Raw genomic sequence first — 44021 nt, 5'->3', positions numbered from 1 at the left:
GAAAACGGCGACCTGGCCAACTGGATGATCCCCGGCAAGCTGATCAAGGGCATGGGCGGCGCGATGGACCTGGTCGCGGGCGTGGGCCGGGTGATCGTGGTGATGGACCACCAGAACAAGGCCGGCGACAGCAAGATCCTGCGCGAATGCACGCTGCCGCTGACCGGCAAGGGCGTGGTCGACCGCATCATCACCAACCTGGGCGTCCTTGACGTCGTCCCCGGCGGCCTGAAGATCGTCGAACTGGCCGACGGCGTCACCCAAGACCAGCTGCGCGCCGCAACCGACGCAAACATCGTCGAATGACGGGACCGGCCGACAACCCGCTTTATGCCGACCTGTTCGGGGATGCCGCCACCGCCGGGGCCTTTACCGCCCAAGCCGAACTGGCGGCGATGATCCGGACCGAGGCCGCGCTGGCCGATGTGCAGGGCCGGGTGGGGATGATCCCCTCTGCCTCGGGCGATGCGATTGCGGCGGCCTGCGCGGACATGCGGATCGATCCGGCGACGCTGGCCGCCGCCACGGCGCGGAACGGCGTGCCGGTTCCGGCGCTGGTGCAGGCGATGCGCGACCGCATCCCCGCGCCCCATGCGCAATACCTGCATTGGGGCGCGACCAGCCAGGACATCATGGACACGGGGCTGGCCCTGCGGCTGCGCCCCGTGCTGGATCTGTGGCAGGGGCGGCTTGACGACCTGCTGACCGGGCTTGGGCGGATGGCGGACGATCATGCCGATCTGCCGATGGGGGCGCGGACCTATGGCCAGCTGGCCACACCCACGAGTTTCGGCGCAGTCGTCGCGGGATGGGGCTGGCCGCTGATCGAGGCGCGCCGGGACATGGACCGCCTGCGCGCCGCCGTGCTGCGCCTGTCGCTGGCGGGGGCCGCGGGCACCCTTTCGGCCATGGGCGATCAGGGCGCGCAGGTCCGCGCCGATCTGGCCAGGGCGCTGGACCTGCACGATCCGGGCCATGCCTGGCACAGCGACCGCAGCGGCATGGCGACGCTTGCCGGCTGGATCGCTTCGCTTGCCGCCAGCCTCGGCAAGATGGCCGAGGATCTGCTGCTGATGACCCAATCGGGTCTGGGGCTGGTGACGATCAGCGGGGGCGGCGGGTCCTCGACCATGCCGCAGAAACAGAACCCGGTGGCGGCTGCGGCACTGGCGGCGCTGGCGCGTCAGGTGCTGGGCCTGGCGGCGGTGATGACCGGCGCGGGCCTGCACCGCCAGCAGCGCGACGGGGCGGCGTGGTTCACCGAATGGCTGACCCTGCCGCAACTGTGCGTCAGCGCGGGGCGCATGCTGTCGCTGGCCGGTGACCTGCTGTCGCGTCTGCATCCCGATGCCAGCGCCATGCAGGCCGATTTGCAGACCGGAAACGGCGTCATCCATGCCGAAGCGCTCAGCTTTGCGCTGGTCCAGGTGATCGGGCTGGACCGTGTCGATGCGGCAGCCAGGGTCAAGGACCTGTGCGGGCAGGCCGCGCGCGACGACATCCAGCTGACCGCCCTGGCATCGGCCGAATGGCCGGGCCATGATTGGCCCCACCTGCTGGCCGCGCGGGGGCTGGGTCTGGCCCCGTCCGAGGCCCGCGATTTCGCGCGGACCGTCCTAGCGCTCTAGCTGCTGGCGATAGGCGCCGGGCGACAGGCCCATCACCTTGCGGAAGCGGCGGTTGAAATAGCTGGGGTCCTGGTATCCCAGCTGATAGGCGATCGCCTGCGCCGTCATCCGCGTATAGGCCAGCAGACGCGTCGCCTCGCGCATCAGGTGGCTTTCGATCAGCGCATGGGCCGACATGCCCGTCTGCGCGCGGCACAGCCGCCCCAGGTTGCGCGACGACATCCCCATCTGCGCGGCATATCGGTCCAGCGTCCAATGCCGCGTGTGGTTCAGGGCGATCAAGTCGACAAAGCGCAAAAGGCGGGTCTCTGCCGGGGGCAGGACCGTGTTCTTCGACACATGATCCTGCACCACGTCGCAGATCAGCTGCGCCAGCATCGCCCGCAGCCGGGTGTGGCGCAGAGGGGCCTGCCCCAGCCAGACATCATGCAGCGCCGTCACCTGGTCCGGCATGTCGGGGGCGGGCGTGGCCAAAACGGGCGCCGCGATCATCGGCCCGATTTCGGCATCGGCGGACAGGATCAGCGGGTGGCTTTCGACGGGCAGGGTCAGGACCCAGCCCTCGGTCCCGGCGGCGAAGGTGAAGCCGTGGACCAGGTTCGGCGGGACGAAGAGCGTCAGCGGCAGGGCGGGCTGGCTGATCTCTCCGTCCAGGTCGATCGTCGCGTGACCACCGACCAGCAGAAAGATCTGCGCCAGATGTGCGTGGCGATGCGGGCTGATGCGCCAGTCCAGCCCCGCCGCCCGGTCGCGGATGCGTTCCATGTGCAGGATGTCGGGAAAAGGCGAGTGTTCGCCGTAAAGCTGCCAAGCGGGAATGGAGCGCGTCTGCATGTCCGGATTGTGCCATGATTTGCCCGCATCGTCCATTCAGTCCCGCTGGTCCCCGTCGCAATCTGGGCGTCGCAGGAAGCGGTGCCATGGGGGGAATATGCGCACACAGGTGGCCATCATCGGCGGGGGACCTTCGGGCCTGTTGCTGTCGCAATTGCTGAACCGGGCCGGGATCGGGACGGTTGTGCTGGAGCGTCGAAGCCGCGAATATGTTCTGGGGCGCGTGCGGGCGGGCATCCTTGAGGCGGGGACCGTCGATCTGCTGGAACAGGCGGACGTGGGCGCGCGCATGCATGCCGAGGGGCACCCCCATCGCGGCTGTTATCTGACCGATGATCAGCAGATGATCCATGTGGATTTCACCGAAAGCTGCGGCGAGGGCGTGATGGTCTATGGCCAGACCGAGGTGACGCGCGATCTTTATGACGCGCAGGACAGGATCGGCGCCACTCATCTGCATCAGGTGGACAATGTCGCGCTGCATGACCTGACGGGGGATGCACCCCATGTCACCTTCGATCAGGGCGGCAAGGGCCACAGGCTGGATTGCGACATGATCGTGGGCTGTGACGGTTTCCACGGCGTCAGCCGACTTGCGATCCCCGAAGACGTGCGCCGTGATTATGAGCGCGTCTATCCCTTCGGCTGGCTGGGCATCCTGTCCGAAACGCCTCCGCTGCGCGACGAGCTGATCTATGCCAACCATCCGCGCGGCTTTGCGCTGGCCTCGATGCGCAACCCGATGTTGTCGCGATATTACATCCAGGTCCCGCTGACCGACCGGATCGAGGATTGGTCCGACGACGCCTTCTGGGACGAATTCCGCCGTCGCATGCCCGATGACGTGGCCGCCGATCTGGTCACCGGTCCCAGCATCGAGAAATCCATCGCCCCGCTGCGCAGCTTTGTCAGCGAACCGATGCGGTGGGGCCATCTGTTCCTCTGCGGCGACGCGGCCCATATCGTGCCGCCGACAGGGGCCAAGGGTCTGAACCTGGCGCTGGCGGATGTGCGGCTGCTGTCGGCGGCGCTGATCGCGCATTACCGCGACGGTGACGACAGCGGGCTGGATGAATATTCGGCGCAGGCGCTGGAGCGTGTCTGGCGGGCCGTGCGCTTTTCCTGGTCGGTGACGACGATGATACACCGCTTTCCCGACCATGACGCCTTTGATCGCCGCATGCAGCAGGTGGAATTGCAGGCGCTGGCCACATCCGACACCGCGCGGCGGCTGTTTGCGGAATGCTATACCGGGGTCGGGCTTTAGGCCGGGGACGACAGGACGACGACCGGACCGGCGGCGGCATCGGCATCCTGCGGGTCGTGCGTGACCAGCAGGGCCGGGATGCCCGCCTGCGCGATATGGGACAGGGTAAAGTCGCGGATCTCGGATCGCAGGGCGGTGTCCAGCTTGGCGAAGGGTTCGTCCAGCAGCAGGGCTCGGGGTTCCGCCAGCAGGCCGCGCATCAGCGCGACGCGCGCCATCTGCCCGCCAGACAGCGTGGCCGGGTCGCGGTCCGCCATGCCCGCCATGCCTGCGTCGCGCAAAGCGCCCTCGACCAGGGCGCGGCGATTGCGGGTGCTGCGCGGGATGCCGAAGGAGAGGTTCTGCCCGACGTTCAGATGCGGGAACAGAACCGGGTCCTGAAAGATCACGCCGACGCGGCGGACCTGCGGGGCCTGTCCGGCCAGATCCACCCCCGCCAGGACGATATCGCCGCTGATGGTGAAACCGCGCGCCAGATGCCCCCCGATCGCGTCCAGCAGCGTCGATTTCCCGACGCCTGACGGCCCCATCACCACCGCCACCTGTCCCGCCGGAACCTGCATGTCCAGGGGCGCGAACAGGGGGATGTCGTTGCGCTGGATCTGAAGGCGGCGCAGTTCAAGCATGGGTCACCCCTTTGCGCCCATGGCGCGGCGGTTGCGATAGGCGATGGCGGGAATGGCGAAGGCCAGCCCATAGGTCAGGATCGGCAGCAGCGCCTGAAGGCTGGCCACCACCCCCGTCACCCTGCGGTCGGACCCCGATGCCAGCGTCACGGCCTCGGTCGTCAGGGTCGTGACGCGGCCCGCCCCCAGAAACAGCGTCGGCAGGTATTGCGCGACCGATACGGCGATGCCGATGGCGAAGGCCGTCAGCACCGGCACCAGCAGCACCGGCAGCTTGACCCGCCACAGGATGCGCCACGGTCCCACCCCAAGGGCGGCGGCCGCGCGGGGCAGGCGCGGGTCCAAGGCGCGCCACGGGTCCGACAGCGCGATCATCACATAGGGAAAGACGAAGATGGCATGCCCCCAGATCACCAGCGCCACACCCTGCGGCAGTCCCGCCCCAAGGGCCGCGATGTTCAAGCCGTAAAGAAACGCGATCTGCGGCAGCAGCAGGGGCAGATAGATCAGCGCCTCGGCCCAGGGGGCACGGGGGGCGGCGCGGCGATCCTCGGCCTCCAGCCAGGCGATGGCGGCGGTCAGCGCCGCGGCGGTGCTGGCCAGCGCCACGACCAGCGTGGTCGCCAGCGGGCCCGCCGCGATCTGGCCCGCCCGCCCCCAGAACCGCCATGACAGCGTGGCGGGCAGGATGTCGGGAAAGGACCAGCGCCACGTCACCGACCACACCGCCAGCATCGCCAGCGAGGCCATGGTCAGCACCAGCATGACCGCGCCGCAGAAAACCGCGACCCGCGTGATGGCCGCCAGCCCCGGCACGCGGTGTCCCCGCGCCACCCAATCTGGTCCCCACGTTCGCACCGCCCGCTGCAGGGCCGCGACGCCCAGGCCCGCCACCACCACAAGCACCAGCTGCAGGACGCTGCCCGCCGCCGCCGGCAGCAGGCGCGTCAGGTCGGGATCGCCGTAAAGCCGCGTCAGCATCACCGCCAGCGTCGGCGGATTGGCAGGCCCCAGGATCATCGCGACATCCACGACCGACAGCGAATAGGCCAGCACCACCAGCACCGGCAACCGGATCAGCGGCCACAGCTGCGGCGCGATCAGGGTCAGCCAGATATGAGCCTCGGGCAGGCCCAGGGCGCGGGCGCTGCGCAGGTGGCGCGACAGGGGGATCTGCCGCAGTCCCGCCAGCATCATCAGCAGCAGGAAGGGGAATTCCTTGGCCGTCAGACCCAGGATCAGCGCCAGCCCCCAGGGGTCGTTGACGCTGGCGATGTCGGGGGGCAGGTACCACCCGGCCAGCGGCGCCGCGATCCGGGCCAGCCAACCCGACGGCGCGATCAGGAACCCCAACCCGATGGCCAGCGCCGCATGGGGCGCGGCCAGCACCGGCGCCAGCAGGCGCTGCATCCAGCGGCTGTCATGCCAGCTGATGCAGCATCCCGCCGCCAGAACCAGCGACAGCGCCGTCGTCGCCACCCCCGTCCACAGGCTGATCAGCACGGCACGCGGCAGGCCCGGGATGGCCATCAGGTCGCGAAAGGCGTCCAGCCCCGCCTGCGTGGTCCCCAATGCGGGCATCAGGCCCATGGCCGCGCGCAGGGTCTGCCAGACCCCGGCCAGGATCGGCAGCACGATCAGCATCAGGACCGCCCCCAGCACGATCCGTGCCAGCAAGCGGTCAGGCCGCGATGGTCCTATCTGGTGTATCGCGCGGCCCATTCCTGGGTCAGCCGGGTCATCCAGCTGGCATGGGGTTCGGGCAGGGTCGGACCCAGATCCTGCAGCGTGGGCAGCGCCGGGGCGGTGGGCAGGTCGGCAAAGACGTCCTGGTCCAGCCTGTCCGGATCAAGGACCGAAAACGACCCCAGCACGGTGATATCCTGCATATGGGCCTGGGTCTGCGGGTCCAGAAGGAAATTCGCCACCACCTTGGCGCCTTCGGGATGGGCGGCGTTGAAGGGGATGGCCACGAAGCTGACATTGCCGATTGATCCGGCGTCGGGAACGAAGACCCGCGCCGTCTCGGGCAGCAACCCCTGTTCGATGGCCGCCGCCGCCGATGCGGGATCGAAGGACATCGCGATGTCCAGCTGTCCGTCGTTCAGCAATTGCTGCTGGATGGATTCGTTTTCGGGAAAGGCCTGCCCCTGACGCCACAGATTGGGTCGCAAGGCGTCGTACCAGTCCCACAGGGGGGCGGTCTGTCGGGCAAAGGCCTGATCGGTCACGGGTTGCATCAGGGCCTGGGGGTCGGGGGCCATCTCGACCAGGGCCTGTTTCAGGAAGGTCGCGCCCATGAAGTTCGACGGATCGGGATGGGTCATCCGCCCCGGATGCGCCGCTGCCCATGCGACGAAACCGGCCATGTCGCGGGGCGGGGTCGGTGCGCGCTCGCTGTCGTGAATGAAGACAAAACGGGCCAGCCGCCACGGGCTTTCGCGGCCTTCGGTCGGGATGGTGAAATCGACCATGGCGGGGGCGTCGGGCGACAGGTCCAGGTATTGTGCATTCGGCAGGTCGGACAGGAAGGGGTCGGCCAGAAGGTCCTGGTCCTTCATCGCCAGGAAATTCGGCCCGTTGATCCAGATCAGATCGACCGATCCTTCGGTGTTCCGCCCCGCCGCCTTTTCCGACAGGATGCGGGTGACGGCCTCGGCGGTGTCGGCCAGCTTGACCTGCTGGACGCTGACGCCAAAGCGGTCCTGCGTCTGCGCGCCCACCCATGCGATGAAATCGTTGGTGCGCTGATCCCCGCCCCAGGCGTTCCAATAGACGGTCTGGCCGCGCGCATCGGCCAGGGTCTGGTCCCAATCCGCAAGGGCAGGGGTGGCCAGGGCCAGCAGGGCGCCGGCGGCAAGCATCATGGCGGTCTTCGATCGTCGCATCAGCGTCTTTCCGTGTCGTTGGGTGCAAAGGCCCGCCAGCCCATGTGCCACCGCAACAGGGTGGTGATCGCGCAGGCGGCGGCAAAGACATAGGCCAGGGGCGCAAAGGCCGTGGGCCAGAGGCAGATGACGACGAAAAGGGCGATGGTCTCGAACCCCTCGGTCAGGCCTCCCAGATAATAGATGCCCTTGGCGGGAAAGGCGGCGGCGCTGTCGCCGCGCTTTGCAGCGATGGCGGCAAAGGCCAGAAAGGACGATCCGGTGCCCACGAAGGCCGCGATCAGCACGGCGGCGGGCAGGGCATTGACCGGATCGTTCAGCGCAAAGCCAAGCGGGATCAGCGCATAGAACATGAAATCCAGCGCGATATCCAGAAACGCCCCGCGATCGGTCGGCCCCTGCAGCCGCGCGACGGCCCCGTCCAAGCCGTCCATCAACCGGTTCATCCCGATCATCGCCAAGGCAGGCAGCCACCAGCCCATGATCACCGCCGCAAAACCCGCCAGTCCAAAGCCGAAACCCACAAGTGTCAGATGATCGGCGCGAATGTCGCGGCCATCCAGCCAGGCGGCCACCGGGGCCAGGGCGCGGCGTTGGGTGGGCAGGATCAGGGCGTCGATCATCCGCGTCTCCAATCGTGAAAGCGGCGGGCCAAGGCGGTCAGGCGGGGGTTCACATGGGCGCGCCGCCATGCGCCGGCGACAGATTTGTTGGCCTCGGCCAGGGTGGGATAGATGTGGATGGTGCCAAGGATCTTGGACAGGCCCAGCCCGTGCTTCATCGCCAGCACGAATTCGGCCATCAGATCGCCCGCATGCGCCCCCACGATGGTCGCCCCCAGGATGCGGTCCTTGCCCTTGGGGGTCAACACCTTGACGAACCCCCGTGTCGTGCCGTCGGCAATGGCGCGGTCCGATCCGTCCAGCTCAAAGCGGGTGACCGTGACCTTGATGCCCTGCGCCTGCGCCTCGGATTCCGAGAGGCCGACGCGGGCGACCTCGGGCGTGGTGAAGGTCGCCCAGGGGATGACGCGGGCATCGACCTTGCTGGCCCGGATGTCACCAAAGAGCGCGTTCACCGCGGCATAATAGGCTTGGTGGCTGGCGGTATGGGTGAACTGCCAAGGGCCCGCCACGTCGCCCGCGGCCAGGATGTTGGGAAAGACCGTCTGAAGGTAGTCGTTCGTCTGCACCGTCCGGTCGGTCGGGATGCCCAACTCCTCCAACCCCAGCCCCGACAGGTTCGGGGTGCGGCCGACGGCAACAATGATGTCGTCCACCGTGATGCGGCGCATCTGACCGTCATGGTCCAGCTGCAGCCAGCGCCCGGTGTCGTCCCGGCCTGCGTGGATCGCCTTGTGGCCGGTCAGGATCTGGACGCCCTCCTCCCGCAGGGTCTCCGCGATCAGGTCGGATACCTCGGGGTCCTCGCGAGGCAGGATGCGGGGGCCGGCCTCGATCTGGGTGACGTCGGCACCAAGCCGGGCGAAGGCCTGGGCCAGCTCGGTCCCGATTGGTCCGCCGCCCAGGATGGCGATGCGGGCGGGAACCTGATCGCGATCCGACAGGGCGTTCCACATCGTTTCGGATGTCAGCGCGCCACAATCGGCCAGCCCCGGAATGGGCGGCATGGTCGGATGCGCGCCGGTGGCGATGACGATGGCGCGGCTGGTCAGCTGGCGCGTGCCGCCCGCGTTCAGGTCGATCTGGACGGTGAAGGGGTCGACAAGGCGGGCACGGCCCTGAAGGACCTCGACCCCCAGGCTCTCATAGCGTTCGACGCTGTCATGGGGGGCGATCCTGGCGATGGCCGCATGAATGCGGGCCATGACGGCGCGGAAATCGACCTGCGGGGCGACGGGTTCGATGCCGTAGCGGTCGGCATCGCGCATGGCCTTGGCGACATGGGCGCTGGCGATCAGCGTTTTCGACGGCACGCAGCCGGTGTTCAGGCAATCGCCGCCCATCGGGCCTGCCTCGACCAGGGTGACGCGGGCCTTGGTGGCGGCGGCGATATAGGCGGTGACCAGCCCCGCCGATCCGGCCCCGATGACGACCAGGTTCCGGTCGAATGTCGCGGGCCGCCTCCAGCCGGCATAGACGCGCCTGCGTCGGATGATGCCCATGACCGCGCGTGCGATCCAGGGAAAGGCCGCCAGCACCGCAAAGGACGCGATGACGGCGGGCGACAGGATGCCCGAAATGCTGTCCAGCTGTGCCAGCTGCGTGCCCGCGTTCACGAAGACCGCCGTCCCGGCCAGCATGCCGACTTGGCTGACCCAGGCAAAGCGCAGCAGCGGCATGGGCGTCAGGCCCATCAGCAGGTTGACGGCAAAGAAGGGCAAGACCGGGATCAGCCGCAGCGAAAACAGGTAGAAGGCGCCGTCGCGTTCGATCCCGGCCTCGATCCGGTCCAGCCTTTCGCGGAACCGTGCGCGCACCCAGTCCCGCAACAAGTAACGCGCAGCCAGAAAGGCCAGCGATGCGCCGATGGTTGAGGCAAACGAAACGATGACCAGACCCTGCCAGAACCCGAACAGCGCCCCCGCCCCAAGCGTCAGCCAGACCGCCAGCGGCAGCGACAAGGCCGCCACCGCCACATAAAGCGCGAAGAAGACCCCCGCCACCAAGGCCGGATTGTCCCTGCGGAACCCTTCGATGCGGGCCAGTTGGTCGCGAATTCCCTCCAGCGTGGTCAGATGGTCTGGGATGGCCAGGAAGCCCGCCACGGCAACCAGCACCAGCAGGGCAAAGATCAGGGGGCGGGTCATGGGTCTGCCTTGCTGTTTTCGGTGTCTTTGGTTGCGTTACGTCCGGCGCCCTTTCGTTGTTACAGGTCTTGTGGCGGAAAACGAACAGCCGCCGTCATGCCCAGGTCGCCATGATGTCGCGGGACAGCTGCGTCAGGGTGGGGGCCACCAGATCCGGGACCGGCACACCCGTCACATGCAAGGGTGCGTTCACCCCATGCGTGACCAGCGCGCCCTTGCCGCCCATCGCCTGCAGGCCGATCGTGTCCCAGACATGGCATGCCACAAGGCAGAGGTCACGCGGTTCGACCCCCAAACCATCGCAGACCAGCCGATAGGTTTGCGGCGCAGGCTTGAAGCACCCGCTGGGCTGGACGCTGAACGACGCTTCGAAGAACGGTGCCAGGCCAGATCGGTCGAGCGCGGTGGGACCGCTGCCCTTGGGCGAATTCGTCAGGGTGACCATGCGAAAGCCCGCGTCACGCAGCTGTTGCAGCGCGGACGCCGCATCGGCATGGGCGGGCATGCTGGCAATGGCCGCCGCCAGATCGGAAACCTGGGCCTGGCTGACCGGTGTATTCCGGATCTGACCCAGCATGCGCAGCGTGCCTGCCGCCAGGCTGGGAAAGTCGCTTTCCATGCCGCTGATCGTCAGGGTCTGCGAATAGAGGATCAGTTGGGCGAACCAGTCGCGCAGCATGGCAGGGTCGCCGAAGACGTCTTCAAAGACGGGCGCCAGGCTGTCCAGGTCCAGCAGCGTTTCGTTCACGTCGAAGACAAGGATCGGTCTGTCGGGCATCGTCGGGCCTTTCCGGTGGCGGTGCAGGAAGGCAACGGCGCTGGCCCGTCAGGGGTTTCCCCGCGTGCCCTCTTAACCCGCCATTTACCCTTGTGACCTAGTCTGAGTGGCGACGGCTATCAGACATTGGACGGGACCCGCCATGAAACATGCGTATCAGGCCGCTATTCTGTTGATGCTGGGAACAGGTCCCGCAGCCGCGCAGGAGGATTGGACGGGTTATCACGTCGGCGGCGCATTGGTCGCCAGCAGGGCCGAGATGACGGCGGATGGCAATCTGCGCGATCTGCTGGACAGCCAAGGCATCGATGACCGGTTGTTCGCGCCTTCCGGATCTGCGCTGGGCCTGCGGGTCGGGCGCGACTGGCAGCACGGCAACCTGGTCCTGGGACTGGTGGCCGAATACCAGGCGGGCCGTGCCAGCGCGGGTGCCGATGATGCGCGGATCGGCCAGATCCTGCAGAACCCCGATGTCAGCCTGTCGCGCAACAGGCGTGTCGTAGGCCGGATCGGCTATGTGGCGGGGGACTGGTTGTCCTATGCGCTGGCCGGGCAGGACGTGGCACGGTTCCGCATGACAGGCACGGCTGAGGCAGAGGGCGACATCGAGGGCAACAGCCTGGGCTTGGGGGTCGAACATCGCGTGACCCCGCATTTGTCGACATTCGCGGAATATTCGCAGACCGATTTCGACCCGATCCCTGGCTCGGGCGGGCAGCTGGACCTGTCCCGCAAGGACCTGCGCCTGGGGGCCAGTTTTCGGTTCTGACGGGGGCCGGAACCCAATTTGGGCAGCCGTTTTTCAGGGACAATCGCCCGGGTCATGATCATCGGTGGACCATTGGCCTGATGCGACTGTGCCGACGCCGTTCGATCCGTGGAGGCAAAGTTATGCACCAGCCTCCGTGGCGGATCGGGGCGACAGAACGCGTCCTAGTCCGTCGCGCCGATCACGATCTTCCCGTCATGGATCTGCAGGGGCACGGGTGACAGCCGGCACCCGATGCCTTCGCCCATCACGCCCTCTCCGGTTTCGGCGTCGAACATCGCGCCATGGGCGCTGCACATCAGCCTTGTGCCGTCCTGGGACAGCAGGCGGGGACTGCGGTAATCCAAGGGCAGGAACTGATGCGGGCAGGCGTTCACATAGCCACGGATGCCCGCATCCGTCACGACCAGCAGCAAGGGGAAGTCCCCCGCAGCCGTCGTGATCGTCACCGCCTGTGCGCCCGACAAGCTGGACACCCCCGCCACCGGCGTGCCGGGGGTGGGGGCCGAGGACAGGTCGGTCCAGTTCATTCGGCGGGTTCGGCCTTCAGGACGCCGCGCCGCACCTGATCTTCCTCGATGGATTCGAACAGGGCGCGGAAATTGCCCTCGCCAAAGCCGTCATCGCCCTTGCGCTGGATGAATTCGAAGAAGATCGGCCCGATCACCGTCTTGGAGAATATCTGCAGCAGGATGCGGGTCTGACCGCCCCCCACCACGCCTTCGCCATCGATCAGGATGCCGCGGTTCTGCATGCGGTCCAGCGGCTCTTCGTGGCCCTTCACGCGGGCGCGGCTCATCTCGTAATAGGTGGCGGGTGGGCCGGGCATGAAGTCCATCCCGGCATCGGCGATTTTGTCGGTGCCGCCATAGATGTCGTCGCTGGCGATGGCGATATGCTGGATGCCTTCGCCCTTGTATTCGCGCAGGTATTCTTCGATCTGGCTGTTGTCGTCGGCGCTTTCGTTGATCGGGATGCGGATCTTGCCATCGGGCGATGTCAGCGCACGGCTGGTCAGCCCCGTCTGCTTGCCCTTGATGTCGAAGAAGCGGATCTCCTTGAAATTGAACGTCTTGGCGTAAAAACTGTACCAAGTGTCCATGTTGCCGCGGATCACGTTATGGGTCAGGTGATCCAGGTAATAGAATCCAAACCCCTCGGGGCGGGGATCGACGGCATCGATCCAGTCGTAATCCGCCTCATAGGCGCTGCCCCGGTCGGCATAGGTGTCGATGAAGTACAGCAGCGACCCCCCGATGCCATAGACCGCCGGCGCGTCGATGGATTTGCCGTCGCCGGTATATTCGGTGGCGCCCAGATCGACCGCGCGCTTCAGCGCATGCTGGGCATCGACGACGCGCCAGGCCATGGCGGGGGCGCAGGGGCCGTGCTCCTCGACGAATTGCGCCGCATGCCCGGTCTTGTCGCCGTTCAGCAGATAGTTGATGTCGCCCTGACGATAGAGCGTGATGTCGCGCGTCTTGTGTTTCGCGACCGGGACGAAGCCCATCTGACGGAACAGCGTGTCCAGCACGGCGGGGTCGCGATGGGCGAACTCGACGAATTCGAAACCGTCGGTGCCTGCGGGGTTGGCCTCGGAAATGGTGGCCTTGGGGGCGTCATGCGGGAAAGGGCCCATCGAAATATCCTCCGGTTATCTGAACTTGGCACCATCATGCGCCCGATGGGCTGCATGTTGTTTGCGTATTCGGGGTCGCGCCGGTGCCGTCCTGCATGTATCGTGCATGAATGATGCAATTTGCAGGCTTTCTGCGCGTGAAAATCTTCTGGGGCGCATGGCAAGGCCGGAAACCGGAGGTCCGATGACGCTGGATGAATTCGACATCGCGATCCTGCGGGCCTTGCAGAAGGACGGGGCGCTGACCAATGCGGCGCTGTCCGGGCTGGTGCATCTGTCACCTTCCCAATGTTCGCGCCGGCGCGCCGCGCTGGAGGAATCGGGGTTGATCCAGGGCTATGGCGCGCGGCTGGATGGTGAAAAGCTGGGCTTTGGGCTGCGGGCCATCGTGCGGGTGAACCTGCGGCGCCATGGCGGCGACAGCGAACGCAGCTTTGCCCGGTTCCTGTCGCTGCACACCGAGGTCCGGTCGGCCTTTTCGGTGTCAGGGGATGCCGATTACGTGCTGGACCTGCGGACCTTGGATCTGGAACGCTTTGCACGGTTCATCCACGAACATCTGCTGCCGCATGAACATGTGGCCCAGGTCCGGTCCGAGATCGTCCTGCGCACGGTCAAGGACGATCCCGGTTTCGATCTGAACCACCTCTAGCTCAGGGGAAGGCGGGGGCGGGCAGGATGCGCCCGGTGCAGGTCCCGAACCCCACGCGATACCCGTCGCCCTGGGCGTGACCGGCCAGCGTGACGGTGTCATGGTCCTGCAGAAAGCGGCGCGTCTGCCCATCGGCCAGCGCCAACGGCCGTTCGCCCCCCCAGGTCAGTTCCAGAAGCGAGCCGAGGCTGTCCGGATCATCCCCCGATATCGTGCCCGTCCCCAGCAGATCCCCGGTTCGCATGGCACAGCCCGACGATGCGTGATGCGCCAGCTGTTGGGCGGGGGAATAGTAAAGGTGGCGCATGTTGGTGCGGCTGATCATCTGCGGATCGCCGCCCGTGGACAGGGCCACCGACAGGGTGATGTCGAAAAGCCCGGGGGTGGCTTCGGACAGATAGGGCAGCAGGTCGTGATCGCGGGGCGGGGTCGGAACGGCAAAGGGCTCCAGCGCCGCCGTCGTCACGATCCACGGGCTGATCGATGTCGCGAACGCCTTGGCCTGGAACGGCCCGAGCGGCTGGTATTCCCAGGCCTGGATGTCGCGCGCCGACCAGTCGTTCAGCAGCACATGCCCAAAGATCATCTGCCGCGCCTGATCGGTCGTCACCGGCTGTCCCATGCGGGACGGGGTGCCGATGATGGTCCCGATCTCCAGTTCGATATCCAGGCGGCTGCTGGGGCCGAAGACGGGCCGGGGCGCATCCTGGGGGCGGGTCTGGCCATTGGGCCGATGGATGGGTGTCCCCGACACCACCACCGTCGAGGCGCGCCCGTTATAGCCGATGGGAATGTCCAGCCAGTTGGGCGGCAGGGCATTTTCCGCGCCCCGGAACATGGTCCCGACATTGGTCGCATGCTGGCGGCTGGCATAGAAATCCGTGAATTCGGCCACCTGCAGCGGCAGGTGCAGCTGGGCATCGGCGGCCCGGTGCAGCATGGGGCGCAGCGCATCGGCATGGGGCGAACCTCGGGCCAGCAGGTCGGTCACGGATTGCCGAAAGCGCGCCCAGACCGTCGACCCCGCCGCCATCAGCGGGTTCCAGACGCCGTCCTGGCACAGCCCTTGCGTGCCCGTCAGCCCGGCGGCTTCGGCGGCCTTGGCGTCCAAAATCATGTCGCCGATGGCGACCCCGCAGCGGGGTTCGCCACCATTGGTCGAAAACACCCCATAGGGCAGGTTGTTCAACGGAAAATCGGTCTGCGGATCATTGGCGCCGGCCACCCAGCTTGGCAGCAGCGCCATCACTTGACCCCCGGCGTGCCGTCGAACTTTTTGTCCAGCCCGTCCCAGCAGTCGACATAATCATCCTGCAGGGGCGCCACGCGGGCGGCGAATTCGGTCAGATGCTGGGGAAACCGGGTCTCGAACATGAAGGACATGGTGTTTTCCAGCTTCTGCGGGGCCAGATCGGCATTCGAGGCGGCCTCGAACGCGGCGCGGTCGGGGCCGTGGGGCAACATGCAGTTGTGCAGGCTGATCCCGCCGGGGACAAAGCCCTTGGGCTTGGCGTCATACTGACCGTGGATGTTGCCCATCAGTTCGGACATGACGTTCTTGTGGTACCAGGGCGGGCGGAAGGTGTTTTCGGCCACGTTCCAGCGGTCGCGGAACAGGACGAAATCGATATTCGCGGTGCCCTCGATCCCGCTTGGGGCGGTCAGGACGGTATAGATCGAAGGGTCGGGGTGGTCGAACAGGATCGACCCCACCGGGCAATAGGCCCGCAGGTCATACTTCACGGGCGCATAGTTCCCGTGCCACGCCACCACGTCCAGCGGGCTTTGGGCGATGTCGCATTGGTGGAACTGGCCGCACCACTTGACGGTCAGGGTTGAGGGCACCTCGCGGTCCTCGAAGGCCGCGATGGGGGTCTTGAAGTCGCGCCGGTTGGCCATGCAATTGGCGCCGATGGGACCGCGTCCGGGCAGGGTGAATTTCTGGCCGTAATTCTCGCAGACAAAGCCGCGGGCCGGACCTTCCAGCAGCTCGACCCGATAGACCAGGCCGCGCGGGATGATGGCGATTTCCTGCGGGCCGATATCCAGCACGCCCAGTTCGGTGGCGAAACGCAACCGGCCTTCCTGGGGCACGACCAGCAATTCGCCATCGGCGGAATAGAAATAGGCGTCCTGCATCGATTGCGTGACCAGAAAGACATGGGCCGCCATGCCGGTCTGCGTGTTCACATCGCCCGCCGTGGTCATGGTCCGCATGCCGGTCAGCCAGGTCAGCGCCTCATCGGAATGGGGCACGGGGTCCCATCGGTACTGGCCCAGGCTGGTCACATCGTCGATGACGTTCGGCGCGGATTTCCACAAGGGCATCGCGATCCGTGAAAACCGCCCCTGATGCCGGACCGAGGGCCGGATGCGATAGCACCAGGTCCGTTCGTTCTGATGCCCCGGCGCCGTGAAGGCCGTGCCGGACAGCTGTTCGCCGTAAAGGCCGTAATTGACCTTTTGCGGGCTGTTCATGCCTTGGGGCAGGGCGCCCGGCAGCGCCTCGGTTTCGAAATCATTGCCGAAACCCGGCATGTAGGCAGGGTCAGATCCGGCCAGCGCGTTGGGGATGGTGTCCTGGGGTGCCATGACGTTCCTCTGTTCTGGGGTCCTTTTCTGGGTAATGGTTGTATTTGTAACCAACAACGGTCTTGCGACAGGTTTTCCGATGTCCGACGACGATCCCTTCCGGCTGCAGGATTTCCTGCCCTATCTGCTGAATCACACCGCCGAGGATGTGGGGCAGGGCTTTGCCCGCATCTACAAGGACCGCTATGGGATGCTGCGCACCGAATGGCGCGTCCTGGCGCATCTGGGCCAGTTCGGGCCGATGGATGCCACCCGGATCGGCAGCATGGCGCGGGTCCACAAGACCAAGATCAGCCGCGCGGTGGCCGCCCTGACGGCCAAGCGCTTCGTCACGCGCGACACGGACCAGGGCGACCGACGCCGCGCGGTCCTGTGCCTGACGCGGGCGGGGCAGGCGGCCTATGCCGATCTGGCGGCGATCGCGCGCGACCATGACCGGGCGCTGGCGGCGCGCCTGACGCCCCAGGAACATGCGACGCTGCTGCGCTGCCTGAAAAAGCTGGGGCAGGATCTGCCGCAGGGCTGATATGAAAAGCACAGGCAGGGGTTGAAAAGTACAGGTCATCCCCGGCTGAAACAGGCTTTTAAGCCCGATTTTCACGCTGCAATGCAGCAATGATAGCCCGTTCCATTCCCGGCGCGCTTGGCCAGCCGCAAAAAAGTATCGGAAAAAAACCGGCCTGCTCGTGGATGCGACCGGGGCTGCGTGTTACCAAACGACCAAGGCGTCACGGAGGAGACGGCACCGCGGTTGCGGGCCGGGCTGGCGCGGAAGGGAGGGGAGAATGCAGCCTGATCTGGAGCTTGTGCATATCCGCAAGGGTGAATCCTTTGCCGCGTGGAAGCATGGCTATCCGTTCCGCACGGTGCGCTGGCATTATCACCCCGAATACGAGATCCATCTGGTCGTCGCCACGCATGGCAAATTCTATATCGGCGATCATTTCGGCAATTTCGGCCCCGGCCAGCTGATCATGACCGGACCGAACCTGCCGCAGAACTGGATCAGCGACATCACCCCCGGCGACATCATCCCCTGCCGCACCGCCGTCATCCAGTTTCCCGAAAGCCTGGTCGACAACGCCCGCGCCGCCTTTCCGGAAATGGAGACGCTGCGCCATCTGCTGGACCGCAGCCGCCGGGGCATCCTGTTCTGCGACCAGACCAGCCGCGCGGTCGGGCCGCTGATGCATGACCTGATCAAGGCGCGGGGCGTACGCCGTTTGGGGCTGTTCTTCCAGATCCTGGACATCCTGGCCCATGCCCAGGGGTCGCAGACGCTGGCCAGCCTCAGCTTCGTGCTGGATGCGGAACGGGCCGAGGATTCCGACATGAACCGCGCCCTTGCCCATCTGCGCGAAAACCTGCTGGACCAGATCAGCGAAACGACGCTGGCGGATCTGACCGGTCAGACGCTCAGCGGGTTCTCAAGGTCGTTCAAGGCGCATACGGGCACGACGCTGGTCCGCTATCGCAACCAGATGCGGATCGATCTGGCCTGCCACATGCTGCTGTCGGACCCGCAGGCCCGCATCGCCGATATCTGCTATGAGGTCGGGTTTTCGAACCTGTCCAATTTCAACCGCCATTTCCTGAAGCTGAAGAAGATGTCGCCCTCGGAGTTCCGGGCAACCTTTGCGGCCAACCAGACGGTCCGCATGGCCGGCTGACAGGAAACCTGCCCCATTCCCTTCGACCGTGGCCGGCCCTTGCGCCTGCCGCGACCGGAGGAGGATTGACCACAGAAAACCAACGGGAGGAATGACATGAAACAGTTTCTGAAGACCGCCTCGATCGCGGCATTGACCATCGCGGGCGCCCACGCCGCCACGGCGCAGGATGCGGCGCCGAAGGACGGTCCCCTGAAGATCGGGATGACCTTCCAGGAGATGAATAACCCCTATTTCGTTTCCATGCAGGAGGCGCTGAACGAGGCCGCCGCCCAGCTGGGCGCCGAGGTTGTCGTCACCGATGCGGGCCATGACGTCGCCAAGCAGATCGCCGATGTCGAGGACATGCTGCAGCAGGATATCGACATCCTGCTGTTGAACCCGACCGACAGCGCGGGCGTGGAATCGGCCGTGCGCATGGCCAAGGATCGCGGCGTGATCGTCGTCGCCGTCGATGCCAACGCGAACGGCCCGGTTGACAGCTTCGTGGGCTCCAAGAACCGCGATGCGGGTTATCAGTCCTGCAGCTATCTGGCCGAGACTCTGGGTGGGCAGGGCGAGGTCGCCATCCTGGACGGCATCCCGGTCGTTCCGATCCTGGAACGGGTCGAAGGCTGCAAGGCCGCGCTGGACGAACATGAGGGCATCACCCTGGTCGACACCCAGAACGGCCGTCAGGACCGGTCTGTCGCCCTGGGGGTCGTCGAAAACATGATCCAGTCGCATCCCGACCTGGCCGGCATCTTTTCGGTCAATGACGGGGGCGCGATGGGTGCGCTGGCCGCGATCCAGGGGTCGGGGCGCGACATCAAGCTGACCTCGGTCGACGGCGCCCCCGAGGCCGTCAAGGCCATCGCCGACGGCACGGCCTTCATCCAGACCACCGCGCAATTCCCGCGCGACCAGGTCCGCGTGGGCCTGGGCATGGCGCTGGCGCAATATTGGGGCGCCCGCGTGGTCCCGACCGAGGTGCCGATCGACGTGCGCACGGTCGATGCCGAAAACGCCGCCGATTTCAGCTGGTAAGCCAAAACCCGCATCCGGCCGCGCCCCGTCACGGGGTGCGGCCACCCCATGACCGGAGGCGCTATGCTTGAACTGAGGGGAATACGCAAAAGCTTTGGCCGGATCGAGGTCCTGCACGGCGTCGACCTGCATGTCCGCGCAGGCGAGGTGCATGCCCTGCTGGGCGAGAACGGCGCCGGGAAATCGACGCTGATGAAGATCGTCAGCGGCATCATCCAGCCCAGCAGCGGCACGATCCTGGTCGATGGGCAGGAACGCAGCTTTCCCACCTATGACGACGCCATCCGGGCGGGCATCGGCATCGTCTTTCAGGAATTCAGCCTGATCCCCTATCTGACCGCGGTCGAGAACATGTTCCTGGCGCGCGAAATCCGCAACGGCCTGGGCCTTCTGGACCGCCGCGCCATGCGCGAACGCGCCCGCCAGATCCTGAAGCGGCTGGAGGTCGACATCCCCCTGGACATTCCCATCGCGCGGCTGTCGGTGGCCGAACAGCAATTCGTGGAAATCGCCAAGGCGCTGTCGCTGAACGCGCGCATCCTGGTCCTGGACGAACCCACCGCCACGCTGACCCCCACCGAAACCGCGCATCTGTTCAAGGTGATGCGCGAATTGCGCGCGGCGGGGGTGGCGATCGTCTTCATCTCGCATCACCTGGACGAGATATTTGAGATCTGCGACCGCATCACCGTCCTGCGCGACGGCGAATATGTGGGCGACCGCGACGTGGGCCAGGTCGATACCGACGGCCTGGTCGAGATGATGGTCGGGCGCCGCATCGAAAACAGTTTTCCCCCCAAACCCGCCCCCGACCCGCAGGCCCCCATGGTGCTGGAGGTGACGGAACTGCAATTGCGCCGCGGCGGGCCCGTCAGCGCCTTTCACCTGCGCGCGGGCGAGATCTTGGGCTTTGCGGGCCTTGTCGGGTCGGGCCGGACGGAAACGGTGCTGTCGATGTTGGGCGAACATGGCGCCGCGCGGTGCCGCCTGCGCATCGACGGGGTCGAAACGCGGCTGCGCGACGCGGCCGACGGGTTGGTGCGTGGCATCGGCCTGCTGCCCGAAAGCCGCAAGGAACAGGGGCTGATCACGCCCTTTTCGATCCTGCAGAACGTGTCGCTGAACAATTATCGCAAATACGCGCAGGCGCATTGGTTCATCGATTTCCGCAAGGAACGCGACTGCACGCGGACCGCGATGCAGCAGGTCCGGGTCAAGGCGCCGGGGCCGCATGCGCGCGTCGACACCCTGTCGGGCGGCAACCAGCAGAAGGTGGTGATCGCCCGCTGGCTGAACCACGACATGCGCGTGCTGATCTTTGACGAACCCACCCGCGGCATCGATGTCGGTGCCAAGGCCGAAATCTATCAATTGATGCGCGATTTCACCGCGCAGGGCTATGCCATCATCATGATCTCGTCCGAACTGCCCGAGGTGATCGGGATGTCCGACCGCGTCTGCGTCTTCCGTCAGGGGGGCATCGTCGCGACGGTCGAAGGGGGTGCCATCACCTCGGAACGGATCATGACCGAGGCCACAACCGGAAAGGTCGACCATGTCGCATGACGCCGATATCGCCACGTCACGCAGGGGCAGGGCCCTTGAATGGCTGCTGCATTCCCCGCTGGCCCTGCCGCTGGTCGGGCTGGTCGTTGTCTGCGTGCTGATGGGCTTTGCCAGCGACAACTTCTTCACGCTGGCCAACATCCTGAACGTGCTGCGGCAGGTATCTGTCGTGGGCATCCTGGCGGTGGGCATGACCTTCGTCATCCTGACCGGGGGGATCGACCTGTCGGTGGGGGCCGTGATGGCGCTGGCCGGAACGGTCGCTGCCGGGCTGATGGTCAACATGGGCCTGCCCGCCGGACTGTCGCTGGCCGCGGCGCTGATGGTCGGGCTGGGCCTGGGCTTGGTGAACGGGGCGCTGGTCGCCTGGGGGCGCATGCCCGCCATCATCGTGACGCTGGCGATGATGGGCATCGCGCGCGGGCTGGGGCTGATCTATTCGGGCGGCTATCCGATCAGCGGCTTGCCGTCCTGGGTGGCGTGGTTCGGCATCGGGCGCATCGGCGTCGTGCCGGTGCCCGTCATCATCATGCTGGTCGTCTATGCGCTGGCCTGGGTGCTGCTGCAGCGCACGCCGTTCGGTCGCCACGTCTATGCCATCGGCGGCAATGAAATTGCCGCGCGGCTGTCGGGCGTGCGGACGGGGCGGGTCAAGCTGGCGGTCTTTGCCATTTCCGGCCTGACGGCATCGCTGGCGGCCATCGTGCTGACCGGCCGGTTGATGAGCGGCCAGCCCAATGCCGGCGTCGGGTTCGAGCTGGACGCCATCGCCGCCGTCGTGCTGGGCGGCACCGCCATCGCCGGCGGGCGCGGCCTGATCCTGGGGACGCTGATCGGGGCCGTGCTGCTGGGCGTGCTGAACAACGGGCTGAACCTGATGGGCATCAACCCCTACATGCAGGACGTGATCAAGGGTCTGATCATCCTGTTGGCCATCTATATCGGGCGGGAGTGGCGCTGACATGACCAGACATCTGATCGGCATCGACGTGGGCACCGGTTCCGCCAGGGCGGGGGTCTTTGATACGGACGGCCAGCTGCTGGCCCATGCCAGCCGTCCCGTCCAGATGCACCGCCCCACGGGCGACATCGCCGAACAATCCAGCGCGCAGGTCTGGGACGCGGTCTGCCTGGCCGTCAGGCAGGCGGTCGGGCAGGCGGGGATCGATCCGGCCAGCGTGGCGGGGATCGGCGTCGACGCGACCTGTTCGCTGGTCGTCTGCGGCGATGGCCCCCTTGGCGTCGGCGATCCGGCCCAGCCCGACCGCGACATCATCGTCTGGATGGATCACCGCGCCGTCGAACAGGCCGCGCGCATCAATGCCGGCGATCATGAGGTGCTGAACTATGTCGGCGGGCGCATTTCCCCCGAAATGGAGACGCCGAAGCTGTTGTGGCTGAAGGAAAACCGCCCCCAGGTCTTTGACGCGGCGCGGGATTTCTTCGACCTGACGGATTTCCTGACCTGGAAGGCCACGGGCAGCAAGGCGCGGTCAATCTGCACGGTGACCTGCAAATGGACCTATCTGGCGCATGAAGGCCGGTGGGACGCCGATTACTTCCACGCCATCGGCCTGGGCGTCCTGGCGGATGAAGGGTTTACGCGCATCGGCACCCAGGTCGTGGAACCCGGCACCGCGCTTGGGGCCGGGCTGACGCCTGACGCCGCGCATGCCATGGGGCTGCCCGCCGGGATCGCGGTCGCGGCGGGGCTGATCGATGCCCATGCGGGCGGGATCGGCACCGTCGGGGCGGGCGATCCCTTCGCCTCGCTCGGCTATGTCTTCGGGACGTCGTCCTGCACGATGACGACGACGCGCGAACCGGCCTTCGTGCCGGGGGTCTGGGGCCCGTATTTCTCGGCCATGGTGCCCGGCGCCTGGCTGAACGAGGGCGGGCAATCCGTCGCGGGTGCGGCCATCGATCACCTTGTGGCGATGCATCCGGCCCATGCCCGGGCATCGGCCGCGGCGGCGGATGCGGGGCAGTCGCTGCCCGAATGGCTGGCCGATCAGGCGGGCAGGGCGGGTGATGCGGTGACGCGGGCGCGCCATTTGCATGTCGTGCCGGAATTCCTGGGCAACCGCGCGCCCTTTGCCGACCCGCAGGCCCGCGCCGTCGTCATGGGGCAGGGGATGGAGGTCGACATGGCCTCGCTGGTGTCGCTCTATGTCGCGGGGATCTGCGGGCTGGGCTATGGCCTGCGCCAGATCATCCAGACCCAAGCCGATCACGGCGCGGGCGTGTCGCGCATCGCCATCAGCGGCGGGGCGGGGCGCCATCCGCTGATCCGTCAGCTGCTGGCCGATGCCACGGGGCTGCCCGTCGATGTGACCTCCTGTCCCGAACCCGTGCTGCTGGGTTCGGCCATTCTGGGCGGCGTGGCGGGCGGGGTTCATCGGGACATCCACGCCGCCATGTCGGCCATGACCCGCGTGCAGGGCACCTGTCAGCCCGCAGGGGGTGATTTGCGCCGCCTGCATGACAGCCGCCATCGCGCCTTCCTGCAGCTGCAATCCATGGCGCGTCAGATCCGCGCCGACACGCCCCCCAGCCCATGAGGTCCCCCATGCAATTCGACGGCAGATCCGTCATCATCACCGGCGCCGGCAAGGGCATCGGTCGCGCCACCGCCCTGACCATGGCCGAACGCGGCGCCCATGTCGTGGCCATCAGCCGGACGCAATCCGATCTGGACAGCCTCTGCGCCGAAACGGGCGGGCGGGGCATCGCGGCCGACCTGTCTGACCCCGCGGCCGCGCGCGATGCGATGGCAGAGGCGGGGTCCTGCGATTTCCTGGTCAATTGTGCGGGCACCAATGTGCTGGAAAGCCTGTTGCAGATGACCGACGCGGGCTATGGCACGGTCATGGACATCAACCTGCGCAGCGCGTTGATCTGCGCACAGGAATTCGCCCGCCGCCGCATCGCGGACGGTCTGGGCGGGGCCATCGTCAACGTCACCAGCATCGCGGGCCATCGCGGTTTCGCCGATCACCTGTGCTATGCCGCCTCGAAGGCGGGGCTGGAGGGGGCGACCCGCGTCATGGCGCGCGAACTGGGCCCCCACGGCATCCGGGTCGCCGCCATCGCACCCACCGTCACCATGACCGAACTGGCCGCCGCCGCCTGGAGCGATCCTGCCAAAAGCGGCCCCATGCTGGATCGCCACCCCGCCGGACGTTTCGCGCAGGCCGATGATGTCGCCCGCGCCATCGCCCTGCTGCTGTCGGACGATGCCGCGATGATCACCGGCGCGGTGCTGCCGCTGGATGGCGGCTTTCTGGCCGTTTGAAACCCCTGTGACCCAAGACCTGCGGCACCTGATCCGCAAAAAGAAGGAGACTGACATGTCCGAAACACTGAACGGCAAGATCGCGGCGATCACGGGCGCGGCCTCGGGGATCGGCCTTGCGACGACCCGCGCGCTGCTGAACGAAGGGGCCAGCGTCGTGATGGTGGACCGGAACGAACAGGCGCTGAACGACCTGGTGGCCGAACTGGGGCTCAAGGCCATTCCCCAGGTGACCGACCTGCTGGATGCAGACAGCTGCAACGCCATGGTGCCGCAGATCCTAGACAAGGTCGGGCATCTGGACATCCTGTTTTGCAACGCCGGCACCTATATCGGCGGCGATCTGGGCGCGACCACCCCCGAGGCCATCGACCGGATGATGACGCTGAACGTCAACGCGGTGATGAAGAACGTGCAGGCCGTGGCCCCGCACATGATCAAGCGCGGCACGGGCGACATCTTCGTCACCTGTTCGGTCGCGGGTCACACGGCGGTCGAGGTCGAGCCGGTCTATGCGGCGTCTAAATGGGCGATCACCTGCTTCGTCCAGACGATGCGCCGCCAGCTGTTGCCGCATGGGATCCGCGTGGGGCAGGTCTCTCCGGGGCCGGTGATCTCGGCGCTGCTGTCGGATTGGGAACCTGATCGCCTGCAGCGTGCCAAGGATGCGGGCGGGCTGATCGAACCCGCCGAGGTGGCCGATGCGCTGATCTTCATGATGTCGCGGCCCCGCAACGTGACCATCCGCGACATCATCATCCTGCCAAGCGCGTTCGACATCTGATCGCACAAGGGCCGTCGCCTCAGTGTTCCAGGCGACGGCCCAGCCAGCGCGCAAGGCGACCCAGTGTCAGCCCCTCCACCAGGATCGAGAAGACCACCACCGCATAGGTCGCCGCCAGGATCGGCGCCTTCCAGTCGCTGTCGGGCAGCGACAGCGCCAGCGCCACCGAAATGCCGCCCTTCAGCCCGCCCCAGGTCATCAGCGGGATGACGTCGCGGGCCTCGTGGCGGATGGGACGCAGGATCAGGATCGGCAGGGCGACCGACATCAGCCGCGCCACCAGCGCCAGCGCAATGGCGGCGGGCAGGGTGACGGCCATGTCGCGGGTGATGGTCAGCTGGAAGATCTCCATCCCGATCATCAGGAACAGGGCGGCGTTCAGGATTTCATCGATCAGGCGCCAGAAGCCGTCGACATAGGTGCGCGTTTCCTCGGACATGGCATCGCGGCGACCGGCATTGCCGATCATCAGCCCTGCGATGACCGCCATGATCGGCGCCGAGACATGCAGCCCAAGCGCCAGTTCATACCCGCCAAGGGCCAGGGCCAGGGTCAGCATCACCTCCAGCGGGTAATCGTCGATGCGGCGCATCAGCTGGAAGACCGACCAGCCCAGCACGGCCCCCAGAACCGCGCCGCCCACGGCCTCTTGCAGGAACAGCGCGACGGCGCTGCCAAGGTCGAAACCCGCGGGTCCGTGGCTGTCGCCCGATGGAAAGGCCAGCCCGACCAGCAGCAGGAAGACGACATAGCCGACGCCGTCATTGAACAGCGATTCCCCCGCGATCTTGGTTTCCAGGCTTTTGCGGATCTTGGCGTCCTGCAGGATGCCCAGCACCGCCACCGGATCGGTGGGGGAAATCAGCGCGCCGAAGACCAGCGCGATCAGGATCGGCATGCCCGTGATCCAGGAAAAGCCGAAGCCCACGATGGCGGTGGAAATGGCGATGCCCAATGTGGCCATCAACAGGACGGGCAGGGCCTCTTTGCGCAGATCGGCGATGGACACGTGCAGCGCCCCGGCGAACAGCAAGAGCCCCAGCATCCCGTCCAGCAGCGACCCCGAGAATTGCATCGACGCGACCAGATCGCGCATCTGCCCCACCAGCTGCAGGTCGGGCAGGTAAAGATCGACCCCCAGGATCGCGATGGACCCCAGCAGCGCCGTGACCAGGATCCCGATCGAGGGCGGCAGCCGGAAGAAGAAATAGTTGAAGCTGCCAGAGGCGGCCGCAAGCGCCAGGATGACCGCAGCGATCTGAAGTGGGCTCATGGGCTGGTCCTTTTGCAATGGCGGACAGGGGCATCGTCCCGGTGTCGGGAACGGTCCAAGGATAAGCCGACCGGGACAGCAAGGGTTCAGTCGCGGGGCGGATATTCATCCATTCGGGACGGTGCGGGGTCCGGTCCCGCCGCGTAAATGCCGCTGCCTGTCCATTGGGCAGCGCGGTTTCGGCGCGATCCGCCAGCAGGGGCTGGACCTTGGCGCATCATAGACCCCGTCTATATTGATCATTCAGATTCATGATGCCGTCGATGGGGCTGGTCTTGCTAGGGTCGCTTCAGTCAACAGCCGGGTCGGGCGGGCCGCCAAGGTCGCGGGCATTGGACCTACCGGCATAAAAATGACAGGGAATGACATGATGACATCGCTCAGGACGCTGGCGCTTGCCGCAGGCGTATCCGCAATCGCATGTGCCGCCGCCGCCCAGGACGCCAAGATGGGCGGCACGCTGAACACCATCGTCCAGCCGGAACCCACCGGTCTGAACCTGGGCCTGCTGCAGAATGCACCGACCCAGATGGTGGCGGGGCAGATCTATGAAAGCCTGCTGCGCTATGATGAGAACCTGGACCCTATGCCCAGCCTGGCCCGCGAATGGAGCGTGTCGGATGACGGGCTGACCTACACCTTCACCCTGCAGGACGGCGTGACCTGGCATGACGGCAAGGCTTTCAGCGCCGCCGACGTGGTGTTTTCCCACGATGTCTTCCTGCGCGAGACCAGCTCGCGCTGGCGCACGGTGCTGGAGCATGTCGAAAGCATCACCGCCCCCGACGACCGAACCGTCGTCTATCAGCTGAAGACGCCTTTTGGTCCCTTCCTGCGCTCCTTCGAATCCGGGTCCAGCCCGATCCTGCCACGGCACATCTATGAGGGCACGGATTTCGCGGGCAATCCCGCCAATGCGACGCCCATCGGCACCGGGCCGTTCAAGTTCGATGCCTGGGAACAGGGCAGCTATATCCACCTGGTCAAGAACCCCGACTATTACCGCGACGGGCTGCCCCGGCTGGACGAGATCTATTACCGCGTGATCCCCGATGCCGCGTCGCGCACCATCGCCTTCGAGACCGGCGAGGTCGACGTCCTGCCCGCCGGCAGCGTCGAGATGTTCGACCTGCCGCGTATCCAGGCGATGGAGAATGTCTGCGTCACCGACAAGGGGTGGGAATTCTTCGGTCCGCTGTCGCTGATCTGGCTGAACAACCGCAGCGCGCCCTTGGACGATGCCAAGCTGCGCCGCGCCATCAACATGGCCATCGACCGCGATTTCGCGGTGAACGCGATCTTTGCGGGCTTTGGGCGTGCTGCGACGGGGCCGGTCAATTCCTCGACCCGCTTCTATTCCGGCGACACGCCCTCGATCCAGTTCGACGTCGATGCCGCGCGCGCGCTGGTCGAGGCGTCGTCCTATGACGGCCAGACCCTGCGCCTGCTGCCCCTGCCTTACGGCGAGGTCTGGCAGCGTTGGGCCGAGGCCGTGCGCCAGAACCTGTCCGATATCGGCGTCAATGCCGAACTGGTCGCCAGCGATGTCGCGGGCTGGAACCAGCGGCTGGCGGATTGGGATTACGACATGGCCTTCACCTTCGTCTATCAATACGGCGATCCGGCCCTGGGCGTGGCGCGCAACTATGTCTCGACCAACATCGCCAAGGGATCGCAGTGGAACAACGTCGAGGGCTATGAGAACCCCGAGGTCGACCGCCTGTTCGCCGAAGGCGCCACCGCCCTGACCGACGAGGAACGCGCCACCATCTATGCCCAGGCGCAATCCCTGCTGGTCGAGGAGGCCCCCGTCGCCTGGCTGACCGAAATGCAGCAGCCCACCGTCTATCGCTGCGAGGTCAAGGACATCGTCACCTCGGCCATCGGGCTGAACGACAGCATGCGCGACACCTGGATCGACCGCTGAACCCGGCGTTTCGTCCGCAGAGCGCAGCGCCCTGCGGACGGACCAGATGAAAGGACCTGTGCGATGGCACGTTTCATCCTGGGCCGGTTGGTCAAGGCGGCGCTGACGCTGCTGGCCATCCTGGTCCTGAACTTCTTCCTGATCCACGCGGCCCCCGGCGATCCGGCGATGATCATGATGGCCGAAACCGGCTCGTCGGACCCGCAGGTGCTGGCCGACATGCGGGCGCGGTTCGGGTTGGACCAGTCGCTGCCGGTGCAGCTGGCGCTTTACATCAAGGGCTATCTGACGCTGGACATGGGCTGGTCGTTCCGTCGCGACGTCCCGGTCTTCGATCTGATCGCCGATCGCCTGCCCGCGACGCTGCTGCTGACCACGACGGCCTTTGCGATCTCGCTTGGGCTGGGCGTGCTGGCGGGGGCCCTGGCCGCGCGGCGGCAGGGTGGATGGGGCGACACGATCATCTCGACCGTGGCGCTGCTGTTTTACGCGACGCCGCTCTTCTGGATGGCGCTGATGGCGTCGCTTTTGTTTTCGGTGGGGCTGGGGTGGCTGCCGGGCTTTGGCTATGAAACCGTGGGGGCGAATTACACCGGGCTTGCGCGGATGGGCGACATCGCGCTGCACCTGATCCTGCCCGCCACGACCCTGGGGCTGTTCTTCACCGCCGTCTATGCCCGCATGACCCGCGCCTCGATGCTGGAGGTGAACCGCCTGGATTTCGTCAAGACCGCCCGTGCCAAGGGGCTGCGCCCATCCGTCATCACCCGCCGGCACGTGCTGCGCAACGCGCTGCTGCCCATCATCACGCTGGCCGGTCTTCAGGCCGGTCAGCTGGTCGGCGGCGCCGTCCTGACCGAGACCGTCTTTGCCTGGCCCGGCATCGGCCGCCTGATGTTCGAGGCGATCGCCCAACGCGATTACAACATCATCCTGGGCGTCTTCTTCGTGTCGGCCGCGCTGGTCCTTCTTTTCAACCTGATCACCGACCTGCTCTACATGGTCGTCGATCCCCGCATCAGGCTGCAATCATGAACACGTTCTGGTCCCGCTATGCCCGCAACAGGGGCGCCGTGATCGGCCTGGTGCTGCTGGGCGTCGTCGTTCTTCTGGCCGTTCTGGGTCCCTTCCTGACGGCACAGGACCCGTGGCGCATGGTGCAGCGCCCCTTCCTGCCGCCCTTTCAGGACAGCGCGCTGCCGCTTGGCACCGATGCGCTTGGCCGCGATGTCCTCAGCCAGCTGATCCACGGGGCACGGGTGTCGCTGCTGATCGGGCTGGTCTCGACGCTGGCGGCGCTGGCGATCGGCGTGCCGGTGGGGGCCGTGGCCGGATATTTCCCCGGCTGGCACGACGACCTGCTGATGCGCTTCACCGAGTTCTTCCAGACCATTCCCAGCTTTGCGCTGGCCATCGTGCTGCTGATGATCTTTCAGCCGCAGCTGCATTTCGTGGTGCTGTCCATCGCGCTGGTCAGTTGGCCCCCCGTCGCCCGCCTGGTGCGCGGCGAGGTGCTGTCCCTGCGCCGCCGCGAATTCGTCGAGGCGGGCATCGTCCAGGGCCTGCGCCACCGCCATATCCTGGTCCATCACGTGATGCCGAACGTGCTGGCACCGATCATCATCCTGGCGTCCCTGATGGTGGCGACGGCGATCCTGCTGGAAAGTTCGCTGTCCTTCCTGGGGCTGTCGGACCCGAACGTGATGTCCTGGGGCTATATGATCGGGGCGGCGCGGACGGCGCTGCGCACGGCATGGTGGCTGTCCTTCATTCCGGGCATCGCCATCGTCTTCACCGTCCTGGCGCTGAACCTGGTGGGCGAAGGGTTGAACGACGCCCTGAACCCCAAACTGAACAGGGGCGACGCATGAGCCTGCTTTCCGTCACCGACCTGACCATCGCCCTGCCGAAAGGGGCCGACCGCCCCCATGCCGTCAAGGATGTCAGCTTCGATCTGAACCACGGCGAGATGCTGTGCATCGTCGGCGAAAGCGGGTCGGGCAAATCCATGTCCGCCAATGCCGTCATGGGGCTGCTGGCCGAGGGGCTGTCCGTGGCCCGTGGTTCGATCACCTTCGACGGACAAGACCTTGTCCAGCTGTCCGAGGCGCAGATGCGCACCCTCCGCGGCCGTCGGATCGGGATGATCTTTCAGGAACCCCTGACCGCGCTGAACCCCCTGATGCCCGTCGGCCGCCAGATCGAGGAGGTCTTCGAGGCCCACGGCATGCTGACACCCGCCGCCCGCCGCGACCGCGTCATCGACCTGCTGACCGAGGTGGGCCTGCCGGACCCCGCCGCCAGTGCGCGCGCCTATCCCTTCCAGATGTCGGGCGGCCAGCGCCAGCGGGTGGTGATCGCCATGGCGCTGGCGCTGGAGCCCGCGATCCTGATCGCCGATGAACCGACCACTGCGCTGGACGTCACCACGCAGGCGCAGATCCTGCGGCTGCTGGACGATCTGCGGCGTCGGCACGATATGGGGGTGGTGTTCATCACCCACGACCTGGGCGTCGTGGCCGACATCGCCGACCGGGTGCTGGTGATGCAAAGCGGCGTCATCGTGGAACAGGGCGCGGCATCCGACGTGCTGTTGCGCCCGCAGCATCCCTATACCCAGGCCCTGCTGGATGCGATCCCGCAGCTGAAGGGCATGACCGATGATGCCCCGGTCCCGACCGCCGCGCCCCTGCTGCAGGTCAAGGGATTGCACAAGCAGTTCCGCAGCGGCGGCGGATGGCTGGGCGGCAAGCCCCGCGTGGTGACCGCGCTGGACGACATCAGTTTTGATCTGCAGGCCGGCGAGACGATCGGCATCGTGGGCGAAAGCGGGTCCGGCAAATCCACCCTTGGCCGCGCCATCGTGCGGCTGCAGGATGTCGACCGGGGACAGGTGCTGCTGAACGGCCGCGACATGGCGGCCCTGCGCGGCGAGGCGCTGCGCCGCGACCGCAAGCGCGTCCAGATGATCTTTCAGGACCCCTATTCCAGCCTGCCGCCGCGCCAGAGCATCGGCAAGACCCTGACCGAAGGGCAGGTGGCCCATGGCACGCCTATCGCCCAGGCCCGCGACCGTGCCGCGGCCCTGCTGGACCGCGTGGGGCTGGATGCCGGGTCGATGTCGCGCTTTCCGCATGAATTTTCGGGCGGGCAGCGCCAGCGCATCGGCATCGCCCGCGCGCTGGTGCTGGACCCCGAACTGATCGTCGCCGACGAAGCGGTCTCGGCGCTGGACGTGTCGGTGCAGGCACAGGTCCTGGACCTGCTGGCGGGGCTGAAGCGCGACCTGAACCTGTCGATGCTGTTCATCACCCATGACCTGCGGGTCGCTGGCCAGATCTGCGACCGGCTGATCGTCATGCAGAAGGGCCGCATCGTCGAGGCGGGCGACGCCGCCCGCATCCTGAACATGCCGTCTTCGGATTATGCGCGGGGCCTGCTGGCGGCGCTTCCGGGGCGGGAATTCGAAACGGCCCGCGCCGCCGCGCGGGTATGAGGACATATGATGAATTTCTTTCACGACGACCACCAGCGCGCCCATGATCCGCAGTTCCGCCTGCTGAACGGCCGCGTCACCCAGAACCCCGACCGCCCCGAGCGTGTGGACCTGTTGCTGGATGGCGCGACGCGGGCCGGTCTGACGCGCCATGTCCCCACCGATCACGGCATGGCGCCTTTGGCGGCCCTGCATACGCCGCGCTATCTGGATTACCTGGCATCGATCCACGACAGGCGGCGCGCGGAATATCCCGACCTGTCCGAGGTCGTTCCCAGCCGCTTCTGCCTGGACCCGATGCGCCATTACAGCCCCGAACCCGAGGCGCAGATCGGTTTCCACAACGCCGACACATCCTGTCCCATCGGCCCGCACAGCTGGGACGCGATCTATTGGTCGGCGCAGACCGCGCTGTCGGGGGCGGATGACATCCTTAGCGGGGCGCGGGCCTGCTATGCCCTGTCACGTCCCTCGGGGCATCATGCGTACTCCGAAATCGCGGGCGGATTCTGCTTTCTGAACAATTCGGCCATCGCGGCGGAATATCTGCGCGCGCAGGGGCACCGGCCCGTGGTGCTGGATATCGACGTGCATCACGGCAATGGCACGCAGGCGATCTTTTACGACCGCGCCGACGTGCTGGCGATATCGCTGCATGTCGATCCGATGCAGTTTTATCCCTTCTATGCGGGCGCTGCCGGGGAAAGCGGCGCCGGGCGCGGCGAAGGGTACAACCTGAACCTGCCCCTGCCGCGCGGGTCGGGCATTGCCGCCTATCTGCCCGCGCTGGATACGGCCCTGGCCCGGATATCCGGTTACGGCGCGACGGTGGTGGTCGTGGCCCTGGGCCTGGACGCGCATGAGGGCGACCCCTTTCGCGGCATGACGCTGACCACCGCCGATTTCGCCACGATCGGGGCGGCGATCCGGGCGGTGGACCTGCCTGTCCTGAACGTGCAGGAAGGGGGCTACATGCAGCCCGCGCTTGGGGACAATCTTGCCAGCTATCTGGGCGCCTTCACCGCCTGAGCCATTTCGAAAGGACCCGCCATGCCTGCCGCGAACCTGCCCTATCTGCGTGCCGAAGACGTCGATGCGCATCTGAACTGGCCGATGATGGTCGAGGCCATCGCGGATGGGCATCGGCTGCCCCCGGCCCGGATCGGGGATCTGTTCCTGACGCGCGACGGGGACACCCTGCTGAACCGTGCGGCTTGGGTCGACGGGATCGGCATGGGCCTGAAGACGGTCACGGTGATGCAGGGCAACGGCGCGCGCGGCTTGCCCTCGGTCCAGGGGGTGATGGTGCTGTTCGACGACCAGACGGGCACGCCCGTGGCGCTGATCGACAGCGCGCTGGTCACCTATTGGAAGACGGCGGCGGATTCGGGACTGGGCGCGCGCTATTTGGCGCCGCCCGACAGCCGGCAGATGGTCATCATCGGCGCGGGGCAGGTGGCGGGGTCGCTGGCGCGGGTCTATCACGCGACCTTCCCGGACCTGGAGCGCATCCAGATCTGGAACCGCACCGCCGCGACGGCCGGCGACCTTGCTGAAAGGCTGACGGCCGACGGCATTCCCGCCACCGCCGCGACCGATCTGGCGCAGGCCGTGGGGCAGGCCGATATCGTGGCCAGCGCCACCATGGCCCGCGACCCGGTCCTGCGGGGGGAATGGGTGCGGCCCGGCACGCATGTGGACCTGGTGGGTGCCTTTCGCGCCGACATGCGCGAGGCCGACGACGCCCTGCTGCGCCGCGCGCGCATCTTCGTCGACAGCCGCCAGACCACGCTGGACCATATCGGCGAATTGAAGATCCCGCTGGCGGCGGGCGTCATCTCACGCGACAGCGTCCTGGGCGATTTCCATGATCTGGAGGCCGGTCGCGCAGGGCGCATGACCCGACAGGACATCACGCTGTTCAAGAATGGCGGCGGCGCGCATCTGGACCTGATGATCGCCCAGGCCATCATGGGCGCGTGGAAGGCCAAGGCGGATGCGTGATCGGTTTGACGACATCTGCCCGGCGGGCGCGATCGTCGGCCCCGACCGGCTGCGCGGCATGGACCCCGGCTATTGCGATGCCAGCCGCGCCGCAGGGCTGCTGCTGCGGCCGGACAGCACCGCCATGGTCGCGGCCATCTGCCGCCGTGCCAACGACGCCGGTACGCCCATCGTGGCGCAGGGCGGGCTGACGGGGCTGACCGATGCCACCGCCACGACGGGCGATCAGGTGGCCCTGTCGCTGGACCGCATGACCCGCATCCTGCGCGTCGATCCCCTGCAGCGCATCATCATCGCCGAGGCCGGTGCGACCATCGCCGATCTGGACCGCACCGCCGCGGAACACGGGCTGACGACCGGCATCGACATTCCGTCGCGCGACAGCGCCACGCTTGGCGGCGCCATCGCCACCAATGCGGGCGGGGTGCGGGTGATCAGGTACGGCATGACGCGCGACAACGTGCTGGGGCTGACGGCGGTGCTGGCCGACGGACGGATCATCGAGGAGATGAACACCCTGCCCAAGGACAACACGGGCTATGATGTGAAGCAGATGTTCATCGGGGCCGAAGGCACGCTGGGGATCGTCACCGCGGCGGTGCTGCGGCTTTATCCGCGGCCCGGCGCCAGTGTCTCGGCGCTGCTGGCCTGCCCGGATCTGGGTGCGGCGCAGGCGGTTCTGGCCATGGCGCAGGTCATGGCACCCGGCAGCCTGCTGTCCTTCGAGGCGATGTGGCCCGATTTCTATCGCCTGACGACCAGCTTTCTGTGTCCGGGCCGCGAACCCTTGGCCCCCGGCCCCGCGCTGCACCTGATCGTCGAGGTGACGGGCGCCACGCAGGACGCGGCCCAAGCGCTGCTGCTGTCGATCTTCGAGGCCGCCGCCGAGAGGGACCTGGTGCAGGACGGCGTCATCGCCAAATCCGACCGCGAACGCGCCGCCATCTGGGCCATCCGCGAGGATACAGACCTGATCGCCCGCCCCTTGGGCGCGATGCTGTCCTTCGACGTCAGCATCGGGGCCGATCGGATCGACGATTTCCTGCGCCGGTGGGACGACGCCCGGGCGCGCGATCTGCCCGATATCCAGTCCCATGTCTTCGGGCACCTGGGCGATTGCAACCTGCATGTCTGCGTGGCGCTGACGCCCCAGGCCAAGCAGGACCGCGGGCGCATCGACGATCTGTTCTATGCCACGCTGGCCGCGACGCCGGGGGCGTCCTTTTCGGCCGAACACGGCATCGGGTTGCAGAAACGCGCCAAGCTGGCGGCATCGAAATCGCCCGACACGTTGTCGCTGATGCGGCAACTGAAGCAGATGCTGGACCCGAAGGGCATCATGAACCCCGGCAAGGTGCTGGATCAGGCCCGGTAATCGCGCAGGGCGTCGGGTGTGTCTGCGATCTTTTTCAGCAGCAGGTCCAGGAAGGCCTGTTCGGCGCGGTTCATCCGCGCCTTGGGGTTCCACGCGACGTTCACGTCGATGCGCGGCAGCTGGTCATAGGGGGGTAGGCGCCACAGCACGCCCGCCTCGACATCGGGGCGCGCGACATGGACGGGCAGGGGCCCGACGCCCAGCCCCGCCGAGATCATGCGCCGCACCTCCTCGAGGTTCGGGGACGATCCGACAAGCCGGTCCGACAGGCCCAGCCTGGCCCGCATGACCGTCACGGGGCGCAGCGCGTCGCTCATCTGGTCGGTGACGAAACTGACCGAGCTTTCGCCGCGCAGCGCCTCGGGGCCGATATCCTGCTGGCCGTAAAGGTGATGGCTGCGGCCGCAGAAGATGCCGAAATATTCGCTGAACAGCCGCCGGTATTCCAGCCGTTCCTGGCGGTTCAGGGCCAGGCAGATCCCCACCGACACCGCGCTGTCGGCCAGCCGCGCCTGGACCTGGCGGCTGGCCATCACCTCGATCTCCAGCGTGGCTAGGGGGCAGGCCTTGTGGAAATCGCGCACGCAATCATCCAGCAGCGGCGAGATGACATGACTGGCGATGGCCAGCCGCACATGGCCCTTGATGGCATCGGTCACGTCGCGCAGGATCGTCGCCAGCCGCAGGACCGATCCGCGGATCTCGACGGCTTCGGCGTAAAGCCGTTCGCCGGCCTCGGTCAGGGCAAAGACGGTCGGGCCACGGTCGATCAGCCGCCGCCCCAGGCGATCCTCCAGCCGTTTCAGCGCGGCGCTGACGGTGGGCTGGGTCAGGTTCATCACCTCGGCCGCCTTCGAGATGCCGCCGGCCTGCACGATCACCACGAAACTGCGCAGCAGGTTCCAGTCCAGGTCATTGACCAGCCGCTGCGGATCCAGGCTGCGGGGGTGGGGGTGCCGTGTCATATGTCGCGCCGTCCTGATGCCGGGGTGCCGCCGCCGCCCCCTTGGCAGCGCGCTGACGCATGCTAGCGCCGCGGGGCGGGAAACATCCAGACGCCACCGCGCGAATTCGCAGGCAACGGCCATGCGAAAGGGCCGGGGCGCTGCCGCGCCCCGGCCCCATCTGATCCGCGCGTGGCGGTGATCACATCTTGGCGGTCATGAAGGTGATGTCGCGCAGCACCGCGTCGCCCGCATCCTTGATGTCCCAGCTTTCCTGGACCGAGCCGTCTTCCAGCGACACGCTGTGCAGCTGGCCGCCGGCGGCCAACCAGGCGGTGTTCGTGCCCTCGGCATCGGTGGCGATGTCGAAGGCATAGCTGTCGGCGCCGTCGATCCCCAGCTTGCCGATGGCGGCCAGCGTTCCGTCATTGGGCGAGGTCTGCTGGATCAGCGCCACGATGGTGCTGTCGATATCATACATGGCGGTCGCTTCGGGCTTGCCGAACGAATTGATATAGGCGGCGGCGACGATGGCCGGTTCTTCGCCCGCATGCATGTCGGCTTCTTCAAAGGCCAGCGAGCCGTCAACCGTCACCGCGCCGGTTTCAATGTCGACACGGTGGTTCGTCGTGCCCGACATGAAGCGCAGCTTGTCGGCCATGGGGTTGAAGTCGACGATCACCGATCCGCCCTCCGCGACGGTCAGTTCGGTATCCATGGTCGAGATGACGGTCGCGGCCCCGGTGGCGGGGTCGATCTCGACGATCTGGAACGTGTCGCTGACGCCGATCAGCTGACCGGTCGCGGGGCGCAGGTCGATGCCCAGCAGGCGGTCGACGCCTGTCACCTCCATCGATTCCGTCACCGTGGCCGTGCCGGCATCGATCTTGTGCAGCATCTTGTCGCCCGACAGGCCGATGGCGGTCATGGCGTGGTCGTCGGCCAGGGCTGCGCCGGCGGTTCCACAGATCAGGCCTGCAATGGTCAGGGCGCTCAGTTTGGTCATCATGGGTCGGCTCCTTGGTCGGGGGCGGCGGCCATTCCGCTGCCCGTATGAACCGAAGACGCCGCCGGTGGGCGACCGGATGCAAAGCGCGTCGTTTTTTTTATCCCCGGCCTTCGCGGCATGTCGCACGCCCCTGGGACGCCTGCCGGATGTCGGCGCCCGCCGGGGCAGGCGGGCACGGATGCCGGCCGTCGGGGGGTCCGTTTCGTCGATATCCCGGCCGGCATCCGGTTTCCGTCGCCACGGCGGAATCCCCTGACAGCCATGATCGGGCAGGCTAGCATGCCCCAAGGCCCGCCCACGCGCAGCAGATGGATCATCAGATGACAGACCCGACCCAGCCCTTCGCCTTCCAGACCCCCGGTGCTGTGACGGTCGAATGGGGCGGTGCCGCGCGCATGGGCGACCTGCTGGCCCGGCGCTTTGATGCACGCCGCCTGCTGATCGTCACCGACCGGTTCCTGCATGAAAGCGGCCTGCTGGACCCGATCATCAGGTCGCTGGCCGAACAGGGCTTTGCCGCGACGGTGTTTGACGACGTGGTGGCGGACCCGCCCGAGGACGTGGTGGAAAGCTGCGTCAGGCTGGGGCGCGACCGGGGTTGCGACATGGTGATGGGGCTGGGGGGCGGGTCGTCCATGGATATCGCCAAGCTGGTGGCCGCCCTGCTGGACACTGACCAGCCCCTGAGGGATCTTTACGGGATCGACAGGGTGCAGGGCGGCCGCCTGCCGCTGGTCCAGGTGCCCACCACCGCCGGAACCGGGTCCGAGGTGACGCATATCACCATCCTGACCACCGGCAGCACCACCAAGATGGGCATCGTCGCCCGCCAGCTTTTTGCCGATCTGGTGCTGCTGGACGCCCAGCTGACGGTGGGACTGCCTGCCGCGCAGACGGCGGCCACGGGGATCGATGCGATGGTTCACGCGATCGAGGCCTATACGGGGCGTCACCACAAGAACCCGCTTTCGGATCTGTTCGCACGAGAGGCACTGCGGCTGCTGGCGGGAAACCTGATCACGGCCTGCAAGGATGGCGGGAACCGCCCCGCGCGCGAGGCGATGCTGCTGGGTGCCAATCTGGCGGGCCAAGCCTTTGCCAACAGTCCCGTCGCGGCGGTGCATGCGCTGGCCTATCCGCTTGGCGGACATTTCCATCTGCCGCACGGACTGACGAACGCGCTGATGTTGGGGCCTGTCCTGCGGATGAACATGACAAGGGCGGCGCCGCTTTATGCCGAACTGGCCGATATCGTGATGGGTCCGACGGACGGCGACATCCAGCACCGTGCCGCAGCCTTCGTGGCCTTCATCGAGGACCTGATGGACCGGTCGGGCGCGCCGCGCCGCCTGCGGGATGTGGATGTGCCGCATGACAGCCTGCCGATGCTGGCGCGCGACGCGATGCTGCAGACCCGCCTGCTGGTCAACAACCCGGTCGAGGTCGACGAAGCCACCGCCCTGCGTCTTTACCGCGAAGCCTTTTGACGGGTCGCGCCCTTGGCCAGATAGCCTTCGCGTTGGTGGCGCAGGGGCGGCATCAGGCGGCCGCCCGTGTCATCCGCACCGTGACAGGAGGCGCAGCGGTGATCCTGGGCCAGCTGCGCGCCTTGGGCCATCTGTTCGGCGTTGGGCGTCGTCGCCACATCGACCGGACGGCCGACACATTCCTTGTCCACGATGAAGCCTGTCAGGAAGGGCTCGGTCCGGGCGATGCCGGTGTCGCCGTCCAGATAGGCGACCGCGACCTCGGCGCCTTCCTTGACGGTGCGGTTCCACGGACTGTGCTTGGCGATGAAGATCTGCGCCTTGTGGTCGTCGCCGAACATGTCCCCCTGATGGAATTGCATTCCCCGGGGCGCAGTATGGGCCCCCCAGCAGCGCTACGGGATTGGTGAACCACAGGTTCCCGGTCTAGTGGTTCCAGCCGAAGCCGACGGTGTTGCCCATGCCCGCCAGGATGGGCCGTGCATCGCTGCCGTTCAACCCCATGCGGCGGATCTCTCCGAAGCCTTTTCTCGCGTTCGCAGATGTTGCAGGGCGAGGAGTTCGAGACGTAAATCATGTCATCCGGTCCAACCCCCAGATAGCGCCAGCCCTGGGGGTGGACCGATCGGCCTGGGGCCTTGCGATGGGGCAGGGGGACCGGCCTGCCGGTTCCGGGGCGCCAGATTGTCAGCCTGCGCGAAAATCGCCCTCAAGTTGACGCATGGTCGCTTGTCCGCGTCGGCCTGATGTTGCCGACTTGACCTATGGTAAAGTCATCAATCTATCACACTGATGCGGATAGATAAAATTTAATCTATTGATAAATAATTGAATATGAAAGAAAAAATTAACACACGGGCGTGAACGGATGTGTAGACAGGTCCGGATTTAGCTTGCATGATCTGCATATTAACCATCTTGGCAGGCCGCACATGCGGTTCCTGCCGATCATCAAATCGAACAGCCGTCATTACTTGTGGTTGTCAGACAGGGAATCCCGAAGATGCTGAATGCAAGCCAGACCCAGGACCCGTGGTGGATCAATGATCAAAGCCCGGACGATCCTTTTGGCAAAAGCGACGATTACGAAGCCTTCCTTGATTACGTCGGTGCGCTGAACCGCGACCTGACCCCCGAGATCGCGGCCGAACCGCTGCGTATCAACGTGTCCGAACTGAACGATCATCCCGATTACCAGGCCGCGGCCGTCGGCGCGCTGGCCATGTGGTCGTCGGTCACGCCGCTGACCTTCGAGGTCGTCTATGACACGCCCTTCGACAGCGACACCGACTGGATGGAGGTCGTCAGCCCCGAGCTGGGCGAGCAGAGCGACGGCAGCGCCTTTTCCAGCAACCGCTATGTCAGCATCGGCCAGCGTTTCCACGATACCGAGCCCAACAAGACCGATATCGGCGGCTATGTTTTCGACAGCTTCGTGCATGAATTCGGCCATGAATTCGGCCTGAACCACCCGGGTCTGTATAACTACAGCGGACCGGGCGGCGTGCAGATCAACTATCTGAACAACGCCACCTGGAGCTATGACCGCCAGCAATACAGTGTCATGTCCTATTTCGACGGGATCGACGTGGGCGAACGGTCCAGCTGGGCGGCCGTGACGCCCCTGATGGCCGATATCGAGGCGATCAACCGTCGCTTCTTCTCGACCGTCGATGAGGACGGGGTGCGGACCTTCCAGAAGATCGACCTGAACACCGGCGACAACATCTATGGCTTCGGCAGCACCGAATACGGATACACGCTGACCTCGTCGGGGATGCAGCACGATATCGGCTTCGTCATCCACGACACTGGCGGCACCGACACGATCGACTTTTCGGGATCGACCGCGGGCACCATCCTGGACCTGCGCGCCGGCGAGTTTTCCAGCGTCAACGGTCACCGCAACAACGTCTCGATCTATGCGGGCCATAACGAGGATGGCACCGAGTATTACATCGAGAACGGCATCGGCAGCCAGTTCGACGACGTGCTGATCGGCAATGACGGCAACAACGTCCTGGACGGCCTTGCCGGGGCAGACAGCATGGCGGGCTATGGCGGCGACGACGTCTATTACGTGGACTCGCTGGATGACATCGTGCGCGAGGAAGCTGACGGCGGCAACGACACCGTCGTCCTGCTGTCGCGCGACCTGAACATCCGCAAGATCGCCAATGTCGAGAACATCATCTATGCCGATGAATCCTCGCTGCAGGCGGCGGGCATGACCGAGGACGGCCCCGCGCCGATTATCGGCGACACGACCCTGACCAGCATCATCTTTGGTGATGAAACGGGCGAAACGCTGGATGGTGGTGCGGGCAGCAACACGATCTATGGCCGTGGCGGCGACGATGTGATCACCGGCGGCCGCGATTCCCTGGCCAGCCGCGACATCAACAACACCATCCCCGTGTCCCAGCTGGAGGATCAGACCGAGAGCGATGACGGCGGCGATGCGCTGTTCGGTGGCGACGGCAACGACACCATCTTCGGCGGCGCAGGCAACGACATCCTGGATGGCGGCGAAGGCGACGACGTCATGAGCGGCCAGGAAGGCATCGACGTCTTCATCGGCGGCGCCGGGACCGACACGGTCGATTACAGCAATGAAAGCCCCTTCCAGCTGATCGTGAACCTGCAAACCAATATCGCCAGCGGCGGCACCGCGTCGGGCGACACCTTCTATGGCATCGAGAATCTGATCGGGTCCGACGACCGCATCGACCGCTTCATCGGCACCGAGGCCGACAACCATTTCTGGGGCCGTGGCGGCGGTGACTTCTTCAACGGCGGCAACGGCAACGACACGCTGGACGGGGGCAATGACGGTGACATCCTCTATGGCGAGGGTGGCGATGACGTGCTGATCGGCGGCGCCGGACAGGACTATCTGCACGGTGGAGCGGGCAATGACACCATCGTCTATGCCGACAGCGCCACCGGGGTCACCGTCGATCTGGCGGCAGGCACCGCCAATGGCGGCGAAGCCGACGGCCCGGTCCAGATCGTCGGTCGCGGCACGCTGATCCGCCATGACATCATCGTCGACGTCGAAAACGTCGTCGGTTCGGCGAATGACGATCGCCTGATCGGCACGGCCGAGGTCAACGACCTGGCTGGCGGGGCCGGAAACGACACGCTGACCGGCGGTGGCGGGTCCGACATCCTGAATGGCGGCGCGGGCAACGACACGGCCGATTATTCGGACGTGAACCGCGGCATCCGCCTGATGCTGGATCGCAGCGGCAATGGCGGCGACACCTATGTGTCGATCGAGAACCTTGCCGGCACCGGCTTCAAGGATCGCATCACCGGCGATGACGGCGCGAACGTCCTGACCGGGCAGGGCGGTGACGATCTGATCAAGGGCGGGGCCGGCAACGACACCCTGCTGGGCGATTTCGGCGACCGCGAGGATGCCATTCCGCGCCCCGGCATGGGCAGCGGCTATGCCACGCTTGGCGCGGATGCGGGCAACAACTCGATCGAGACGGCGTTCGACATTTCGGACAACTTCTCGCTGGCGGCCGATCCCGACATCTTCGACTCGACCACGGTGCTGCACACCACCGTCAACGCGACCGGCAACGGGCAGGGCGGCTATTACAGCCTGAACCTGGCCGCGGGCACCGTCCTGACCATCGACATCGATGGCATCGCCGATCCCAACGTCCATGACAGCTGGGTCCGGCTGCTGGATGCCGAGGGCAATATCGTCGCGCAGAACGACGATGGCGGCGGCGATCCCGGTTCGAACAGCAACCGTGATTCCAGCACCGTCTTCGTGGCGCAGGAAAGCGGCACCTATTACATCGTGGAAGGCAGCTGGTCGCCCGACGCGCCGGGTGATGGCTGGTCCGAAACCGTCCCCGAAGGGTCGGAATACGAGCTGAACGTCTCGGTCGATTTCCCGCCCGCCCCCGCTGAGCCGGGCGAGGCCGGCGATGACCGGATGCGCGGCGGGGCCGGCGACGACCTGCTGGATGGCGGCCTGGGTGCCGATACCCTCAGCGGTGGTGACGGGGCGGATTCCTTCCGCTTCTCGACCGAGCTTGGTGACGGCAATGTCGATCGGGTCAATGATTTCGACAGCGCCGAGGACATGATCCTGCTGGATGATTTCATCTTCACCGATCTGGGGGCCGAAGGTGCGCTGTCCGAGGATATCTTCGTCAGCAACCCGGGCGGGTTGTCCTTCGGCGCTGAGGACCGTGTCATCTATGACAGCAACAGCGGATCGCTGTCCTATGATGCCGATGGTTCGGGCGAACTGGCCGCGATCCAGTTTGCGCAGCTGAACGCGTCGCTGACGCTGTCGGCTTCGGATTTCGTGATCGTCTGACAGGTGACAAGAGGGGAGCATTCGTGCTCCCCTCGGTCCAATTCCATCCGGAGAGGTTTGCATCATGAACGACCATCTGAAACGCCGCACCTTGATGCTGGGCGTCGGTGCGGTCCTGATGGCACGGCAGGCCCATTCCGAACCGTCCACCGACATTCGGGTGATCCTGGCCTTCGAGGGCGGGAACCAGATCCCCAAGGGGTCAATCGACATCACGCTGGAAGACCCGGCCATGGCCGACAAGACCGCCCTTCAGGACATGACGTGGCGCGTGACCAGCACCGGCAAAGATCGAAAGATCGCCGTCCCTGTTCCCGTTTCATCGCCCGCCGCCAGGACAGGCTCGGGCACGGCGCAGATCGTCGCCCGGATGACACGGGCTGATGGTTGGCTGCTGGCGCGCGGCAGCGCCCGGTTCCAGGCGGACCAACCCATCGAGATCACATTGCACCAGGTGATGTATTGACGGCATCTTGCTTCGATGCGGTACTCCTGACGGCTGCCTGAAGACTTGGGGCGACGGCCAGCGTGACAGGCCCGTTCCCGTCTGGCGTCCCAGCTAGCTCTGACCGGCGCCATTTTTCCGCGTTTCGACATCGTCGATGGTCAATCTGATGAGCCTCGGCACGGGGCAAAAACAACGCATGCCGCGGCGTCCGGTTTTCAAAAGAGACCCGAGGGGGCGTGATGGGACCCTCGGTCCTAGGGCGCGCGCCTGATTTCCGGGCGGTGCGTCATCTCAAGACGAACAAGCCCCCGGCCCATGCGGACTAGGCGCACCTAGCAGCATTTTTCCTCCAGTCGCTGGTGCAAAAGCAGCAGTCTGGTTTCAAGATTGTCCTTGAAATCCGGCAGCCGGCGCTCGGGTGCCAGCCGGATCTCGCGGTTCGAAAACTCGGCGCGGCCTTCGACTAGATATCGTTCAAGCAGATAGACCAGCAGCCGCCCGGCCACGCCGCGGATCACATAGTCGTTGTCGATGAAGACGCTGTCATCGACCGTGTGATGGACGACACGGAAACTTTCCTTCGGCAGCCTTGCGCCCACCCTTGGCAGGGCTGGCAGTGCTTCGCGCGCCATGATTTCGCTGATCGGAAGCGTTGCGGCCGCGTGATTGCCGATCATCGACAGGGCCGCCGCGTCGTCTCGGCCGAAGGCAAATCGCCTTGGGCCTTCGGCAAACAGGACGCCGTAGAGCGCTCCCTTGACATGGATCGGCACGGCAAGCTGGCTCTGGGCCTCGGGCATGCCCGGCAGAGCGATCGTGCGGGTTTCCTACTCGGGGGAGGAGGTGTCGCGGATCGCTGCCCCGAAGCGGCGCAGGCGACACATGTCACTGACCCGGATCGGTCGTCCAAGCGCTGCGGCCGCGCC

Annotated in this window: 40 protein-coding genes (1 of these 40 running past the window's edge); 23 read left to right on the top strand and 17 right to left on the bottom strand. The window is 66.2% G+C overall.

The window, feature by feature from the left end:
- A partial coding sequence (locus IE00_RS12190) for a CoA-transferase (protein ID WP_305790323.1) occupies nucleotides 1–306 on the top strand: 306 nt, incomplete at its 5' end.
- Nucleotides 303–1628, top strand: coding sequence for a lyase family protein (locus IE00_RS12185; protein ID WP_072297383.1), 1326 nt, complete (start codon nucleotides 303–305; stop codon nucleotides 1626–1628). The genes IE00_RS12190 and IE00_RS12185, both read left to right, overlap by 4 nt.
- On the opposite strand, the gene IE00_RS12180 is transcribed toward IE00_RS12185, so the two are convergent.
- On the bottom strand, nucleotides 1617–2462 hold the full coding sequence (locus tag IE00_RS12180; RefSeq protein WP_170864143.1) for a helix-turn-helix domain-containing protein: 846 nt from the start codon (nucleotides 2460–2462) through the stop codon (nucleotides 1617–1619). The genes IE00_RS12185 and IE00_RS12180 overlap by 12 nt on opposite strands.
- A 97-nt stretch (nucleotides 2463–2559) precedes the next feature.
- Here IE00_RS12180 and pobA point away from each other — a divergent pair, with 97 nt between their 5' ends.
- A complete protein-coding gene (pobA, locus tag IE00_RS12175; protein ID WP_072297381.1) occupies nucleotides 2560–3729 on the top strand; it encodes a 4-hydroxybenzoate 3-monooxygenase in 1170 nt (389 codons plus the stop codon).
- Here pobA and IE00_RS12170 read toward each other — a convergent pair.
- From IE00_RS12170 to IE00_RS12145, 6 genes are all read right to left on the bottom strand, one after another.
- Nucleotides 3726–4355, bottom strand: a complete 630-nt coding sequence (locus tag IE00_RS12170; RefSeq protein ID WP_072297380.1) for an ATP-binding cassette domain-containing protein — start codon at nucleotides 4353–4355, stop codon at nucleotides 3726–3728. The two genes, pobA and IE00_RS12170, sit on opposite strands and share 4 nt — an antisense overlap.
- A gap of 3 nt (nucleotides 4356–4358) precedes the next feature.
- Nucleotides 4359–6032 carry an ABC transporter permease gene (locus IE00_RS12165; protein ID WP_240493876.1) on the bottom strand — a complete coding sequence of 558 codons (1674 nt, stop codon included), beginning with the start codon at nucleotides 6030–6032 and terminating at the stop codon, nucleotides 4359–4361.
- Between the two features lie 20 nt (nucleotides 6033–6052).
- On the bottom strand, nucleotides 6053–7243 hold the full coding sequence (locus IE00_RS12160; protein ID WP_072297379.1) for an ABC transporter substrate-binding protein: 1191 nt from the start codon (nucleotides 7241–7243) through the stop codon (nucleotides 6053–6055).
- Nucleotides 7243–7866 carry a CDP-alcohol phosphatidyltransferase family protein gene (locus tag IE00_RS12155; protein WP_072297378.1) on the bottom strand — a complete coding sequence of 208 codons (624 nt, stop codon included), beginning with the start codon at nucleotides 7864–7866 and terminating at the stop codon, nucleotides 7243–7245. Before IE00_RS12155 ends, IE00_RS12160 begins: the two co-directional genes overlap by 1 nt.
- Nucleotides 7863–10013, bottom strand: a complete 2151-nt coding sequence (locus tag IE00_RS12150) for an FAD-dependent oxidoreductase (RefSeq protein ID WP_072297377.1) — start codon at nucleotides 10011–10013, stop codon at nucleotides 7863–7865. Before IE00_RS12150 ends, IE00_RS12155 begins: the two co-directional genes overlap by 4 nt.
- A 94-nt stretch (nucleotides 10014–10107) precedes the next feature.
- Nucleotides 10108–10791 carry a haloacid dehalogenase type II gene (locus IE00_RS12145; protein WP_072297376.1) on the bottom strand — a complete coding sequence of 228 codons (684 nt, stop codon included), beginning with the start codon at nucleotides 10789–10791 and terminating at the stop codon, nucleotides 10108–10110.
- A gap of 142 nt (nucleotides 10792–10933) precedes the next feature.
- On the opposite strand from IE00_RS12145, the gene IE00_RS12140 reads away from it, so the two are divergent.
- On the top strand, nucleotides 10934–11560 hold the full coding sequence (locus tag IE00_RS12140; protein ID WP_083554340.1) for an outer membrane protein: 627 nt from the start codon (nucleotides 10934–10936) through the stop codon (nucleotides 11558–11560).
- Nucleotides 11561–11724: 164 nt separating this feature from the next.
- On the opposite strand, the gene IE00_RS12135 is transcribed toward IE00_RS12140, so the two are convergent.
- Nucleotides 11725–12090 (bottom strand): Rieske 2Fe-2S domain-containing protein, encoded by a 366-nt coding sequence (locus IE00_RS12135; protein ID WP_072297374.1) that lies wholly within the window; start codon nucleotides 12088–12090, stop codon nucleotides 11725–11727.
- Nucleotides 12087–13199, bottom strand: a complete 1113-nt coding sequence (hppD, locus tag IE00_RS12130) for a 4-hydroxyphenylpyruvate dioxygenase (protein WP_072297373.1) — start codon at nucleotides 13197–13199, stop codon at nucleotides 12087–12089. Before hppD ends, IE00_RS12135 begins: the two co-directional genes overlap by 4 nt.
- A 184-nt stretch (nucleotides 13200–13383) precedes the next feature.
- Here hppD and IE00_RS12125 point away from each other — a divergent pair, with 184 nt between their 5' ends.
- Entirely contained in the window at nucleotides 13384–13851 is a 468-nt protein-coding gene (locus IE00_RS12125) for an Lrp/AsnC family transcriptional regulator (protein ID WP_072297372.1), read from the top strand.
- A gap of 1 nt (nucleotide 13852) precedes the next feature.
- Here the strand turns inward: IE00_RS12125 and fahA are convergent, their stop codons facing one another.
- Complete coding sequence (fahA, locus tag IE00_RS12120; protein WP_072297371.1) at nucleotides 13853–15097, bottom strand: fumarylacetoacetase; 1245 nt, start codon at nucleotides 15095–15097, stop codon at nucleotides 13853–13855.
- On the bottom strand, nucleotides 15097–16443 hold the full coding sequence (gene hmgA / locus IE00_RS12115; protein ID WP_072297370.1) for a homogentisate 1,2-dioxygenase: 1347 nt from the start codon (nucleotides 16441–16443) through the stop codon (nucleotides 15097–15099). Before hmgA ends, fahA begins: the two co-directional genes overlap by 1 nt.
- A gap of 79 nt (nucleotides 16444–16522) precedes the next feature.
- Here hmgA and IE00_RS12110 point away from each other — a divergent pair, with 79 nt between their 5' ends.
- The 8 genes from IE00_RS12110 (at nucleotide 16523) to IE00_RS12075 (ending at nucleotide 24784) form a co-directional block, all read left to right on the top strand.
- On the top strand, nucleotides 16523–16969 hold the full coding sequence (locus IE00_RS12110; protein ID WP_072297369.1) for a MarR family winged helix-turn-helix transcriptional regulator: 447 nt from the start codon (nucleotides 16523–16525) through the stop codon (nucleotides 16967–16969).
- A gap of 259 nt (nucleotides 16970–17228) precedes the next feature.
- Nucleotides 17229–18113 carry an AraC family transcriptional regulator gene (locus IE00_RS12105; RefSeq protein ID WP_072297368.1) on the top strand — a complete coding sequence of 295 codons (885 nt, stop codon included), beginning with the start codon at nucleotides 17229–17231 and terminating at the stop codon, nucleotides 18111–18113.
- 96 nt (nucleotides 18114–18209) lie between these two features.
- Nucleotides 18210–19139 (top strand): ABC transporter substrate-binding protein, encoded by a 930-nt coding sequence (locus IE00_RS12100; RefSeq protein WP_072297367.1) that lies wholly within the window; start codon nucleotides 18210–18212, stop codon nucleotides 19137–19139.
- A gap of 63 nt (nucleotides 19140–19202) precedes the next feature.
- Nucleotides 19203–20705: a sugar ABC transporter ATP-binding protein gene (locus IE00_RS12095; protein WP_072297366.1), complete on the top strand. Its 1503-nt coding sequence runs from the start codon at nucleotides 19203–19205 to the stop codon at nucleotides 20703–20705.
- The gene (locus tag IE00_RS12090; RefSeq protein ID WP_072297365.1) at nucleotides 20695–21666 is read left to right on the top strand and encodes an ABC transporter permease; all 972 of its coding nucleotides are present in this window, start codon (nucleotides 20695–20697) and stop codon (nucleotides 21664–21666) included. Before IE00_RS12095 ends, IE00_RS12090 begins: the two co-directional genes overlap by 11 nt.
- 1 nt (nucleotide 21667) lies before the next feature.
- Nucleotides 21668–23266 carry an FGGY-family carbohydrate kinase gene (locus tag IE00_RS12085; RefSeq protein WP_072297364.1) on the top strand — a complete coding sequence of 533 codons (1599 nt, stop codon included), beginning with the start codon at nucleotides 21668–21670 and terminating at the stop codon, nucleotides 23264–23266.
- An 8-nt stretch (nucleotides 23267–23274) separates the two neighbouring features.
- Nucleotides 23275–24000: an SDR family oxidoreductase gene (locus IE00_RS12080; RefSeq protein ID WP_072297363.1), complete on the top strand. Its 726-nt coding sequence runs from the start codon at nucleotides 23275–23277 to the stop codon at nucleotides 23998–24000.
- Between the two features lie 55 nt (nucleotides 24001–24055).
- On the top strand, nucleotides 24056–24784 hold the full coding sequence (locus IE00_RS12075) for an SDR family oxidoreductase (protein ID WP_072297399.1): 729 nt from the start codon (nucleotides 24056–24058) through the stop codon (nucleotides 24782–24784).
- A gap of 19 nt (nucleotides 24785–24803) precedes the next feature.
- Here IE00_RS12075 and IE00_RS12070 read toward each other — a convergent pair whose 3' ends face one another.
- Entirely contained in the window at nucleotides 24804–26057 is a 1254-nt protein-coding gene (locus tag IE00_RS12070) for a sodium:proton antiporter (RefSeq protein ID WP_072297362.1), read from the bottom strand.
- A 370-nt stretch (nucleotides 26058–26427) separates the two neighbouring features.
- Here IE00_RS12070 and IE00_RS12065 point away from each other — a divergent pair, with 370 nt between their 5' ends.
- From IE00_RS12065 to IE00_RS12035, 7 genes are all read left to right on the top strand, one after another.
- Nucleotides 26428–27984, top strand: coding sequence for an ABC transporter substrate-binding protein (locus tag IE00_RS12065; RefSeq protein WP_072297398.1), 1557 nt, complete (start codon nucleotides 26428–26430; stop codon nucleotides 27982–27984).
- 63 nt (nucleotides 27985–28047) lie between these two features.
- Complete coding sequence (locus tag IE00_RS12060; protein ID WP_072297361.1) at nucleotides 28048–29019, top strand: ABC transporter permease; 972 nt, start codon at nucleotides 28048–28050, stop codon at nucleotides 29017–29019.
- A complete protein-coding gene (locus IE00_RS12055; RefSeq protein WP_072297360.1) occupies nucleotides 29016–29855 on the top strand; it encodes an ABC transporter permease in 840 nt (279 codons plus the stop codon). The genes IE00_RS12060 and IE00_RS12055 overlap by 4 nt, the downstream gene beginning before the upstream one ends.
- A complete protein-coding gene (locus tag IE00_RS12050; RefSeq protein ID WP_072297359.1) occupies nucleotides 29852–31480 on the top strand; it encodes an ABC transporter ATP-binding protein in 1629 nt (542 codons plus the stop codon). The genes IE00_RS12055 and IE00_RS12050 overlap by 4 nt, the downstream gene beginning before the upstream one ends.
- 9 nt (nucleotides 31481–31489) lie before the next feature.
- Nucleotides 31490–32509, top strand: coding sequence for a histone deacetylase family protein (locus IE00_RS12045; protein ID WP_072297358.1), 1020 nt, complete (start codon nucleotides 31490–31492; stop codon nucleotides 32507–32509).
- A gap of 21 nt (nucleotides 32510–32530) precedes the next feature.
- Nucleotides 32531–33484: an ornithine cyclodeaminase family protein gene (locus tag IE00_RS12040; protein ID WP_072297357.1), complete on the top strand. Its 954-nt coding sequence runs from the start codon at nucleotides 32531–32533 to the stop codon at nucleotides 33482–33484.
- Nucleotides 33477–34859, top strand: a complete 1383-nt coding sequence (locus IE00_RS12035) for an FAD-binding oxidoreductase (RefSeq protein ID WP_072297356.1) — start codon at nucleotides 33477–33479, stop codon at nucleotides 34857–34859. The genes IE00_RS12040 and IE00_RS12035 overlap by 8 nt, the downstream gene beginning before the upstream one ends.
- Here the strand turns inward: IE00_RS12035 and IE00_RS12030 are convergent.
- Complete coding sequence (locus IE00_RS12030) at nucleotides 34847–35824, bottom strand: LysR family transcriptional regulator (RefSeq protein ID WP_072297355.1); 978 nt, start codon at nucleotides 35822–35824, stop codon at nucleotides 34847–34849. The two genes, IE00_RS12035 and IE00_RS12030, sit on opposite strands and share 13 nt — an antisense overlap.
- 181 nt (nucleotides 35825–36005) lie before the next feature.
- Nucleotides 36006–36809, bottom strand: coding sequence for a DUF4394 domain-containing protein (locus tag IE00_RS12025; RefSeq protein ID WP_072297397.1), 804 nt, complete (start codon nucleotides 36807–36809; stop codon nucleotides 36006–36008).
- Between the two features lie 323 nt (nucleotides 36810–37132).
- Between IE00_RS12025 and IE00_RS12020 the strand changes: the two genes are divergently transcribed.
- Entirely contained in the window at nucleotides 37133–38299 is a 1167-nt protein-coding gene (locus IE00_RS12020; RefSeq protein WP_072297396.1) for an iron-containing alcohol dehydrogenase, read from the top strand.
- Here IE00_RS12020 and IE00_RS12015 read toward each other — a convergent pair.
- Nucleotides 38281–38640, bottom strand: coding sequence for a c-type cytochrome (locus IE00_RS12015; RefSeq protein ID WP_072297354.1), 360 nt, complete (start codon nucleotides 38638–38640; stop codon nucleotides 38281–38283). The genes IE00_RS12020 and IE00_RS12015 overlap by 19 nt on opposite strands.
- 662 nt (nucleotides 38641–39302) lie before the next feature.
- Here IE00_RS12015 and IE00_RS20585 point away from each other — a divergent pair.
- Both IE00_RS20585 and IE00_RS12005 read left to right on the top strand, forming a co-directional pair.
- Nucleotides 39303–42647, top strand: a complete 3345-nt coding sequence (locus IE00_RS20585) for a M10 family metallopeptidase C-terminal domain-containing protein (protein WP_072297353.1) — start codon at nucleotides 39303–39305, stop codon at nucleotides 42645–42647.
- 64 nt (nucleotides 42648–42711) lie between these two features.
- Nucleotides 42712–43113, top strand: a complete 402-nt coding sequence (locus tag IE00_RS12005; protein WP_072297352.1) for a hypothetical protein — start codon at nucleotides 42712–42714, stop codon at nucleotides 43111–43113.
- A 314-nt stretch (nucleotides 43114–43427) separates the two neighbouring features.
- On the opposite strand, the gene IE00_RS20365 is transcribed toward IE00_RS12005, so the two are convergent.
- Together IE00_RS20365 and IE00_RS20360 are read right to left on the bottom strand one after the other, a co-directional pair.
- Entirely contained in the window at nucleotides 43428–43895 is a 468-nt protein-coding gene (locus tag IE00_RS20365; RefSeq protein WP_205949675.1) for a GAF domain-containing protein, read from the bottom strand.
- Nucleotides 43896–43922: 27 nt separating this feature from the next.
- Nucleotides 43923–44021: the final stretch of a GAF domain-containing protein gene (locus IE00_RS20360; protein WP_205949674.1), read on the bottom strand. Its footprint extends 339 nt past the window's final position; only the last 99 of its 438 coding nucleotides appear in the window; its start codon lies off the right edge, out of view — the gene reads right to left on this strand; it ends in the stop codon at nucleotides 43923–43925.

The organism is Paracoccus sp. SM22M-07, from assembly GCF_001887735.1.
In the GTDB taxonomy this organism is placed as follows: domain Bacteria; phylum Pseudomonadota; class Alphaproteobacteria; order Rhodobacterales; family Rhodobacteraceae; genus Paracoccus.
This window is presented reverse-complemented; position numbering and strand designations above follow the sequence as displayed.

Coding starts and splice junctions, on each gene's coding strand:
- IE00_RS12185 (WP_072297383.1), top strand. CDS start 303: ATGACGGGACCGGCCGACAACCCGCTTTATGCCGACCTGTTCGGGGAT.
- IE00_RS12180 (WP_170864143.1), bottom strand. CDS start 2,462: ATGCAGACGCGCTCCATTCCCGCTTGGCAGCTTTACGGCGAACACTCG.
- pobA (WP_072297381.1), top strand. CDS start 2,560: ATGCGCACACAGGTGGCCATCATCGGCGGGGGACCTTCGGGCCTGTTG.
- IE00_RS12170 (WP_072297380.1), bottom strand. CDS start 4,355: ATGCTTGAACTGCGCCGCCTTCAGATCCAGCGCAACGACATCCCCCTG.
- IE00_RS12160 (WP_072297379.1), bottom strand. CDS start 7,243: ATGCGACGATCGAAGACCGCCATGATGCTTGCCGCCGGCGCCCTGCTG.
- IE00_RS12155 (WP_072297378.1), bottom strand. CDS start 7,866: ATGATCGACGCCCTGATCCTGCCCACCCAACGCCGCGCCCTGGCCCCG.
- IE00_RS12150 (WP_072297377.1), bottom strand. CDS start 10,013: ATGACCCGCCCCCTGATCTTTGCCCTGCTGGTGCTGGTTGCCGTGGCG.
- IE00_RS12145 (WP_072297376.1), bottom strand. CDS start 10,791: ATGCCCGACAGACCGATCCTTGTCTTCGACGTGAACGAAACGCTGCTG.
- IE00_RS12140 (WP_083554340.1), top strand. CDS start 10,934: ATGAAACATGCGTATCAGGCCGCTATTCTGTTGATGCTGGGAACAGGT.
- IE00_RS12135 (WP_072297374.1), bottom strand. CDS start 12,090: ATGAACTGGACCGACCTGTCCTCGGCCCCCACCCCCGGCACGCCGGTG.
- hppD (WP_072297373.1), bottom strand. CDS start 13,199: ATGGGCCCTTTCCCGCATGACGCCCCCAAGGCCACCATTTCCGAGGCC.
- IE00_RS12125 (WP_072297372.1), top strand. CDS start 13,384: ATGACGCTGGATGAATTCGACATCGCGATCCTGCGGGCCTTGCAGAAG.
- fahA (WP_072297371.1), bottom strand. CDS start 15,097: ATGGCGCTGCTGCCAAGCTGGGTGGCCGGCGCCAATGATCCGCAGACC.
- hmgA (WP_072297370.1), bottom strand. CDS start 16,443: ATGGCACCCCAGGACACCATCCCCAACGCGCTGGCCGGATCTGACCCT.
- IE00_RS12110 (WP_072297369.1), top strand. CDS start 16,523: ATGTCCGACGACGATCCCTTCCGGCTGCAGGATTTCCTGCCCTATCTG.
- IE00_RS12105 (WP_072297368.1), top strand. CDS start 17,229: ATGCAGCCTGATCTGGAGCTTGTGCATATCCGCAAGGGTGAATCCTTT.
- IE00_RS12100 (WP_072297367.1), top strand. CDS start 18,210: ATGAAACAGTTTCTGAAGACCGCCTCGATCGCGGCATTGACCATCGCG.
- IE00_RS12095 (WP_072297366.1), top strand. CDS start 19,203: ATGCTTGAACTGAGGGGAATACGCAAAAGCTTTGGCCGGATCGAGGTC.
- IE00_RS12090 (WP_072297365.1), top strand. CDS start 20,695: ATGTCGCATGACGCCGATATCGCCACGTCACGCAGGGGCAGGGCCCTT.
- IE00_RS12085 (WP_072297364.1), top strand. CDS start 21,668: ATGACCAGACATCTGATCGGCATCGACGTGGGCACCGGTTCCGCCAGG.
- IE00_RS12080 (WP_072297363.1), top strand. CDS start 23,275: ATGCAATTCGACGGCAGATCCGTCATCATCACCGGCGCCGGCAAGGGC.
- IE00_RS12075 (WP_072297399.1), top strand. CDS start 24,056: ATGTCCGAAACACTGAACGGCAAGATCGCGGCGATCACGGGCGCGGCC.
- IE00_RS12070 (WP_072297362.1), bottom strand. CDS start 26,057: ATGAGCCCACTTCAGATCGCTGCGGTCATCCTGGCGCTTGCGGCCGCC.
- IE00_RS12065 (WP_072297398.1), top strand. CDS start 26,428: ATGACATCGCTCAGGACGCTGGCGCTTGCCGCAGGCGTATCCGCAATC.
- IE00_RS12060 (WP_072297361.1), top strand. CDS start 28,048: ATGGCACGTTTCATCCTGGGCCGGTTGGTCAAGGCGGCGCTGACGCTG.
- IE00_RS12055 (WP_072297360.1), top strand. CDS start 29,016: ATGAACACGTTCTGGTCCCGCTATGCCCGCAACAGGGGCGCCGTGATC.
- IE00_RS12050 (WP_072297359.1), top strand. CDS start 29,852: ATGAGCCTGCTTTCCGTCACCGACCTGACCATCGCCCTGCCGAAAGGG.
- IE00_RS12045 (WP_072297358.1), top strand. CDS start 31,490: ATGAATTTCTTTCACGACGACCACCAGCGCGCCCATGATCCGCAGTTC.
- IE00_RS12040 (WP_072297357.1), top strand. CDS start 32,531: ATGCCTGCCGCGAACCTGCCCTATCTGCGTGCCGAAGACGTCGATGCG.
- IE00_RS12035 (WP_072297356.1), top strand. CDS start 33,477: ATGCGTGATCGGTTTGACGACATCTGCCCGGCGGGCGCGATCGTCGGC.
- IE00_RS12030 (WP_072297355.1), bottom strand. CDS start 35,824: ATGACACGGCACCCCCACCCCCGCAGCCTGGATCCGCAGCGGCTGGTC.
- IE00_RS12025 (WP_072297397.1), bottom strand. CDS start 36,809: ATGACCAAACTGAGCGCCCTGACCATTGCAGGCCTGATCTGTGGAACC.
- IE00_RS12020 (WP_072297396.1), top strand. CDS start 37,133: ATGACAGACCCGACCCAGCCCTTCGCCTTCCAGACCCCCGGTGCTGTG.
- IE00_RS12015 (WP_072297354.1), bottom strand. CDS start 38,640: ATGTTCGGCGACGACCACAAGGCGCAGATCTTCATCGCCAAGCACAGT.
- IE00_RS20585 (WP_072297353.1), top strand. CDS start 39,303: ATGCTGAATGCAAGCCAGACCCAGGACCCGTGGTGGATCAATGATCAA.
- IE00_RS12005 (WP_072297352.1), top strand. CDS start 42,712: ATGAACGACCATCTGAAACGCCGCACCTTGATGCTGGGCGTCGGTGCG.
- IE00_RS20365 (WP_205949675.1), bottom strand. CDS start 43,895: ATGCCCGAGGCCCAGAGCCAGCTTGCCGTGCCGATCCATGTCAAGGGA.